The sequence below is a fragment of the Psychrobacter sp. D2 genome (genome assembly GCF_013608135.1).
GTDB classification, from domain to species: domain Bacteria; phylum Pseudomonadota; class Gammaproteobacteria; order Pseudomonadales; family Moraxellaceae; genus Psychrobacter; species Psychrobacter cryohalolentis.
Genome location: NZ_JACDXZ010000002.1, coordinates 1 through 57,671 on the forward strand (window position 1 = coordinate 1; position 57,671 = coordinate 57,671).

The following is a 57,671-nucleotide window of genomic DNA, read 5'->3' on the forward strand; positions in this document are numbered from 1 at the left end:
AAAAAAAGAGGAAATACCCATGGCAAAGGCCAAGTTTGAACGTCTAAAACCACATGTTAACGTCGGCACCATCGGACACGTTGACCACGGTAAAACCACCCTTACCGCTGCAATCGCAACCGTAGCTGCAATCACTTCAGGTGGCGAAGCCAAAGACTACGCGTCTATTGACTCAGCACCAGAAGAAAAAGCACGTGGCATCACCATCAACACCTCACACGTAGAATATGACACCCCATCACGTCATTACGCTCACGTTGATTGCCCAGGTCACGCCGATTATGTTAAAAACATGATCACTGGTGCGGCTCAGATGGATGGCGCAATCCTAGTTGTATCAGCAACTGACGGCCCTATGCCACAAACCCGTGAGCATATCCTGCTTTCACGTCAGGTTGGCGTACCGTACATCGTTGTATTCATGAACAAATGTGACGTTGTTGATGACGAAGAATTGCTTGAACTCGTAGAAATGGAAGTTCGTGAATTATTAAGCGACTATGACTTCCCAGGTGATGACACCCCAATCATCCATGGTTCTGCAACTGAAGCCCTAAAAGGCTCACAAGAAAAATATGGTCAACCAGCCGTTGTAGAACTATTAAACGTTCTTGACACCTACATCCCAGAGCCAGAGCGTGACATCGACAAAGCATTCCTAATGCCAATCGAAGACGTATTCTCAATCTCAGGTCGTGGTACTGTTGTAACTGGCCGTGTTGAATCTGGTATCGTACGCGTTGGCGACGAAATCGAAATCGTCGGTATCCGTGACACTCAAAAAACCACCTGTACGGGTGTAGAGATGTTCCGTAAACTGCTTGACGAAGGTCGTGCAGGCGAAAACTGTGGCGTACTACTACGTGGTACTAAGCGTGAAGACGTACAACGTGGCCAAGTACTTGCTAAGCCAGGTTCAATCACTCCTCATACCAAGTTTGACGCTGAAGTATATGTGTTGAGCAAAGAAGAGGGTGGTCGTCACACACCATTCCTAAACGGCTATCGTCCACAGTTCTACTTCCGTACCACTGACGTAACTGGCGCAATCCAATTACAAGACGGTACTGAAATGGTTATGCCTGGTGATAACGTTGAGATGGGCGTAGAGCTTATCCACCCAATCGCTATGGACAAAGGTCTTCGCTTTGCTATTCGTGAAGGCGGCCGTACGGTAGGCGCTGGTGTTGTTGCTAACGTATTGAACTAATACTTAATGCTGTCAGAGTAATCTGATCTTCGTTAATAATTAGTCAAAAGCCATCCTCGAAAGAGGGTGGCTTTTTTTTGGTATGGTTTGCTAAATCACAGAAGTGCTAATCAATTTAGTATTTGTAAAAATAAGGTCTGTATGTTTAAAAATTTAAAGCAATAAATCTATCTCAGATTTTGACTTCTATTTTTGATTTTAAACAGAATTTTCTGACTTTTATTAATTAAAGTAATGATTCATTGTATTAAGTAAATAAAATATCGTCTTAAAACTTGCATTCTTAGTAAAACCTTGTATAATTATCAGCCTTAACACCCCTAGGCGATTGGCTCAATTGGTAGAGCATCGGTCTCCAAAACCGAGGGTTGTAGGTTCGAGTCCTACATCGCCTGCCATCTTCTTATCACATCTTTGTTATACCCCACCATCTCCGAAGTGAGTTCTTTATGAGCAATAATCAAGATAACCTCGAGACTAAGTTATCTGATGCCAAGGCAGTTGCTGGTGGAATGCTGTCCAAAGATAAGCATATTTCAGCGGGTAATCAAACGACTGCTGTTGAGATTGCTAAGACGGGTTCAGTAAAAGATGTGATTTTGTGGTTACTAGCCGCAGTTGTTTTAATTGGTGCAACGTTAGTTAATCAATATCTGCCCGGCTATTGGCAACCTGCTAATGACCTTTGGGTACGTATTGGTATTATCGTTGCGCTTTTTGTATTTGCACTGTTATGTCTTGCAATGACGAATCAGGGCCGTGCATTTAAAACTTTATTGAAAGACGCTGCTGTAGAACTACGCCGCGTTACTTGGCCTGGCAAAGACGAAACTTTCCAATATACATGGCAAACGATTGTCATGATTGCGGTTGTTGGTTTATTAGTTTGGCTATTAGATAACTTTTTTAATTGGTTCGTTGGCATATTTATTGGTTAATGGCGCGTATTAGCGACTGTTTAGCCAAGATTTATGGATAACGACTTACTTATAATGATCAGGAGCGTGATATGCGTTGGTATATTGTCCAAGCATTTTCAGGATATGAAAAGCAAGTACAGCGTTCATTAACTGATCGTATTAATCGTAGTGAATTCGCTGAATTTTTCGGCGATGTATTGGTACCTACTGAAGAAGTCGTCGAAATGAAAGACGGCAAAAAACGTAAAAGCGAGCGTAAGTTCTTTCCGGGTTATGTATTGATCCAGATGGATATGAACGACAATACTTGGCACATCGTTAAAGATTGCCCACGAATTATGGGCTTTGTTGGCGGTACGCCAGAGACGCCTGCGCCGATTACGGAAGTAGAAGCTGATCGTATTCTAAACCGTTTGAATCAGACTGAAACTGACCCGCGTCCTAAGACTCTATTTGAGCCGGGCGAAGAGTTGTTGGTTATCGATGGTCCATTCACTGACTTTAAAGGGTTGGTTGAAAAAGTGGATTACGAAAAGTCTAAATTACATTTAACCGTAAACGTATTTAATCGACCGACTCAGGTTGAGCTTGAGTTTAGTAAAGTTGAGAAGCTAGATTAAATCAGCAAAAAAGTTCATCAACCGGGGAGCTGTTAGTCAATAAGGTTTATACCACATTGATTTGGCGCTATTACCCATTTAGGAGAGTATCATGGCTAAGAAGATTGATGGTTACATCAAACTGCAAGTGCCTGCAGGCAAAGCAAATCCTTCACCACCGATTGGTCCAGCATTGGGTCAAAAAGGCGTGAACATCATGGCGTTCTGTAAAGAATTTAACGCTGCGACCTCAAACCAAGAGCCGGGTTTACCGATTCCTACTGAGATCACTGTATACAGCGATAAGTCTTTTACCTTCATCATGAAGTCACCACCTGCTGCGTACTTGTTGCGTAAGGCTGCTGGTATTGCTAAAGGTTCTGGTACACCTAATACCGCTAAAGTCGGTAAAGTTGACCGTGCTCAGTTAGAAGACATCGTTAAGACTAAAGATGCAGATTTAACTGCTGCTGATCTTGATGCTGCTGTTCGTACCATCGCTGGTACTGCACGTTCAATGGGTATTACCGTGGAGGGTGTGTAAATGAGTAAACTTACTAAGCGTCAAAAAGAAATCAATAGCCGTATTGAGCACGAAAAACAATATACTATCGAAGAAGCGGTTCAAATCCTAAACGATTTGCCAGCTCTTAAATTTAAAGAGTCTATTGATATCGCTGTAAACTTGGGCGTTGACCCACGTAAATCTGATCAAGTCGTACGTGGCGCAACCAATCTACCTGCGGGTACTGGTAAAACCAAACGCGTTGCTGTATTTGCTCAAGGTGCTGCTGCTGAAGCTGCCAAAGAAGCTGGTGCTGACATCGTTGGTTTTGAAGACCTAGCAGAATCAATCAAAGCCGGTAACATGGACTTTGACGTGGTTATCGCTGCTCCTGATGCAATGCGTGTTGTTGGTCAATTAGGTACTATCTTAGGCCCACGTGGTTTAATGCCTAACCCTAAAGTCGGTACGGTTACGCCTAACGTTGCTGAAGCGGTTCTTAACGCTAAAGCGGGTCAAGCACAGTATCGTGTAGACAAAGCAGGTATTATCCACACGACTATCGGTCAAGTTGGTTTTACTGCTGAGCAAGTAATCCAGAATGCTGAAGCACTGATTTCAGATTTGAGACGTGCTAAGCCTGCTACTTCTAAAGGTACTTTCATTAAGAAAATTACCTTGTCTAGCACCATGGGTCCTGGTCTAAGTATCGATCCAGTTCCATACCGCACAGCGAAATAATTAAGTATGATCTGTTATTCAACGATTTTGAATAATGGGACAAAATATTTTAAAAAATTAGGTCAGCGTAGCAAACGCTATGCTGTCTAAGACCGTAGGTAGAGAGCGGTTTGGTAGAATGGATTATGACTCTTGTAGATCAAAATTCATTACATTGAGCTGCTGTTGTTAATCGATGACAGATGAAAATCTTAATTGTCCTACGCAGACGGTGGCCCACCCAGTTGTTGATAAGAGCCGATAGGGCAACCTATCACTTGATGTCATTCTGATAACGGTGCCGTAATCAGTCGTTATGAGTACATTTATTTTTAATAAATATACTCATAACGTGTCGTATCAAGTCAGTCTTAGTTTGTAATTTAGATTACAGGATGATTGATTAGATTAAAGGAGTCAACTTATGGCATTAACGCTAGAGCAAAAACAACAAGTTGTGGCTGAAGTGTCTGAAGTTGCTGCTAATGCTTACTCAGCAGTAGCTGCCGAATATCATGGTATTGGTGTTGCAAAGCTTACTAAGCTACGCGAACAAGCCCGTGAAAAAGGCGTCGTTTTGAAAGTGGTAAAAAATACCCTAGCAAAACGTGCGTTTGAAGGCACTAAATTTGAGAGCATGTCAGACCTTATGACTGGTCCATTACTTTTGGCTTTCTCTATGGAAGATTTGGGATCTGCAGCTCGAGTCATTTTTGACTTCAGCAAAGATCACAAAGCTTTAGAGACCAAATTGGTATCAGTTGGTGGTGTTGTTTATGGTCCAGAAGAGCTAGAGCGCGTATCGAAGCTACCAACTCGCGACGAAGCAATCTCTATCTTGATGGCTACTATGAATGCACCAGTGACCAAGCTTGTCCAGACTATGAACGCAGTTCCTGGCAAGTTCGTTCGCACTGTTGCAGCAATCAAAGACGCAAAAGAAGCTGCTTAATTGCTTGTTTTAACGTAACTTTGACATCGCCGATTGCACTTTATTGCCAGCACTATTTGAAAACTTGGCAAGCAATCCAAGCGATTTTAAAATCAATTAATTTTTATCAGATAACGGAGAGTTCTCATGGCACTATCTAAAGATGACGTGTTAAACGCAATCGCTGAAATGTCAGTAATGGATATCGTTGAATTAATCAGCGCTATGGAAGAAAAATTCGGCGTAACAGCTGCTGTTGCTGCTGCACCTGCTGCTGCTGGTCCTGCTGCTGCTGCTGCTGAAGAAAAAGACGAGTTTGACGTAGTTCTTGCCAGCTTTGGCGAGAAGAAAGTTGGCGTAATTAAAGCCGTACGTGAAGCTACTGGTCTTGGCCTGAAAGAAGCGAAAGATTTGGTTGAAAGCGCTCCAGCTCCAATCAAAGAAGGCGTTAACAAAGCTGAAGCTGAAGAGTTGAAAAAGAAACTTGAAGAAGCTGGTGCAACTGTTGAACTAAAATAGTTTAACGGCAGTACGAAAAAAAGCTGGTAATGCCTTGCATTATCAGCTTTTTTTTACTATAATTCGTAGCTTGACCTTTTGTGTCTGCCAACAGTCGTAAGCAACAACACGGTGGATACCCATCAAAAGGACAGACGATATACATGCAAGCACACTTAGTAGTTATTGAAATCAGATAATGTGGCTAAACGTCAATAGATGTTTGGCATTTTCTTGTGTCTGCACGTTTTCTATTAACATTATCGCTTATATTGACTCTGAATATTATTATTTATAAGCATTATAATTGTCCTATTTATTACTAATCAAAAACTATTGAATAAGCTTTCTAGCGTGATTTTACTGTCAGTATATAGGCTCGTAGACGGTATATATCAGTGACGATATTGATTTTGGCAGTAACCAGTTTGGATGTTAAATCGTTTATACACAATGTTAGTCGCATTTATATTTAGATAAAGCAACTGTCACTTAAGCTTTAAAAGTGACATATTGGCAACACTTTAAGATTGAATTTTTCGCTCTGAGCAGTCATATAGGCTGACTTAAATGACGATAGCAAGATCGTATTTAGAGTGCAAAGCAAGCACTGATTGTTAAGATAGTAATTGATACAACGCCTTAAAAAGATTAACTATGCTTTAAAAAGAACACCTGTTTTATATTATCGTTTACGTCGCTTAGTTTGCATAGTATTTATGCACGCCAGCCGCGATTTTAATTTGTTTCCACGTTTACTGTAAGGACTCTCGATGGCATATTCTTATACTGAAAAAAAGCGTATTCGCAAAAGTTTTGCTGAATTGCCTACTGTGATGGACATTCCCTATTTGTTGTCTATCCAAGTAGATTCTTATGAGCAATTTTTGCAAGAGCATAAAAAGCCAAAAGCTCGTGAGAATACTGGCTTGCAAGCTGCATACTCTTCTATTTTCCCAATTGAGAGTCACTCTGGTAACGCAGAGCTACAATTCGTTGAATACTATTTAGGTACGCCTGAATTTGATGAGCGTGAGTGTATCTTACGTGGTTCGACATTTGCTGCGCCTATGCGTGTCAAAATTCGCTTAATCATCAAAGACAAAGACAGCAAAGATAAAGACAGCAAAGCGGCTATTAAAGATATCCGTGAGCAAAGCGTCTATATGGGCGAGATGCCACTTATGACTGCTAACGGTACCTTTATTATTAACGGTACTGAGCGTGTAATCGTATCTCAGCTACATCGTTCACCTGGTGTGTTCTTTGACCATGATAAAGGTAAGTCGCACTCAAGTGGTAAGGTGCTTTATAACGCGCGTATCATTCCTTACCGTGGTTCATGGTTAGATTTTGAGTTCGATGCTAAAGACTTGGTTTTTGCTCGTATTGACCGTCGTCGTAAGTTATTGGCGTCTATTATTTTACGCGCTTTAGGCTTAAGCACTTCTGAGATCTTAGATTTATTCTTTGATAAAGTGCGAGTTTATAAAGGCGAAGAGCAGTTCGAGATTGATCTAGTTGCTGATCGCTTACGTGGCGAGATGGCACAGTTCGACATCGTGACTCCTGCAGGTGACGTGGTGGTTGAGCAGGGCAAACGTATTAATGCTCGCCGTATCCGTCAGCTTGAAGAAGCCGGTATGACGAAAATCTCGATTCCTGATGAATACTTATATGAGCGCATTTTAGCCGAAGACATCATCGTTAATGATGAAGTTATTGCTCGTGCTAACACGCTGATTGACCATGAATTATTGGTTAAATTAAGTGCGTTTGAAGCCAGTGAATCTATCAAAGAATTTAGTATTCTGTTTACCAACGATATCGACCAAGGTAGTTATATTGCTGATACGCTACGCGCTGATAGTACGTCAAGCCGTGAAGAAGCTTTGATTGAAATTTATAAAGTCATGCGCCCAGGTGAGCCACCAACGGTTGAAACTGCTGAGAAACTTTTTGACAGCATGTTCTTTAACGCGGATCGTTATGACTTATCGAATGTCGGTCGTATGAAGTTTAACCGTCGTTTAGGTCTTGATTTTGTAGATACCGATGACGCTGATATTCAGCGTGAACGTAGCGTATTGACCAATGCCGATATCGTTAACGTTCTAAAAGAGCTTATCGAGATTCGTAATGGTCGCGGTGAAGTCGATGATATTGACCATTTAGGTAACCGTCGCATTCGTTCAGTAGGCGAGATGGCAGAAAACCAATTCCGTGTTGGTCTAGTACGTGTTGAACGTGCCGTCAAAGAGCGTTTAAGCTCAGCAGAATCTGATAACTTATCGCCACAAGATTTGATTAACTCAAAACCTGTTGCTGCTGCGGTCAAAGAATTCTTTGGCTCAAGCCAGTTATCGCAGTTTATGGATCAGAATAATCCATTGTCTGAAGTCACGCATAAACGCCGTGTGTCTGCATTAGGACCCGGTGGTCTGACCCGTGAGCGTGCAGGCTTTGAAGTACGTGACGTACATGATACCCATTATGGTCGCGTATGTCCGATTGAGACTCCTGAAGGTCCAAACATTGGTTTGATTAACTCATTAGCAACTTTTGCTAAAACCAACAGCTTTGGCTTTTTGGAAACACCTTATCGCCGTGTAGTAGATGGTAAAGTAACGGACGTTATTGAATATCTGTCAGCGATTGAAGAAGTCGGTACGGTCATTGCACAGGCTGATTCACCAGTAACTGCCGATGGCGCGTTATCTGATGAAATGGTTAGTGTCCGTAGCTATGGTGAATTCGTCCGTATGCCGCCAGAAAAAGTGACGCATATGGATGTGTCGCCAAGTCAGGTTGTATCGGTAGCCGCTGGTCTGATTCCATTCCTAGAGCATGATGATGCTAACCGTGCCTTGATGGGCTCAAACATGCAGCGTCAGGCAGTCCCTACGCTACGTGCTGATAAGCCATTAGTAGGTACCGGTATGGAGCGTCACGTTGCTCGTGACTCTGGCGTTTGTGTTATTGCTAAGCGCGGCGGTGTGATCGAAGACGTTGATGCCTCACGTGTTGTGGTTCGTGTAAATGAAGATGAGATGATTGCTGGTGAAGCCGGTATTGATATCTATAACTTAGTTAAATATACGCGTTCTAACCAAAACACTTGTATCAACCAACGTATTATCGTTAACCAAGGCGATGCTATTGCTGTAGGTGATATCTTGGCCGATGGTCCTTCAACGGATCTTGGTGAGTTGGCATTGGGTCAGAACATCCGCATCGCATTTATGCCGTGGAATGGTTATAACTTCGAAGATTCAATCTTGCTGTCTGAAAAAGTAGTTAAAGAAGATCGTTTCACTACTATTCATATCCAAGAATTGACTTGTGTGGCACGTGATACCAAGCTTGGAACCGAAGAGATTACTGCGGATATTCCAAACGTTGGCGAAGCAGCTCTATCAAGTCTCGATGAAGCTGGTATCGTTTATATCGGTGCTGAAGTTGATGCTGGTGATATCTTAGTTGGTAAAGTGACGCCAAAAGGTGAAACGCAACTAACGCCAGAAGAGAAACTCCTGCGGGCTATCTTTGGTGAAAAAGCGGCTGATGTTAAAGACACGTCGCTACGTGTACCAACATCAAGCAAAGGCACGGTTATTGACGTTCAAGTCTTTACTCGTGACGGCGTTGAAAAAGATGCACGTGCAAGAGCAATTGAAAAATCACAGCTTGATAGCTATCGTAAAGATTTAAAAGAAGAGCTACGTATCTTTGAAGAAGCGGCCCGTGGTCGTATTGGTAACTTATTAGATGGTCAAAAAGTCAGTGGTGGTTCTGGTCTAAAAGCCGGTACAGTGATGGCATTGGCTGATATGAAAGATATGAGCCTTGAGACTTTGCTTGATATTCAGCCTGTTGAAGAAGAAATCTCTGAGCGTCTAACGCAAATCGCTGAGTATTTGGTTGATAAGCAAAAAGACATCGATGTGAAGTTTGCTGAGAAAAAACGCAAACTAACCGCTGGTGATGACTTACAACATGGCGTACAAAAAATCGTTAAGGTATATCTAGCGGTTAAGCGTCGTATTCAGCCAGGTGATAAAATGGCTGGTCGTCATGGTAACAAAGGTGTTGTCTCGCGCATTATGCCAGTCGAAGATATGCCTTATGATGAAAATGGTAATACCGTCGACATCGTCTTGAACCCGCTTGGTGTACCATCTCGTATGAACATCGGTCAGGTCCTAGAAACGCATTTGGGTATGGCGGCAAAAGGCTTGGGCGAGAAGATCGATGGTATGCTTAAATCGCAAGCAGCGATCAAAGACTTACGTGACTTCTTAGACAAAATCTATAACCAAGTCGGCGGTGAGCAAGTTGATCTTGATAGCTTGAGTGATGATGACATCATGGCGCTAGCAGACAACTTGCGTGCTGGTGTTCCAATGGGCACAGCAGTGTTTGACGGCGCAAGAGAAAGCCAAGTTAAAGATCTGTTAGAGCTTGCTGGTATGGATCGCGATGGTCAACAGACGTTGTATGATGGTCGTACTGGTCAGAAGTTTGACCGTAAAGTAACGGTCGGTTATATGTATATGCTTAAACTTAACCATTTGGTCGATGACAAAATGCATGCGCGTTCAACAGGTTCTTACTCACTAGTGACGCAGCAGCCACTCGGCGGTAAAGCTCAGTTTGGTGGTCAGCGCTTCGGTGAGATGGAAGTCTGGGCACTAGAGGCTTACGGCGCGACATATACGCTACAAGAGATGCTGACTGTGAAGTCGGATGACGTTGAAGGCCGTACGCGTATGTACAAAAACATCGTCGATGGTGAGCAATATATGGATCCAGGTATGCCTGAATCGTTTAACGTATTGACCAAAGAAATCAAATCACTGGGTATCAATATTGAGTTAAAACAAAGCAACTAAATCCGTTGTTTAACTTAGTTGTCAACTAAAGGCAGTATGCTCATTGCTGCTGCTTTTAGTAATTTGTCTCAACCCTATTCATTGCCTTCATTCATCGTGGCCGCGCTCATAATACGCTGTCAGATGATTATAAAGATAACGGAGAAGCAACTTGAAAGATTTACTCGATATCATGCAAAGCCCTACCAGCAATGGTAACCATGAGTTTGATAGCATCCAAATTACCTTGGCATCGCCTGACGTTATTAAGTCATGGTCGCATGGTGAAGTAAAAAAACCTGAAACCATTAACTATCGTACGTTCAAACCTGAACGTGATGGTCTTTTTTGTGCCAAAATTTTTGGTCCAGTAAAAGATTTTGAATGTTTATGTGGTAAATATAAGCGTCGTAAGTTCCAAGGCGTTATCTGTGAAAAATGTGGCGTTGAAGTCACGACCGCTAAAGTTCGTCGTGACCGCATGGGTCATATCGATTTAGCGAGCCCTGTTGCGCATATTTGGTTCTTAAAATCATTGCCAAGCCGTATCGGTCTATTGCTAGATATGACACTTCGTGATATCGAACGCGTTTTGTATTTTGAAAGCTACATCGTGACTGAGCCAGGTCTGACCTCTTTAGAGAAGTATCAGCTGCTTGATGACGAAGATTATTATAAAGCCCTTGAAGAATTTGGTGATGAATTCACTGCCAAAATGGGTGCGGAAGCGGTTCAAGACCTTTTAAAAGATATCGATTTAGATTTAGAGATTGATGAGCTGCGTGAAGCGATTCCGCAAACGGGTTCTGAAACCAAGCTTAAAAAGATGTCTAAGCGTCTTAAATTATTAGAAGCATTCCGTGATTCTAATAACAAGCCTGAGTGGATGGTAATGAATATCTTACCAGTACTACCACCAGATTTGCGTCCGCTAGTACCACTAGAAGGCGGTCGTTTCGCAACATCAGATTTGAACGATTTATATCGCCGCGTTATTAACCGTAATAACCGTTTAAAGCGTCTGCTTGAGTTAAGTGCTCCTGATATCATCGTACGTAACGAAAAACGTATGTTGCAAGAATCAGTAGATGCCTTGCTTGATAACGGTCGTCGCGGTCGTGCCATTACTGGTAGTAACAAGCGTCCATTGAAATCTTTGGCTGATATGATCAAAGGTAAGCAAGGTCGTTTCCGTCAAAACTTACTAGGTAAACGTGTTGATTATTCTGGTCGTTCGGTGATCGTTGTTGGTCCAACCCTACGTCTACATCAGTGTGGTCTACCAAAGAAAATGGCACTTGAATTGTTCAAGCCATTTACTTATAACAAACTATTGTCTCATGGTTTGGCGACGACGATTAAAGCTGCCAAAAAGATGGTAGAGCGTGAAGAGCCACAAGTGTGGGATATGCTGGCCATGGTTATCCGTGAGCATCCAGTACTCCTTAACCGTGCACCAACGCTTCACCGTTTGGGCTTGCAAGCATTTGAACCAGTACTAATCGAAGGTAAAGCGATTCAGCTCCATCCTCTAGTTTGTACCGCATTCAACGCCGACTTTGATGGTGACCAAATGGCCGTTCACGTGCCATTGACGCTAGAAGCTCAGCTTGAATCACGTGCGCTGATGATGTCTACCAACAACATTTTGTCTCCTGCGAACGGTGAGCCAATCATCGTACCATCACAGGATGTTGTATTGGGCTTGTATTACATCAGCCGCTCATCAGTAAATGCCAAAGGCGAGGGCATGATTTTTGCTACCGTTAATGAAGCATTGCGTGCGATTGGTTCAAACGATTTACATGTTAACGCCAAGATTAAAGTTCGTGTTACTGAAACGCATATTGATGATGATGGCAATCGTACTAAAGAGACGAGTATCAAAGATACCGTTGCTGGTCGTTTGTTAATCTGGAACATCATGCCTGTTGGTATGTCGTTTGACGAATGTAATGAAGAGATGACTAAGAAGAATATCTCTAAATTGATCAACTCTTGCTACCGAAAAGTGGGCGTAAAAGAAAGTGTTATGTTTGCTGACCAATTGATGTATCTTGGTTTTGCACAAGCGACACTATCTGGTGTGTCTATCGGTATCGATGACATGGTTATTCCACCACTGAAAAAGCAAATCATCGAAGTCGCTGAAGCTGAAGTGCGTGAAATTGAAGACCAGTTTGAGCAAGGCTTTGTAACGGCTGGTGAGCGTTATAATAAAGTGGTCGATATCTGGTCACGTACTAATGACAAAGTCGCTAAAGCGATGATGGACAACTTAGCGACTGATAAAATTATCAATGCCAAAGGTGAAGAAGAAGAGCAGAAGTCATTTAACTCTATCTTTATCATGTCAGATTCTGGTGCTCGTGGTAGTGCCGCACAGATTCGTCAGCTTGCTGGTATGCGTGGTTTGATGGCTAAGCCAGATGGCTCAATCATTGAAACACCGATTAAAGCTAACTTCCGTGAAGGTTTGACCGTACTTCAGTACTTTATCTCAACGCATGGTGCGCGTAAAGGCCTTGCGGATACGGCATTGAAAACAGCTAACTCAGGTTACTTGACGCGTCGTTTGGTTGACGTAGCACAAGATTTGGTTATTACCAGTGATGACTGTGGTACTGAGCAAGGCTTGCTCATGAAGCCACATATCCAAGGTGGTGAAATCATTGAGAAGTTGGGCGAGCTAGTACTAGGTCGTGTAACGGCACGTGATGTCACTTATAACGATAATGCTGAAAAAATCTTGATTCCAGCGGGTACGTTGATCGATGAGCATTGGGTTAAAGTACTAGATAACAATGCAATCGATGATATCTGGGTACGTTCAGTGATTACTTGTAATATCGAACATGGCGTTTGTTCACAGTGCTATGGTCGTGACCTTGCTCGTGGTCATAAAGTGAATATCGGCGAGTCTGTTGGTGTTATGGCGGCGCAGTCTATCGGTGAGCCTGGTACTCAGTTGACCATGCGTACTTTCCACGTTGGTGGAGCGGCAAGTTCTGCTTCTGTGGACAACAGCATTTCAGTCCGTAGTGCTGGTCAAGCGCATTTTGAAAACATGAAGACTGTACAGCATACCGATGGTCATTTGGTTATCGTATCGCGTTCAGCTGAAATCGCCTTGACTGATGAGCTTGGTCGTGAGCGCGAGCGCTATAAAGTACCTTATGGTTCAAGCGTTCTTGTGAAAAATGAAGACCAAGTTGAAGGCGGTCAAACCATCGCTAAGTGGGATCCGCACACGCATCCTATTATTACAGAATTCGCGGGTACCGCACGTTTCAGTGAAATCACTGATGGCTTAACTGCTACCGTAAAAGTTGATGATGCGACTGGTATGAGCTCGTTTGAGATTCTAGCTACTCGAGATCGTTCAAGCTCAGCAAAAGACTTACGTCCGGCGATTATCTTGAACACAGACGAAGGTAAAGAAGTCGTTTACTTCTTACCTGCTGAAACCATCATTCGTGTTAGCGACGGTGAGAAAGTTGCAGCCGGTTCGATTCTAGGTCGTGTACCACAAGCGTCTTCAGGTACCAAAGATATTACCGGTGGTCTGCCACGTGTAGCTGATTTATTCGAAGCACGTCGTCCAAAAGATCACGCTATCATGGCTGAAATGACGGGTGTTGTTAGCTTTGGTAAAGAAACCAAAGGTAAAAATCGCTTCATTATTACTAATGAAGATGGCGAGATTCATGAAGAGCTAATCCCGAAATGGCGTCAGATTAACGTCTTCGAAAACGAAACTGTTGCTCGTGGTGAGGTTATTGCTGATGGTCCACAGAATCCGCATGACATCTTACGTCTGAAAGGACAAACCGCGCTTGCTGACTATATCGTTAACGAAGTACAGGACGTTTATCGTCTGCAGGGCGTAAAAATCAATGACAAGCACATCGAAGTTATCATTCGTCAGATGTTGCGTAAAGTTGAGATTACTGATGGTGGCGATTCAAACCACTTTAAAGGTGATCAAGTAGAATATGCTGATATCAAAGCATTGAATGCCAAGCTAGAAGCGGAAGACAAATTTCCAGTTCAGTTTGAACGTCAATTACTTGGTATTACCAAAGCAAGTTTGGCAACCGAAAGCTTTATCTCAGCCGCATCGTTCCAGGAAACGACTCGTGTCCTAACGGCTGCTGCGGTCACTGGTAAAGTGGATGAGTTACGTGGTCTGAAAGAAAACGTAGTCGTTGGTCGCTTGATTCCAGCTGGTACTGGTCTTGCTTATCATAAAGCTCGTAAAGAAAAAGCAGAGCAAAAACTGCAAGATAAAGACTTAAATGCGGCGTTTGATATGTCAGCAACAACTGATGCGACAGACTTTGCAAGCTTCGATGAAGCCTTTGCTCAAGAGTTGAATCAAGGTAATCATTAAATTAGATAGCGTCTAGTTATTTGCATAAATAAAAAAGCCAGCCTAAGTTGCTGGCTTTTTTTGCTTTAAAATTCCATCACAATAAGTTTTTTCTTGGGAAATGATAAGATAAAATAGTACACTGCATAACCGAATTACTTAAATAGTCAGAGATTTTGGCTCTAGTATTCATAAGTATTCGTAATTTCCGATTATTTTTAGCAGTACTCACTAAAAAGGATAAGTGCATGGCAGATAAAACTCGCGTTGCCAAATATCAAGCTGACCGTACCAATCAAAAGCTATATTTTTGCCGCCTTGCCTGTCAAGCCGCTGCAGACACAACTGACAAGCAGTTATATCAAGCACATTGTGAGACCGCTATTTTTCATCTATACGGTACGTTTTTAGCCTTTTTACAAGAGCTTGGTCACTTTTATAATATAACGTTGACGACGCCGACGTTGCTAGATATCGAAGAAGCACTGATCGAGCGTACGCAAGTATCACCTGAAGTGCAGCGTCTAAAGCAGTTACAGCAGCAAGGATTTCTGGCTGATATAGAACATGCCTATCAGCGTTGTCTATATGCCGTGATATCTGAGCATTCGGTGGATAAGGCGGCTGATGACAAAAAACAAGTGCCTGATTTGATTGTCAATGTAGTAACACTGTCCAATCAATGGTTGCCAGATGATGCGACCATACGTGAATGGCGCCAACAGTTTTTGGAGCTGATTGAGCAGCTACGTGCTGGTATGGTGGAGTTTTAGTTCTTATGGCTTAGATTATATTTTTAAAGCTTCGTTATGAGTACTTAATGATTAGCTGCTACCTTTAAGCTGAGTAGGGCATAAAATTAAATGCAATTGAAATATGTCCTATAAAAAAGGCTGGCTCAGTGTTTACTGAACCAGCCTTTTTAAATGTATCAATATAGAAAGCAGACGCTCTAAGCAGTCTATTACTCAGGCATCGCTGGCATACGTTCTACAGGCTTGACTACTAATGGTTTTGGTTTCTGCGCTGGGCTATTAGTAATACCATTATTAGCAGGTTTAATAGCGGTCGTAACTGCCGGCGTTTCAACAGGTTTTGGAGCAGGTGGCTGGCGTTTCTGAATAGACGTCTTTACTGGTTTTTCCGATTTGCCTGTATCAGTATCTTCGCCATCAAGTTCAGTGACCCCTTCATCCATCATCTCTATAATGTTTTGCTTTTGTTTCTTGGACTTGGCACGGTTATTAATAGAGACCCATTGGCTAGGCGTGTCGTTAAGTTGGGCTTTCATAAAATCCATCCAAACAGGTAGGGCTGCCACACCACCATATTCGCGACGACCCATGGTTGATGGTTGGTCAAATCCCATCCAGACGACGGTAGCATTGGTAGGATGGAAGCCTGCAAACCAAGCATCTTTCGCTTCATTGGTGGTTCCTGTCTTGCCGCCAATATCATCACGTCCCAAAGATCTTGCTTTAAACGCTGTACCACGCTGTATTACATCACGTAAGATATCTGCCATCTCATAAGCGACTTTAGGCTTTAAAATACGCGGAGCTTGTTCAGCGCGTACGTACTGTACAACAGGTGCTTTTAGGCGATCTGATTCTGGACTGGCATCGTAAATGCTCAAATCAATCTTGTTACTGTCTTTAGTAGGGGTGTTACTCTTGTCAGCCTCTATATCAGTTTCTGTATTTTTACTTGCCGGCGATTCTTTAGCGTCGCCTGTTTTATCGTCTTCAGCTACTTTTTTACTCTCCTCTATTTTTGCATCATATTCTTCAGTTAGTTTTTTATTGACATCGTCGAGCTGCTCATTGAAACATAGGGCACAAGCTTGCTGAGGATTGGCTTGAAATAAAAGCTTATTATTATAGTTATAAATTTGTTCAATAAAATAAGGTTGAATGCGATGCCCGCCATTGGCAAAGGTGGCGTAAGCGGTTGCCATTTGTAATGGGGTTGCTTGACCTGTACCCAAAGCTAAAGACAAAGTAGTTGGCAGCTTCTCTTTATCAAGACCAAATTCATCTAATAAGTTGCGAGCGTCAGAGATGCCAATTGCTTGCAGCAAGCGAATAGATACTAAGTTACGTGATAAATAAAGTCCGCGGCTTAATGTGATATCACCTAAGAAGCGACCATCAGAGTTTTTTGGTTTCCAGTCACCTACTTGCAGCGGGCGATCCGAAACTATACTATCTGGACGATAGCCTTTTTCTAATGCTGCTGTATAGACAAGGGGTTTAATGGTGGAACCCGGTTGACGCCAGCCCTGCAGAGCACGGTTAAATTTACTATGATTAAAATCAAAGCCACCGACCAAGGCACGAACGCCACCGGTATCAGGATTCAGAGAAACCAAACTACCTTGTATCTCAGGTATTTGACCAAGCTGCCAGCCACCACTAGCAGTCGGTATCAGGCGAATAATATCGTTCTTACTCACTATTTGGCTGGCATTGCTTGGAAAATAACCAATGCGATCAGCAGAGATATATTTACGTGCCCAGCGCATACCAGACCAATTAACGGTCACGCTTTCTCCTGAAAGCATGGTTGCCTCAAAACTACTGGTATTCACTTTGGTCACTTTGGCAGGCGACATATTGCTATAGCGACTGAAATTCTTTAGCGGTTCATCATTTGCTTCGGCGCCGCGCCAGCCATGGCGATGCTCGTAAGCAACCAAGCCAGATAAAATTGCCTTTTCTGCATCTATTTGTGCTTGACTATCAACCGTCAAGCGTACACGCCAGCCGCCATGCATAACTTGCTCACCATAACGATCAACCAAAGCTGCGCGCGTCATTTCTGCCAAATACGGCATATTAACATCCAGCTTTTCTTGATAAAGCTTAATACCGATGGGCGCATTAATAGCTTCGTCATATTGGGTTTTGTCGATGTAACCCAATTCATGCATGCGACCAATAATCCAGTTACGGCGCGTGAGCGCACGGCTTGGATTGGCAACAGGATTGTATTTAGAGGGCGCTTTCGGCAAACCTGCAAGCATTGCCATCTCAGCAATGGTGAGATTTTCTAACGATTTACTATAATATTTTTTGGCAGCAGCACGAATACCGTAAGCGCCTTCACCTAAATAAATTTTATTGACATAAAGGGTAAGAATATCGTTTTTACTCAGCTCGTCTTCAATCTTACGGGCTAAAAATAATTCCGTTAGCTTGCGATTTAACGTGCGATCTGAGCTTAGAAAATAATTTTTGGCGACCTGCATGGTGATGGTCGAGCCACCTGTTTGGCTTTCATCATCCGTCACCACTTCGGTGACCGCGCGCCCTAATCCTTTAATACTAATACCGCTGTGCTGAAAAAATGAAGAATCTTCTGCTGCCAAAAAAGCATGGGTCAAGTCTTCCGGTATCTCTTCAAAGGTAATAGGCAATGATAAACGGTTGCCATATTGCCCAATCAATTTGTCATCACTACTATATATCTGTAATGGCATCTCTAAAGTTGCCGTTTTAATCTCTTGCGTGCTTGGCAACGTTGGCGATAAATACATCGCCATACCATAGAAGCCAATAGGGACGGCAAGCGCTAATACAACCGCCAACGCTAGACAGGCAATGAAAAGCCCCACCAAAAAGTGAATGAGACGAACGGTGGCATTTTTTTTGGTCATAGTCAGACTTATCGATTAAGGTTTGCAACAGATAAAAAACATTATACCTTGAACAAAATAGCCAAGTAATAATAAATGTGTAAGTTAGCCTCTACAGGACATTTAAATGCTTGAATCTATCTGTTAAGTAAAGTATTGTACTAAATTATTACAAATAACTATCAGATTGTACACTTAATATAAGGTATAGAGTTTGTGAGGCTATTTACTTCTAAGAGTCGACATTTGATTGGCGTGGATATTTGTACCACCTCAGTGAAGTTGGTTGACATACAGCGCCAACAAGGCGTTTTTCACCTAAAATCTTATGGTACTGAAATATTACCTGAAGGCGTAGTCATCGACAAACTCATTGTAGACACGGAAGTGGTAGGCAATACTATAGCAGGCTTGGCAAGGCGTTGCCAAGCGGCGGGTAGTAGTGCAGCCACAGCAGTCTCAGGGTCAGCGGTGATTACTAAAATCATCGATATGGATATGGTGCTAAGTGACGTTGAGCGTGAAGCTCAAATTCGTTTGGATGCTGACCAATACATACCTTATCCGCTAGAAGACGTCAATTTGGACTTTGAAGTATTGGGTCCCTCTCTTATCAATGATGACATGGTACAAGTACTGCTTGCCGCCTCTCGTTCAGAAAACGTTGACCAAAGAGTTGATGCCTTAACCTTTGGTGGTCTGCAAACCAAGATAATGGATATTGAGTCGCATGCCATTGAGCGTGCTTTTGGCTTGATGGCAGACAGTCTGCCAAACTTGCCAGATTTGGTGGCGCTGGTTGATATCGGACACAATCAAACAACATTATATGTCGCCAAAAATGGCGAGTTTATCTATAGTCGTGAGCAGTTATTTGGAGGCAGTCAGCTGACAGAAGCCATCCAAAACCGCTATGGCTTGTCTGCTGAAGAAGCTTCTATTAGTAAGCGCGAGCGTGCTCTACCTGATGATTACTATACCGATGTCTTAACACCATTTATAGAAAATACTATCCAACAAATCACTCGCTCTTTACAGTTTTATTTCTCCTCAAGTCAATATAGTAGTATCGATCATGTGGTCCTTGCTGGTGGCAGTAGCTCTATTGCGGGTCTTGCTGGTATGGCGCAGCAGCGATTGGGCGTGCCTGTGAGTATTGCAAATCCGTTCATTAATATGACTATTGCGCCGCATATCGATCATGAGCAACTGGCGATTGATGCACCCAGCTTAATGGCCGCTTGCGGTCTGGCGTTAAGGAGCTTTGACTAATGGCTCGTATTAACCTACTGCCCTGGCGAGAAGAAGAGCGTGCCCGCCGCAATAAAGAGTTTATCACCTTGGTGGTGGCAGTGACACTGTTGTCTCTGCTTGCAGCATTTGCGACGTGGAGTTATTTTAATAACGAACTTGCTGAACAATTAGATGCCAATGCACTGATTGAACAAGAAAACGCTCGCTTGGATAAAGCGTTGGTCGAGATTGATAGCTTAGAGCAGCGCCGTGAAGATATCATCTCACGTATGCAAGTTATTCAAGACTTGCAAGGTCGACGTCCTGTACCTGTACGTCTATGGGATGATCTTGCTAAAGCCATTCCGCCAGCGCTTTATTTGAATAACCTAAAACGTGAAGGGGATGTATTAACATTGACAGGTCTTGCTGACAATCCAAACGTGGTATCAAGCTTGATCCGCAATCTTGATAGCAGTAAGTGGATGGGCGATTCAGCCGTAAGTAATATTCAGCAAAACATCACCGCTTATCAAGCAGCCCCCGTTTTGGAAAATACGGTCACTACGCCAGGTGAACAACCGCGTCCTATTTATCCTGAAGACAGCTATGTGCAGTTTGTAATCACGACTAAAGTACAGTCTGAAACGGCCGTTCCTGTAGAAGGTGCTGATGGCGCTATTGTACCTGGAGGTGAGTTATGAAACTGACCCGTAAAAAACCCCGCATTAAAATCAAAAAGACGGTGATAAGACAAAGAAAACAGTTTGATTTAAATGAGTTTCGCCGCAGTTTTGAGTCATTGGATTCTGAAAACTATGGCAGTTGGCCGCTGCCTGTTAAAGTCACCGTCATTGGTTTTATTATTGCTTTGATTGCTGCTTTGTCATGGGCATTACCAATCAGCAGTAAAATCGATGAAATCACTGCAGCAGAAAGCCAACAACAAACCTTGCTCGATAGCTACCGTGAAAAAGAATCGCGCGCGCGCCATCTACAAGCTTATCAAGCTCAAGTGATTCAAATGGAAGCGGAGTTTAATACTTTGCTTGACCAGCTACCAAAAGATACCCGTGTATCAGAATTGGTTGAGGGTATCAATATGACGGGCGTGGGCAGTAACATACGTTTTCAGGATATCTCTGTTGAGCCTGAAATTGAAAATGAATTCTTTATTGAGCAGCCTATTCGTATTGCAGCGTTGGGTGACTACCATCAATTTGGTAGTTTTATCAGTGGTTTGGCAGCTTTACCAAGGATTATCACCATGCACGACTTCGAAGTCAGTAATCCGCAGCCAACCTTGGATGTTTTACCCGAGCTAAATTTGGTATTGCAAACCAAAACCTATCGCTCAAAAGAAGCGGTCCCTGAAGGTGATGCAGTGGTGGCTGAAGCTGTACCCACCGATGCTGCTGCAGGAGGCAACTGATGACTAGCCAAAAATTGCCTAAGTTAAGGTTATTGCTGTTAAGCGCTACTATTTTATCTCTAACGGGTTGTACGGATCGTATCGGTTTAGCAGAACAGGCAATGGCTGATATCCGTAACCAGCCTGCGCAGCCGATTGAGCCTCCTCCTCAGGCCGAGCTGGTAGAAGATTTTGTCTATAGCGCCAGTGCGCAGCGTAGTCCATTTTTGCCACCGAGTTTAGTGAACGTACAAGGTCCGACCACCTTTATTGACGGGGTACGTCCTGATATAACTCGAGTCAAAGAACCGCTTGAACAGTACGAGCTGACACAACTGATTTTTCGCGGTGTGGTTATCTCGCCTGAAGGTCAACAGTATGCTTTAGTACAGCGTCCTGATGGCTCAGTTGCTAGTGTTAGAGTGGGTAATTATCTTGGATTGAATGACGGTCGTATTGTTGAAATCACACCGACTCAGATTAACTTGATTGAAATTGTGCCAGACAGCCGTGCTGGGTTTGTTGAAAAACCCCAGTCACTGGTGTCCCCTATAAGCTAAGTCGGCAGATTTTTTGAGGAATAAATAATGACAGTACGCAATAACAAGGTAATGACGATGAGCAACCGCGTATCTTCTACTTTTGCCATCTCTGCATTGGCAATGAGTATGGTAGCTATAAGTAGCATTGCCCATGCCGAGCAGCGCATCAACAATGTCTCTGTGGTGCAGACTGCGCCAGCCGTAACGCAAATGCGTTTAGGGTTTTCAGGTGCGCCAGTATTACCAGCCGCTTATCAGCTCGACAATCCTAGCCGTTTGGTGCTGGATTTTGAACAGGTGCAAAACGGTCTTGCTAGTCGCTTTAAAGAATATAATATCGGTATGGTCAATGAGGTCACCACCTTAAATAGTGACAATACCACCCGTCTTATCGTTGGGCTAAAAAAGACGGGCAACTATACCACCGCGATTGATGGCAATGAATTATTGCTGACGATTACGGACCCTAATCGTCCAGTGATTGCTCCGGTGGTCACGAAAGTCATTACCAACGACCCTGTACAAGATGTCCTAAATGGCAATTCGGCTATTACTACCACGGCTGTGGTTACGCCCATTGTTGAAACCAGTAGCGTTGCTGTTGCGCCTATTAGAACCACGGTGACAAAAAGCCAAGTACCTGCTGACACCATGGTCGTACGTGTCAACCCTTTATTAAGCCCACAACTTGCCTCTGCACAAGTCAGTAAGCAGTATAGTTATGATGGTTTAAGCGCTGTGAATTTTTCAGCAGGGAATGATGGCGGTGGTAGCGTTAGTATCTCACTTGCCAATGAAGCGATTCCTGTAGACGTTCAGCGTCAAGGTAATAAGCTGGTTGTGCGTTTGACAGGCAGTACCGTACCTAGAAATCTACTACGCCGATTGAATGTTAATGGTGGTTTGGTAGACAGTATTGATACTAAAAACCAAGGTCAAAATGGTGTTATTACCATCAATATGAAAGACGACTTTGAATATCAAGCCTATCAATCAGGCAGTCAGCTAAATATTGGTATCAGACGACCTGAGCTGCTACGTGAGCCGACGCTTGAAGAAAAAGTCTATACTGGTGCAGCGCTATCTATGGAGTTTCAAGATGTTGAGATTCGTAGTGTCCTAGATATCTTAGCGCAGTTTACAGAGATGAATATCGTTGCTAGTGATTCGGTCGCCGGTAACATTACCTTGCGCCTTATCAACGTACCTTGGGATCAAGCACTTGATATCATTCTTAAAAGTAAAAATTTGGGCAAACGTGAAAACGGTAACGTAATTTTGGTTGCGCCTTCAACTGAGCTTGCTGAACAAGAAGCACGTGAGCTTGAAGCACAGCAAGCAGTTGAATCTTATGCACCGTTACGTACTGAATATATCCGTCTAAGCTACGCAAAAGCGGCAGATGTCCTAACCCTGATCTCTCAAGGTAGTGGTGGCGCCTCTGGCGGTAGCAATACTGGCAGCGCCAATGCTAATACTAAAGATAGCAATAGCTTGCTCTCTAATCGTGGGACGGTAACAGTCGATGAGCGTACCAATACTTTGATTGTTAAAGATGTGGCAGCCAGCATTGAAAATATCCATAAGCTGATTGGTAAAATCGACATTCCTGTCCGTCAGGTCATGATTGAAGCGCGTATCGTTAGTGCGACTGATAGCTTTAGTAAAGAGATTGGAGTGCGTTGGGGTATCTTGTCAAATGGCGCTGCCAATAACCGCAACTTGTTGGTCGGTGGCAGTAACCAAACTTTATGGGACTTAAAAGATTTTGATGTGCAGACCACGACTATTAATGGTCAGACCGTCTCTTATCCTAAATACGATATTACTCGTCCTGACAATCTAAACGTTGATTTAGGCGTTGATAATCCAGCAGGTCGTATTGCCTTTGGTCTGCTAGGTATTTCTGATTTTATGCTCGATCTTGAGTTGTCAGCCATGCAAGCAGACAACCGCGGTGAAGTGATTTCTACGCCGAAGATTTTGACCTCTGATAAGCAAACAGCAAAAGTATCTTCTGGTACGCAGATTCCTTATCAAGAAGCATCAGCAAGTGGCGCGACTACTACTAGCTTTAAAGAAGCTGCTTTAAGTTTGGAAGCCACGCCAAATATTACTCCAGATGGTAAGATTGGTTTGCAGCTGCTAATCACCAATGGCACACCGACCATTATTAATAATCAGGTTGCCATCGCTGAAGACTCGATTTCTACCAACGTTATTGTTGAAGATGGTCAAACCATTGTATTGGGCGGCGTCTTTAAAAACCGTACTAATAATGGCGTCGATAAAGTACCTTTCTTAGGTGATTTGCCTTATATCGGTCGTGCCTTCCGTAAAGACGTGCGCAGCAATACCAAAGAAGAGCTGCTGATATTTATCACGCCGAAACTGATCAATGATGGTATTAGTCGCTTAGATTAGTCAGATTTTAGTTGGTTTTGAGTCATAAAAAGCAAGCCTTAGTGCTTGCTTTTTTAATGGTTGATTTTTAGGCTGGCAAGGATTTTACTAACAATAATCACAGCTCATTACTAGCCAGAATATCAATGACGTTGTATCATACCTAATTTAGCTGAGTGAGTACTATGGTTGAGGAATTACCGTCGGTATTTTTGGTAGGGCCGATGGGAGCAGGGAAGACCACAATCGGCAGATTACTGGCAAAGCAGCTCGGGCGCTCGTTTGTAGACAGCGATTGGTATATCGAATCGCAGACCGGTGCCGATATCGCTTGGATATTTGCCAAAGAAGGTGAAGCGGGCTTTCGAGAACGGGAAACGCGTGCAATCGATGAGCTAACACAGCAACCGCAAATTGTTTTAGCGACTGGTGGCGGTGCTGTGATGGCAGCTGAAAATCGTGAGTATTTAAAGCAGCGCGGTATCGTTATTTATCTCAACGCGCCTGTCGATGTACAAATGGCTCGTACTGCGAAAGACAAATCGCGTCCTTTATTACAGCAGCCAAACCCCAGAAAAATACTGCAAGGTTTATATAGCGCGCGCGATCCATTGTACAGGGAAGTAGCGCATATCATTATGCCAACAGGACATACGTATCCACGGCACATGGTCAATCAATTATTACAGCAGCTTAACTCATTTTGTATCTCTACGTCTGTCGATTCAGAGCCTGAAAAAGACTGATGTCAAAAAATGACTAGTATGACCAATATTATCGAATACCTATTTAGTTAAATTTTACTCGTAAGAATTAAGGAGATTTTCATGGCAACGCCACTGTTTCATGCTGACTTGACAGTACATACGCAAAGTCATGACTATCCAATCGTCATTACTGAAAACGCAATAGCAGAAAACAGCAGTATGGCTAGCCAAATTGCCCCTTATGTTACGGGTCAGCAGGTATTGATTGTTACCAATGACACTATTGCGCCGATTTATCTACAGGCCTTACAGAAGCCGTTAGAAGCTCAATGTACCGTGCAGGTGTGCGTGCTGCCAGATGGTGAACAATATAAGAACCAGTCTAGTATCAATCAGATTTATGACGTGCTGATGGCAGCGCATTTTAATCGTGATGTGACTCTGATTGCGCTTGGTGGTGGTGTCATTGGTGATATGACGGGATTTGCAGCGGCAAGCTTTATGCGCGGCGTCAATTTTATTCAGATACCAACCACCTTGCTGTCTCAAGTGGATTCAAGTGTCGGCGGCAAAACCGGTATCAATCATCCGCAAGGCAAAAACATGATTGGCGCATTCTGGCAGCCGCAAATGGTATTGGCAGATATGAGTACACTCAAAACCCTGCCAGCGCGCGAGCTGTCAGCAGGGCTTGCTGAAGTTATTAAATATGCGCTGATTATGGATGCCGAGTTCTTGACTTGGCTTGAGCACAATCTGCCTGCGATGATGGCTTTGGATTTAGCGGTACTGGGTGAAGCGGTCAAGCGCTGCTGCCAGTACAAAGCTGATATTGTCGCCCAAGATGAAAGAGAATCAGGTGTACGCGCTTTATTAAATTTTGGTCATACGTTTGGTCATGTGATTGAAACTCATGAAGGTTATGGTAGTTGGCTACATGGTGAGGCAGTCGCTGCGGGCATGGTACAAGCGGCTGAGCTGTCGCAAAAAATCGGCTGGTTAACGAGCGATGAGGTTGCTCGTGTTAAGCGCATATTGTCATTAGCCAATTTACCGATCACGCCGCCGCCTATTGAAGTTCAGACCGCTTTAGACTTAATGGGGCATGATAAAAAAGTGAAACACGGACAAATCCGCCTTATTTTGTTAAAATCATTGGGTGAAGCAGTATTAACCAATGATTTTGACCCGCATCTGCTTACCGATGTGCTAGCCATGCATTCACCGTAAGCTATAAAAGAACATATATTATAAATGGCTATGAGCAGTTAATTTTTCAATATAGAAATAGCACGGTACTAAAAGCGATTCTCTTTTATTTTGAAGTGAGTATAGAGCGCTTGGTTTTATTTTATCTGTATAATTTTTATGACCCTATCCTAAGCATATCTTTACCAAGGACACCTCCATGGCAGCATCTCGCTCGACGACTCGCACCGCGAGTCAATCCTATCGCCGTCAAGCGCTGATTTGGCTGATAGCGACTCTGATGTTGGGTGTGACCACCGCTTTGGTATGGATGTTTAGCCAAACGCCAGCGATGGGCGCCAAGATAGAAAACGCGCCCATAGCAGCGCCGAAAACACTGAGTGCGGAGCTTGAGCAGCCATTGAAAATTGAATCGCTGCATGAGCTTGATACTGACGTACAACCGATAAGTTTTGATGAAACGGTTCGTGATTTGCGCAGCTATCCTGATGAATTTAAAGATAAGCGTTATCTGCTTGCCAACAAAGGCAAGTGGACAGTGCAGGTCATGAATGTCGCTGAAAATGAGGTGATTGTCAGTTATCTAGAAGGACGTGAAGACCGTAGCAAATTTACATATTTCCGCTACCTTGATGAAAACGAGCAAGTCCGTTATATGCTGACTTATGGCTTGATGGGTAGTCCACAAGAAGCAGTTGGTGCGGCTAAGCTGATAGATTTTAAGCTGCCTGCCAATGTGCGAGTATTGCCTGAAGAGATCAATCGCTATGTCAGCATCATTGATAATTATGAGCGCCCTGATCCTGTAAAAGATTTAAGTACAAAACGCACCCGTGCCGTCAATCTGAGACCAACCAAGCGTGAAGTGCCGCTACGTCAAAAAACACCTACGGTAAATAACAGTGAGCAAGCCGCAAGCAATGCGATCAACCGTACTCCTCAGGAATCGACCAATAGCAGTGCGACTGAAAGCATTCGTCAGTCCGTTGATACCTCTGATACCTTGACAGTTAATGAAGAGCGTATTTTCGGTACAGAAGAGCAATCTCCTACTACCTCAGCCTCTAAGAATACTGATAATAACCGTAAGCCTGAGCAAGAAAGCAAAAAGCCTGTTGTATCTGGTGCTGATACTAATTCAGCGAAAAAACCACCAGTGGTTGCCACGCCTAAGGCGCCGAATAACACTGCCAATCCCAACAGTACAAATTTAGATAATAAAAATTCAAGTGCAAGCTCGGCGAATAAAAATGCCAATAATAACTCTAACAATGCGGCAGCGCCAAAAGCCAAAAACGACAGTATAAAAGAGCTCATCGAAGAAAAGAAAGACTAATTTTAAGTAAGCACATACGTTGAAAAGCCCACTAAAAAATACAGTGGGCTTTTTTATGAATCATTTACTTATGGGTTATGATATCTTGTATAACCAATAGCAATATAAACACTTACAAAATCTGACGGATGAATCGGCAGAAAAGACTAGATTTTTTATCAATCATTCACTAATATAAGGATGGGTGACGTTCTGTATAGTTATCGTAAATGGTCATTTGTTAGCTTCTAATTTAAGAAGATTTTATTAGATTTAGGATAAATGATTAACAGAAAACATCATATCTCAAGCGCTGCTACTTGTTAGCTGGTTACTAGCTATCCGCTACGATCAGCATATCGCAAGTGGCGCAACTTCTCTTATTATCATCCTTATTAGGATTGTTAAGGCGCTTGAATATAGGCGTCTTATATTCACATTTGATGGATAAACTGCGTTTTTTCAGCTATTTACTAGTTTGGTCATTGAAGGTTATAAGATTCATATTGGAACCTATAACCAACATAAGATCGACAAGTAGTCACGTTGAAGTGCTTAATATTTTGATTTGCGACGATTGACATTGAATACTTTCACCAAGTTATCCTATCAGTCCGCGTTAAATTGATGGCTCAAATGTTGCTAGCATACAGGGTACTTTGATAATTGTTCTTATCATACCCAGCGCACTGGCAATAATTTTTCTGCTCGCGCTTTGTTAATCCGGATATGTAAATATAATCCAGCCCGTTCTGCTTGCGGAAAACGGTTTGTGCATCACATTGGTTGCATAAACTTCCGCTTACTTAAAAGGACCAGCTATGTCAATGATTTCCTCCCATACGCATTTGGCCTCGCCAGATGACTTTTCTGACAATTGCGGTTTTGGTTTGATTGCTCATATTGAGGGTCAGGCCAGTCATGACTTGGTAAAAACAGCCATTCACAGCCTAAGTTGTATGACCCATCGTGGCGGCGTGGCAGCTGATGGCAAAACCGGCGATGGTTGTGGTTTATTATTAGCGACGCCCGTTGCCTTTTTTAGAGACATTGCAGCAGAGCAACAGTTTGAGATAACGGATAACTTCGCGGTTGGTATGGTATTCGTCAATCCAGATACGGCAACGGCTCAGCATAGCCTACAAGTATTAAATGAAGAGATTGCCGCACAAGGCTTAGAAGTAGCCGGCTGGCGCGATGTACCACTTGATTTAAGCATTGTCGGTGAAATTGGGCGTCAGACATTACCAGATTTTAAGCAAGTATTTGTCAATGCGCCGGATGGTTTAGCGGCAGATGATTTTAATCGCAAGCTGTTTGTAGCGCGTAAAAAATCTGAGCAACGCTTGGTTGATGATGAGCTGTTTTATGTCTGCTCATTGAGCTGTCAGACTATTATTTATAAAGGTTTGGTGATGCCATCAGACTTGCCTGCTTTCTTCTTAGATTTGCAAGATGCGCGTTTGGCGTCGCATATCGTGGTATTTCATCAGCGCTTTTCAACCAATACGCTACCGCGCTGGCCACTAGCCCAGCCTTTCCGCTATCTGGCGCATAATGGTGAGCTAAATACCATCTCCGGCAACCGCAGCTGGTCTGAGGCGCGTACGCCAAAATTAAAATCAGATAAATTACCCAATTTGAATGAGTTAACGCCATTGGTTAATAGCACTGGCTCAGATTCATCTAGCTTAGATAACATGCTAGAAGTTCTGATGTCAGGCGGTATGAGCTTGTTTCATTCAATGTCGATACTGGTACCACCTGCTTGGCAAAATGTCGATAGCATGGATATGGATCTGCGAGCGTTTTATGAGTTTTACTCACAGCATATGGAAGCATGGGACGGTCCTGCAGGGCTTGTGATTCAAGATGGTCGCTATGCGGTCTGTATGCTTGATCGGAACGGTTTACGTCCATCGCGCTGGGTAACGACGAAGAATGGTTATATTACGGTCGCCTCAGAAGTAGGGGTTTGGGATTATAAGCCAAAAGACGTGCTCGCTAAAGGTCGTGTTGGACCCGGTCAGATGCTAGTCATTGATACTCAAACCGGTCAAATAATGGATACCAAAGCCATCGCGACCTTGCTCAAAAAGGCGCATCCGTATCGTAAATGGTTACGTGACGAGGCAACTCGTATCCGTGATGATGAGCGCTTAGAAGAAGAGTTAGCAGCGCAGGCATGTCGCGGTGAGCCGCTAAAAGCATTGCAAAAAATGTATCACATCACCAATGAAGAACGCACAGAAATCATCCGTCCTAATGCCGAAAATGCCCAAGAACCAGTCGGTTCGATGGGTGATGATACGCCAATGGCAGTATTATCACAGCAGATCCGCCATGTCGGTGATTTCTTCCGTCAGCAGTTTGCACAGGTCACTAATCCACCGATTGACCCGCTACGTGAATCAATCGTCATGTCATTACAGACCTGTCTTGGTGCTGAAACCAACGTGTTTGCACCATCGGCACGTGACGCGCATCGCCTTATCTTGTCATCACCGGTGCTGTCAGCAAGTAAGATGCAGCAACTTGAAACTGTGAATGATCCTGCTTTTAAGATGGCACGTATCGACTTAAATTATGACCGTACATTAGAGCTTTCCACTGCCATTATCTCTATCTGCGAGCAAGTCGCCAGTAGCATTCGTGCTGGTCATACCTTGATTGTCTTATCTGATAAAGACATTGCGGTAGATAAAGTCCCTGCCAACGCCATAATGGTCACAGGGGCGGTGCATCATTATCTGATTGCACAAGGTATACGTACCGATGCCAATTTAATTATTGAAACTGGTCTGGCACGTGATTCACATCAAGTCGCAGTATTAATTGGCTTTGGCGCGACCTGCGTTTATCCTTATCTAGCTTATGACGTGATTGATGATTTGGTTGCGACTGGCGAGCTGCTTGGCGATCCGATTCAGGCACGGGTAAATTTCCGTAAAGGCTTAGATAAAGGTTTGCTAAAGATTTTATCAAAAATGGGTATCTCTACCATCGTGTCATATCGCGGTGCACAGTTATTTGAGGCGGTAGGTCTTTCTGAAGAAGTGGTTAATCTGTGCTTCAAAGGCGTGCAAAGTCGTATTAAAGGCGCAACCTTTGCTGATTTGGCAGCAGATCAAGCGCAGCTTGCGGCAAATGCCTTTAAGCGTCGCGCCCCACTTGATCAAGGCGGCTTATTAAAATTTGTCTTTAATAAAGAGTATCATGCCTTTAATCCTGATGTGATTAATAGCCTACATTTGGCGGTACGAACTGGTAATTATGACAATTACCGTCAATATGCAGAAATTGTCAATAGCCGTCCGGTCGCTACTTTACGTGATTTACTACAGCTTAAAACGGACAATCCACTTGACGTTGATGAGGTTGAAGATATCTCAGCCATTTTGTCGCGTTTTGACTCTGCTGGTATGTCGCTAGGCGCGCTGTCGCCAGAAGCGCATGAAGCCATCGCTATCGCTATGAATACCATTGGTGGTCGCTCAAATTCAGGTGAGGGCGGTGAAGACCCTGTACGTTACGGGACACTACGTAACTCAAAAATTAAACAAGTTGCCTCTGGTCGTTTTGGGGTAACGCCCGCCTATCTGCGTTCAGCAGAAGTCATGCAGATCAAGGTTGCTCAAGGGGCAAAACCGGGTGAAGGTGGTCAGCTGCCAGGTGGTAAGGTTAATGCTTTAATCGCCCGCTTACGCTACTCTGTGCCTGGAGTGACGTTGATTTCACCGCCGCCGCATCATGATATTTACTCGATTGAAGATTTGGCGCAGCTTATTTTTGATCTTAAGCAAGTCAATCCAGATGCGTTGGTGTCAGTTAAGTTGGTTTCGCGTCCGGGTGTTGGCACGATTGCAACAGGTGTGGCAAAAGCCTATGCTGACTTGATTACTATCTCAGGTTATGACGGCGGTACGGCAGCATCACCACTGTCGTCTATCCATCATGCTGGCTCGCCTTGGGAGTTAGGTCTTGCTGAAACTCATCAATCATTACGCGTTAATGGCTTGCGTCATAAAGTTCGTATCCAAACCGACGGCGGTCTAAAGACAGGACTTGATGTGGTCAAAGCCGCCATTCTTGGTGCTGAGAGCTTTGGTTTTGGCACCACGCCGATGATAGCGGTCGGTTGCAAATACCTACGTATTTGCCATTTAAATAACTGTCCAACGGGCGTTGCCACTCAAAAAGCCCAGCTACGCGATGATCACTTCATCGGTGAAGCTGAAATGCTGATTAACTTCTTTAAATTTGTCGCAACCGAAACCCGCGAATGGCTTGCAAAGCTTGGCGTGCGCACGATGGAAGAGTTGGTTGGACGTACTGACTTGCTTGATATATTAGAAGGCAATACTGCTAAGCAACAGCATCTTGATTTATCGCCTCTATTATTTAGTCATCCTGCCAGTAGCGGCAAAGCGCAGACTTGTCAAGTTGAGCGCAATGAGCCATTTGATAAAGGCTTGCTTGCTGAGCAGATGATTAGTGATATGCTGCTGAATATTCGTCAAGGCAATGGTGGCGACTATAGTTATTACGTTGGTAACTGTGATCGCTCGATTGGGGCGCGTATCTCAGGCGAGATTGCAGAGTTATGGGGTAATCTTGGCATGAGTGACAAACCCATTAAGCTGCACTTGACCGGAACAGCAGGACAAAGTCTAGGTGTTTGGAATGCTGGTGGCTTGCATATTGAACTTGAAGGCGATGCCAATGATTATGTTGGTAAAGGCATGGCAGGCGGTGAGATTGTGATTTATCCACCAAAAGACTCAAGCTTTGTGACGCAAGATACTGCTATTGTAGGTAATACCTGCTTGTATGGTGCAACAGGTGGCAAGCTATATGCTGCTGGTACGGCAGGGGAGCGTTTTGGCGTTCGTAACTCAGGTGCTCATGCTGTTATCGAAGGCACAGGCGACCATTGCTGCGAGTATATGACGGGCGGTATCATCACCATACTTGGACGTACTGGTCTTAACTTTGGCGCAGGCATGACAGGTGGATTTGCTTATGTACTCGATCTGGAAGGTGATTTCTTTGATCGCTGCAACCATGAGTTGATTGATTTAAATCGTATCTCAAGTGAGCAGATGGAAAGCCACCGTATCTACTTACAGCAGGTCATCGAAAGGCATGTCGATAAAACGGGTAGCGCATGGGGGCAGACCATATTAGCGGACTTCGAGCATTATGCGCGTAAGTTCTACTTGGTTAAGCCAAAAGCAGCAAACGTTGCAACTTTGCTTAAAACCACGACCGCTGATCCGCAATAATTGATCTGATTTATTGATAGCGTTGTGTACCATAATATATAGATATTAGAGGTGCACGACGTTATTCTAAAGATGAATTTATAGATGTTTTGAGCAGGTAAATGACAGCCTATATAAGTAAATTTGCCTCATTGAGGCTGCCTATATCGACTGTTGTTAGCCACTATAAAAGACCCCTATATAAAAGAGACAATACCATGGCAAAACGCTTAGAAAATAGTTTTCAGTTTTTAGATGTGCCAAGGCTTGAGCCGATCAAAAAAGACATCGCCACGCGTTCAACAGAGTTTGTTGAAATTTATCAGCCGTTTGAAAGTGAATCAGTCGCTCAGCAATCGCATCGCTGTTTAGAATGTGGCAATCCGTATTGTGAGTGGAAATGCCCTGTACATAATTACATTCCTAATTGGTTAAAACTAGCCGCTGAGGGTCAAATTTTCCAAGCGGCAGAATTGTGTCATCAAACCAATACTTTGCCTGAAGTCTGCGGACGTGTGTGCCCGCAAGACCGCTTGTGTGAAGGCTCTTGCACACTTAATGACGGCTTTGGTGCCGTGACGATTGGCAATGTCGAGAAGTATATTAATGATACCGCTTTTGCCCTTGGCTGGCGTCCTGATATGTCTAAGGTCATTTGGACAGACAAGAAGGTTGCCATCATTGGAGCAGGACCTGCAGGGCTTGGCTGTGCAGATATCTTGGTCAGAAATGGCGTCAAACCCGTTATCTTTGATAAACGTCCAGAGATTGGTGGTTTGTTAACTTTCGGTATTCCAGAGTTCAAAATGGAAAAAGACGTCATGCGTAATCGACGTGTCATCTTTGAAGGCATGGGCATGGAATTCCGCCTCGAGACAGAAATTGGTACTGATGTCAGTATTGATGAGCTGCTCGGTGAGTATGATGCTGTATTTATGGGTATGGGTACTTATACTTATATGCGTGGCGGCTTTGCTGGTGAAGAGTTGGAGGGTGTGTATGACGCTCTGGATTATTTGATTGCCAACGTCAATCGCTGTAATGATTGGGAAAAAGACTCAGGCGAGTATATCGACCTAAAAGGCAAAAAAGTCGTGGTGTTGGGTGGTGGCGATACCGCGATGGACTGTAATCGTACCAGTATTCGTCAAGGTGCTGAGCAAGTATTCTGTGCTTATCGCCGTGATGAGGAAAATATGCCAGGCTCACGTCGTGAAGTGGTAAATGCACGCGAGGAGGGAGTTGAGTTCTTATTTAACCGCCAACCGACTGAAATAATTGGCTTAAACGGTAAGGTCAATGCGGTAAAAGTAGTAACGACGCACCTGGGCGCACCAGACGAAAACGGTCGTCAGTATCCTGAGCCAATTGCCAACTCAGAAGAGATTATACCTTGTGATGCAGTGATTATGGCATTTGGTTTCCGTCCAAGCCCTGCGGATTGGTTTGACGCGCAGCAGATTTCTATGGACAAATCTGGTCGAGTATTGGCAGCGGAAAAACAAACCTTTAAGTTCCAAACCAATAACCCTAAGATCTTTGCAGGCGGCGATATGGTACGTGGCTCTGATTTGGTGGTCACTGCCATTTGGGAAGGTCGTGAAGCGGCTGAAGGGATTTTAGATTATTTAGAAGTGTAGTAATTAGCCTGATTGACACCCAAATGCTCACTTAACCTTACCTTTTTCTGGTGATGTGCGAGCTTGTTTTGACACTTAACGTCTTTTATCTTTTAATAGGTAAAAGGCGTTATTTTTATACTTTTTTTAATTCTAATTCTCATTAATGATAAGAGATGTGCTGCGTGAAGCCGACTTTTTTACAACGATTTACCGCTCCTGTGATAGAGCCATACGCTCGCTATCAGCATGCTGATGTGCTGCATGCTATACGTTTGGGCGTGGCAGTTATACTCGCTTTATTAGTCAATAAAGTCACCAATTTTCCACATGGAGAATGGACGACTATCACTGTTTTTATTATTCTAGGATTGCTACAGTATCAAGGTGCAATCTATACTAAGGCTAAAGAGCGAGTACTTGGCACGTTACTGGGTATTGGTACTGCGCTTGGGATTTTATGGTTTAGTCAAGGTGTAGGGACATGGTTGTGGGTAGATTATGTCATCATTGGACTGATGAGTGGTATTATTGGCTATCTGGCGATTAGGAATCTTGGCTACACAGGGTTATTGACTGGTATAACCATGTTGATGATTGTCTCAGATCTGGGTCAAAGCACTATCGGTCAAGATGGTATCTACCGTGCCCTCAATATTTTACTTGGTACAGGGCTTGCCGTTGCAGCGACATTGATTTTGCCATTGAAGTCCACATTGATGTGGCGATTCTTACTGGCTAGTAACCTCGATGCTTGTAGTAATCTTTATGCTAGGGTAGGCAATCATATCGATACTGCTGAAGAATTGATTGATGGTGATGTTCAGTACGTCAATCCAACAATCTTTGCCGTACCTGTTAACAAAGCCTTAGTGATAGAGCTACAGCAGATCAATAAAAGACTCTTAGCGGTACGCCCCCATTTGGCAGCAACAACGAGCGAGTCTGGTATCGATGAAGAGACAATTGAGAGTATTCAACGTACCCACCGAAATATTATTGGTACGATTGATCTGCTGCTAACGGCAGCACCGCGCTTAGCCAGTATCGAGATTGATGAGGATAATCATATCCTGCTCATACATTATCAGCACGAATTAACCCAAGTGATGCAACATATGGCAGCAGTGTTGCGTAGCCCAAGTGATGAGGTGTTTCGTCCTATTACGCGTATTACCTTATCAGAATATCCAAGCGTAGAAAATTTAGGCTTTGAATGGCAGGGCTACTTTTGGTTGACACAAACTTTACAAGTGCAATTACAGCAGCTCAGTGACTTATTACAAGAGACTAAGCCGCAGTGGTTTGCGGCTTCTGGTCTGCGCTACCAGCGCCGTGAACAACGACGTATAGAGGAGCATGGCGGTGAAACAGATTTGCATTTATAAATAAAAAACGCTGACTCTATAAAGTCAGCGTTTTTTTACAATCATAATTATTAAAAACGGCTATCAAAAATCGGCCATTAATAAACAACGATTAACGACCGGTTTTTAGCTTATCCCAATACTGTTGATACACCTGCAATGCTTCATCACCAACATCTTCTTGGAATTCAGCTTTTGCCAATACGTCTTTACTAGGGTAGATGGTTGGATTATTTTTGACGTCATCTGGCATCATTTCACGTGCCGCACTATTAGGCGACGCATAACCTATCTCTTCACTAACAATTTTGGAGTTCTCAGGACGTAGCAGATAGTCTATAAACTTGTGGGCTGCATCGACTTGCGTGGCGTTTTTAGGAATGACAAAATTGTCCATCCATAATATCGCACCTTCGGTTGGGTATTTATACACCAAACTGGTCAGACCTTCACTATTGGCGATGATAGCTTCCCCATTCCACGTCATACCGACGCTGGTTTCACCTTCCATATATGGCATACGTGAAGCATCTGAGTTAAAGGTTTTTACATTCGGCATCAAGGTCGTGAGCTTCTCATAAGCGGCTTTAATTTCGTCAGGATTTCTACTGTTGCCAGAGTAGCCTAAGGTTAATAGCGCCATGCCAAACACTTCGCGCATATCATTCATCAGCATCACTTGACCTTTATACTCAGGACGCCATAGGTCATTCCAACTATTGACCGTGGCTGGATCAATCGTCTCGCCATTGATAGCAAGACCAGTGCTGCCCCACATATAAGGAATCGAGTATTTGTTTTCTGGGTCAACCTTGGTATTGGTAAAAGAAGTGTCAAGGTTTTTAAAATTGCTCAATTTAGACTTATCAAGCTCTTGTAGCAGACCTTCTTTTGCCATTTTTTCGACATAATACGTCGATGGAATCGCCAAGTCGTATTGGCTAGAATCATCAAGCAGCTTTAGCTTGGCATACATGGCTTCATTAGAGTCAAAGGTGGTGTAATTGACTTTGATACCGGTCTCTTCAGTAAAGCCGTCAAGTATTTCTTGCGGCATATACTCTGACCAGTTATAAAGGTTCAACGTGACATCGCTGGTAGCAGAACTATCGATAGGCGTGTTATCAGATTTGCTACAGCTGGTAATAGAGAGCCCGATGGCGGCACAGAGCAATGCTTTAGGCAGTATTTTGATAGAGGCGCGAGTAGACCAATTGGATGAAGATAAATGGGACAAAATGTCTCTCCTAAATTAGGGCAAAAGGTGAAAAGCGGGCGCATGATCCTTCATAAAATTAATTCATTATACGGTTATGATCATGGTAAGTCGAAATTTATAGGGCAGTGATTTAACTGAGTTCAGCACTAGCCAATGCTAGGAGTACTGCTCATGAAATGATAGCAATCAATCATGCTATGATAAGCGTGACTTGGTCTTTAGCCAAAGCTCTTTAAGTATAGTCATACTCTAACCATAACATAATAATAAAGGATACAACATCATGGCTCAAACCGTTATTCCGGCACTTCTTACTGATAAAGTTGCTATCGTCACAGGCGCCAGTCGTGGTCTCGGTGCTCAAATCGCCATGCAGATGGCAGCGGCAGGCGCGAGCGTTTGCGTGAATTATTTGCATAGTAAAGAGGCGGCTGAAAAAGTGGTTGCTGATATCGAAGCAGAAGGCGGGCGTGCTTTTACTTATCAAGGGGATGTAACTGATTTAACACAAATGCAAGCAATGGCAGCGGCAGTCATAGAACGTTTTGGGCGTATTGATATATTGGTCAACAATGCCTTGCCGAGCTATCAGTTTAACCCGAGTGCTGATTACACCAGTATTGAGACTGTGAAATGGGCACATTTTTCTCAGCAAATTGACGGCATTGTCCAAGGTGCCGTCAATACAGTACAAGCGGTATTACCGCAAATGAAAACTCAGCAGATGGGTAAGATCATCAATATCTCAACCAACTTGGTTTATAATCCGGTCGTCACTTATTACGACTATACGACGGCAAAATCAGCGCTTATTGGTCTAACACGTAATCTAGCAGCGGAGCTTGGGCAATATGGTATTCGTGTGAACTTGCTGGCAGGTGGACTATTAAAAACGACTGACGCTAGTAAATTAACCACTGAAGAAGTGTTTGATTATATCGCAACGACGACACCACTTCGTCAAGCGACCTCAGTTGCCGACTTTGCAAATTCAGTACTATTGATGGCTTCTGACTTAAGCTCAGCTATTACTGGTCAATCTATTGCCGTTGATGGCGGTTTAACGATGCCTTAATAATGGCATTATTGACTAAATAAATTGACTTGATTGTACAAGAGAGACGAGATGACGAACCGTAAAATCGCTGGCATTATTACTGCTATTATAGGACTGTGCGCCATCATCGCTTTTTTCAATGATGGTATGAACACGTCCTTGTTAAGCTGGCCATGGGAAGCTTATCTTGGCGTGGCATTCACTATTGGCTGGTTGACCAATTTACCCACTTTTTTGGCTTATTTAATCGCTGCATTGATCTTTGTTTTGATCGCTGTCGCACTTTATAAAATAGGTAGTTGGCTTTATGGATTAGTATTTAAACGCAGTTAAATGTAGTGATAGATCAGATGAATGGTCTGCCTATTTGCAGACCATTCATCTGCTTGACTAAACTCCCTATTCAAGCCCACACTGTCACGATGCTATATGCAAATGATCGAGTACCGCTTGTATTCCATATTCTTCAATTGTCCCAGTGACAAAATCCGCACGCGCGATCAGTTCAGGCTTTGCATCGCCCATTGCCACCGCATAGCCGACCAAATCAAACATCTCTAAATCATTTAGCCCATCACCAAATGCCATACAATCCTTTGCGTCAATATCGTAATGCAGGCATAAATCGATGATACCGCGTGCTTTAGATGCCTCGATTGGTAATATATCTGCGCCAATATGATGCCAATGCACCAGTTTTAAATCATCTTGGGCAAAGTCAACTTCCTGCATTTTCTCTTCTTGAGTGTTAAAGAATACCGAGCATTGATAAACCGTATTTGCCTTATGATAATCTGGGTCAAGGATAGAATTAGGCGTTATCGCATTGTATTCACGCAGGCGCGCGTTTTCATGTGACCATGCAATATGCGTTGCGGAGTCAAATTTGTGGATGAGTTCACTTTTTTGGCATAGCATTACAATCTTGTTGGTCTGCGTATCGGTTAATGGATAATGACTAATCATGCCCTCTTTATTAAAGCTATATTGTCCATTCATACAGATAATGGCATCCAATACATCAGCGTCAAGTAACGCTAAGATATCCGCAGGCAATATCGCTTTGGATCGTCCGGTTGAAATCACCAGTTTAATATCAGTCTTAGCGAGCGCTTCAAGCGTTGCTTGATTGTGCGCGGCGATAATGCCGTTACGACTTAATGTGTCGTCAATATCAAAAAATATGATTTTGGGGGTGGGGGTTTTATTATTCATAGTGGCTTTGAAAGTCCTATTTTTATCTACAATCAAGATAATTATTTTTTATTAAAATTATTAATTTTTGGTAAATGACTCAATGAGTTTTTGGGGACTTAAAATACCCATTTTCATAAACCCTGAAATGAGTTTGAAAACCATTTCTTTATCTTCTTTTGCTGCATCTAGTACACTTATTACCATTGGGTTTTGATCACCTAAATGTAATGCGATCATTTTCATTAATGCATTAAACATAGGCTCGGAGTCTACAATGGCATGAATAATATCATTCATACCTTCTTCTTGCTTTTTCATAACTTCATTTTCGTGACCATATTGAGGAAAATTAAATTTACTAGTTTTCGCATGGACTAAAACATGATTATCAGGTTTAGCTGGATTAGCGTCATACCATGCAAATTTTTCCTTCAAACCAGCAACTAAGCTACTTAAACCTTCTGTTGTATTACTATATTCTATGTATCTTTCATGAGATACATCAAACGGTGCATGACTATTAACATCTTTATCTTTAATTAATATCGTACCCAAATTGCAACAGTGTCTAATACCTAACTCGTAATAAACGTTAGGATTTGGATAAGTAATATCTACTATTACAAAGTCAGAAAAAAGTAATCTTGTAAGAATGTCAGTAGTTATTGTGCCTTGATCATTTACTTCATCTGCTCTTATTATTTCAATATTAGGTCTAGCTTCTAGCACAGCTTTTTTTATCAAGTTTTCATATTTTGACTTCAGTTTTTCAGAACTGATGTGATGCTCTCCAATTTTTTGTTCGCTAATAGCCATTACTACAAAACAGTCATTCGCCATACGTAATTCCTTAAATAATTAATTTAGATCACACATTAGATTTAGGTAGTTAAAAATTATAGATATATACTAAAGTTAGCTATTTAGAATTAAAAAGTTGATGAACATATAATTACTCAACCAACCTCAACACTCGTCACATTCTGAAAGCCCCTTGGTAGCTGACCACCACGACTGCCACGTTTAGCAGTATAGTTTGCTAAGTCCATTGGCTTTAAGGTCACATGACGCTTGCCAGCAGTAATGACTAAGCTGTCCTGCTTACTGAGTGGCGTGATGGTAAGCACTTCCTCATCACCTTTTAGGTTAATCATCTTATTACCCTTGCCGCGAGCCTGTTCAGGCAAATCATCAAGCGCAAATATCAATAAATAGCCAGCATTGGTGACCACAGCGATATGATCGAGAGTAGAGCTATTTTCGCTAGCAGGGATGCCATTATTCTCAGCGCCTACCATCAAATTAGCTTGAGCATCAATACGTGCGATAGGTAACAGACGGCTATTAACCGCTAGATTGATAATATTTTTACCGGCTTTTTGATTGCTATCTAGATTACCAATGGTGTTAATAAAACCATAGCCTTGCGAGCTGGCTAAAATAATACGCTGGTCATTGTCGCCGGTTAGTAATTGCTCAAAAGTTGCCCCTGCTGGCGGTTTTAAGACGCTGGTCAGCGGATCACCTTGACCACGAGCAGAAGCGAGGCTATGCGCATCGATACTATAGCTGCGTCCGGTACTATCGAGCACGTAGATCTTCTCATTAGATTTAGCGCGAACGTGGGCTTGGTAGCTGTCACCTGAGCGATAAGCCATGCCAGCAGCATCGACGTCATGACCTTTAGCCGCGCGTATCCAGCCGGCTTTCGATAGGATAGCGGTGACAGGCTCGCTTGGTACGAGGTCAGATTCTTTGAGCGCTTGCGCTTCTTCGCGTTCTGCCAATTGCGATACGCGCTCGTTGCCGTGTTCTTTCATGTCGGCGGTGAGCTCATCAATCATTAGATTGGTCAGGCTATCTGGATTGTCTAAGTATTCTTGAATGATGGCGCGTTCAGCAGCGAGATCATCTTGCTCGCGGCGCAGCTCAATCTCTTCGAGTTTAGCTAACTGACGCAAACGAATATCCAAGATAGCATTGGCTTGTATCTCAGTCAGGTCATAATCTTGCATTAATGATAATTTTGGGTCTTCTTCTTCACGAATGATGCGAATAACTTCATCGATATTCAGATAAGCAATCAGCAAACCTGCGAGGATATGTAAGCGCTTATCAATTTTATCGAGGCGATATTGCAAGCGGCGCGTGACCACTGAGCGGCGACAGATGAGCCATTCTTCAAGGATTTCTTTGAGGTTTTTGACCTGCGGTTTACCATTTAGGCCAATCATATTCATATTGACGCGGTAATTGCTTTCAAGGTCAGTGCTGGCAAATAGATGACTCATGACGCGCTGCACGTCGACGCGGGTAGATTTTAGCTCTAAGACGATACGGCAGGCATTTTCGTGATCTGACTCATCATGAATATCAACAATCCAAGGCAGCTTCTTATCGGTCATCAGCTTGGCGATTTGCTCTTGAATTTTATTGCCTGAGACTTGGTAAGGAAGGGCATTGATGATAACAAGATTTTTCTCTTTCGGGTCAATATGAAAGGTCGCCCGCATTTTATAGCTGCCACGTCCAGTCTCATACATCGCTTGCAAGTCTTTTTTGCTGGTGATGATCTCAGCTGGGGTTGGCAAATCAGGCGCTGGTATTGACTGCGTAAGCTGCTTAACCGACAGCTCAGGGTTTTTGAGTAGACGAATCGCCGCGCGTACCACCTCATTCAGGTTATGCGGCGGAATATCCGTTGCCATACCGACGGCGATACCAGTTGTGCCATTTAATAAAATATTGGGCAGGCGGGCAGGTAGGGTGGTTGGCTCCAACATCGTACCATCGAAGTTATCTTGCCAATCAACAGTACCTTGACCAAGTTCCGCAAGCAAGGTATTGGCATAAGCAGACATTTTGGCTTCGGTATAACGCATGGCGGCAAAGGACTTGGGGTCATCAGGGCTACCCCAGTTACCTTGACCAGTGATCAGCGGATAGCGATAGCTGAAAGGCTGTGCCATCAGTACCATGGCTTCATAACAAGCGCTGTCGCCATGCGGATGATATTTACCCAATACGTCACCGACTGTACGCGCAGATTTTTTCGCCTTCGCTGTCGATTTTAGCCCAAGCTCGCTCATGGCATAAACAATACGGCGCTGGACAGGCTTTAGACCATCAGCAATATTTGGCAGCGCCCGATCCATGATGACGTACATGGCATAATTAAGATAGGCTTGCTCAGCGAACTCTGCCACTGAGCGCGTATCCATTGGTTCATTTGCAAGGATTGGGTCAAGCGTGTGATCGATAACATCGGACATAAAATAGGGTTCACTTATCAGTTTTAATAGGTATAAAAAATCGGTGCAATCGTGCAAATAGGATAGTGCTATCCTAAAGGATATTGGTGCAATTAAAAAGCCACTACTCAGTATAAACGACAGTGCATGACGTGCTTAAGCTAATGGTCTTATTAAGCATGATGATCCTGTAATGTTTTGGTCGATAGTTTTTAAAAAATAAGATGAGTGTCGTTCATGTTACTTTTTCTTATCCTCTTACTTATCACATTAACGTTTTCACCCATATAGCCTTAATAATGCTCATAATCATAAAATCGATGCAGGCAAGCGGTGTACAGGCTAAGCACTTATCGTTTTGCTCAATGTCACTTCCAGATTTTAATGGATTCTATCTAAGAATAGATAATAAATACTTATCAACAAAAAGTGGGTTAATTCCTAAAAATCCTAATTAACTCACTGATATAAATGTAAATATTGACCGTCAAGTTACTTTACGAACTCAAGTAGCATTTTTTTGTATTGAGTAGTTTGTATAAAGTGTGTATGTTAAACAATAAAGGGCTATTTACCGCTAAATTGTTGACTCATCACAATATCTTTGCACCGCCAGCCTTGCTTGCCATCACTGTGGTGAGCTTGCACACCGAGTTTTTGTACGTTTATCACATTGTGATAATTATGGGTTTACAGTAGCGCATTATTTATTAGGAGAAGTAAGATTATGGAAAATCAAGGTAACCAGATCCGTCGTAACGATAAAGTATGGGTAAAAACTTATGAAAAGCTTGGTATTCAATATGATATTGATATGCCAGCCGCTAATACTTCTTTAATCGATATATTTGAACGGAATTTTGTTAAACATGCTGGTAAAACAGCGTTTGTGTGTATGGACGTCAAGCTTTCCTACGAAGATTTAGATCGCTATAGCAAACAAATTGCTGCCTACTTGCAGTCACTTGGGCTGAAAAAAGGCGATAAAGTTGGCGTTATGATGCCAAATATTTTGCAGCTACCAGTTGCAGTATTGGGTGTGCTGCGTGCGGGTATGACCTTGGTCAACGTCAATCCGCTTTATACTTCAAAAGAGCTTGAGCATCAGCTAACAGACTCTGATACCAAAGCCTTATTTATTTTAGAGAACTTTGCCAAAACCTATGAAGAGATTGGTAAAGACTTGGTTGACCATGTCGTCGTAACCTCGATGGGCGACTTGATGAGCCCGTTGAAAGGCTTTATTGTCAATATGGTCGTGCGCCATGTGAAAAAACTGGTACCTGATTATAACCTTAAAAGCAGCACTAACTTTAAAACGGCACTGAATCGCTTTCCGGCGAAAAATTATAAACGTCCAGATAATATCTGCCTTGATGATATTGCTGTTCTGCAATATACCGGTGGTACTACAGGTGTGGCCAAAGGCGCGATGCTTACCCATGGCAACTTAGTTGCCAACCTGATTCAGTGTGATACCTATCTTGGTGACGCTTTCGATAAATTTGACGGTATGGCTGAGCAACCCGTTATCATGACGGCATTGCCGCTGTATCATATCTTCTCATTTACCGTTTGTGGCATGTTCGGCTTATATCGCGGCTGTATCGGTCTACTGGTACCGAATCCACGTGATGGTGCAAGCTTAATCAAGGCTTATAAAGATTACCCACCTGCATTTTTCCCAGCAGTTAATACCCTGTTTAATGCATTGGCGAACAGTGAGGTATTTAAAGCCTTAGATCATAGCAAGCTTGAGATGTCTATGGGCGGTGGCATGGCGGTTCTAAAAGATACTGCTGAGAAATGGCAAAAAATTACTGGTAACGTGATTGTACAAGGTTATGGTCTGTCAGAGACTTCTCCGGTTGCGTCTGCAAACCCACAGGGTAATGGCGAATTCTCAGGCAATATCGGTCTGCCGATGCCAGCGACTGACATGGCTATCTTGGATGAAGAAGGCAATGAAGTAGCCCTTGGTGAGCGCGGTGAGATTTGTGTTCGTGGTCCGCAAGTGATGAAAGGCTACTGGAAACGTGATGATGCTACGGCTGAAGTCATGACGTCTGACGGTTATTTCCGTACCGGTGATATCGGTGTAATGGACGAAGAAGGCTATTTTAAAATCGTTGATCGTAAGAAAAACATGATTTTGGTATCAGGCTTTAACGTGTATCCAAACGAAGTAGAAGATGTGATGTCAGCCCATCCAAAGATTTTGGAATGTGGTGTCATCGGTGTCGAAGACGAAAAAAGTGGCGAAGTACCGAAGATTTATGTGGTGCGTAGTGATGACAGCTTGACGAAAGAAGAAGTGCTTGCCTATAGCAAAGAAAACCTAACCGGTTATAAGCGTCCGCGTTACGTTGAGTTCATCGATGAGTTGCCAAAATCGAACGTCGGTAAGATTTTACATAAAGATCTACGCGTACTTGAAGAAAAGAACCACGGTTAGAATATTTACCATCAAGTTCAAAGCGCTTTTCATCTGCGTTCATCTTTATCTATTAGTAAGAAGCAGGGATGAAAACCGCTTAATAGTTGATGTGGCAGTTAGTAGAAACAGCCAGTAAAAATAGCTATGATATATTGTTGTAAAAGATGGTTATCAATGATGATAAGGTCGCTTATATAGGGCCTTATCATTTTTTTGTTTTCCTATTATGATTTGGTGGTATTCATAGAGAATTCTCCATAAAGCTGATATAGTCCGTATCGATATTTTTTGCACTTAACGATAAAAGTGTAGATTTTTTAGCCCAGAGCTTTCACAGAATGATCACTATAAAGCACTGTAGCTGTGTTAGCTTTAACGGTTTTATAGTAAATAATAGAGTGGAGTGTGAAGGTGATAATTTTGATTTAAAAGATTTGTGAATGATAAGATCTGTTTGCTTATGAGCGAAAAGACTTCTTATTCACAAGTTTTTGATTTTGCAAATGAGTGACTAATGACCACGGTGATTTAATTAGACATATTCTATATTTTAACGGCCACATTTAAGGAAAATTATGACTGATAATATCAATAAAGAGATGACAGACCATAAAGCTGCGAACAATACTCAATCAAAGGCTGGAACTAACGCGTTTCCTACTATGCCGACGATAGCGAGTGACAGTCCATGGTTAAGTGCTTATGAGCGCTATGGCATTAATGCTACCATTGAGATGCCAGATGACAGTACCTCTTTACTTGATGTGTTCGAGCGTAATTTCAGCCGTTATGGACAGAAAACCGCCTATATCTGCATGGGTGCTTCTATTACCTTTAAGCAATTGGATTTATACAGTCGTCAAATTGCCAGTTATTTACAGTCATTAGGGCTCGTAAAGGGTGATAAAGTCGGTGTCATGATGCCCAATATCTTGCAGTATCCTGTGGTGGCTTTGGGTATCATTCGCGCAGGTATGGTGCTGGTCAATGTCAATCCTTTGTATACCAGCCGCGAGTTATCGCATCAGCTGCATGACAGTGGCACCAAAGCATTATTCATCGTCGAAAACTTTGCAAAAACTTATCAAGATGCGCAAGATAAGGGTCAAGTGAAGCATGTCATCGTCTGTAAAATTGGCGATATGTTAGGTACGATCAAAGGACCCGTGGTCAATCTGGTCGCCCGCCATGTCAAAAAAATGATTCCCGCGTATCGTTTGCCAGAGAGCACGAGCTTTAAGCAGGCATTAAGTGCCGTATCAGCTAGCAAATATAAGCGTCCTGATTTGAACTTAAGCGATGTGGCATTATTGCAATATACCGGTGGTACGACTGGGGTAGCTAAGGGTGCGATGCTGTCTCATGGTAACTTAATCGCCAATATGTTACAGATTAGCGCGCTCATGGACAGCGCTTTTGAAGAGGATATAGACGCTACTGATGTGCTTTTGACCGCACTACCGCTATACCATGTGTTCTCGTTTATGGTTTGCGGGATGTATAGCATGTACCAAGGTTGTGCTGGTTTGCTGATTCCAAATCCGCGTGATCTTGATGGTTTGATTAAAGAGATGGGCAAATATAAACCGGCCTTTATCCCTGCAGTAAATACTTTGTTTAACGGCTTGGTACATAAAGAAAGTTTTGCAGATTTGGATTTCTCTAGTTTAAAAGCCTCTATCGGTGGCGGTATGTCGGTACTACCAAGTGTGGCAAAAGAGTGGCATAAAATCACTGGTCTGCCTATCGTTGAAGGCTATGGCTTGTCTGAAACCTCACCAGTAGTTGCCTTTAACCCAATGACTATTGCTGAATTTACCGGGAAGATTGGTATCCCTGCCCCTAGTACCGATGTCATTTTGATTGACGATGATGAAAACATGGTGGCTATCGGTGAGCGTGGTGAAATCTGTGTCAAAGGTCCACAAGTCATGATTGGCTATCAAAACCGTCCTGAAGAAACGGCTGAAAGCTTTACTGCCAGTGGTCATCTTAAAACAGGCGATATCGGCATTATGGACGAAAAAGGCTTTATCAAAATTGTTGACCGCAAAAAAGACATGATTTTGGTTTCTGGTTTTAATGTCTATCCAAATGAAATCGAAGAAGCCATGAGCGAGCATCCAGGGATAGTAGAGTGCGGCGCGATCGGGATTCCAAATGATGATCGCGGCGAAGACCCAAAGCTGTATGTGGTCAAAAAAGGTAATGTGACCGAGCAAGAGCTGCTTGATTTTGGCAAAAAACAACTGACCGGCTATAAGCGTCCACGTCATATTCAATTCGTTGACGAATTACCAAAATCAAACGTGGGCAAAATCCTGCGTAAAGAATTGCGTAAGATGGAAGGTTTAGAATAACTTTTACAGCTATTTTTAATCAAGACAGCGGTGCGATAGCTTGTGTGAATCTTGCTATTGCACCGTTGTCACGTTAGGATAACCTAACATTTAGCCCTGCTAGAGCATTCAGCTGTCATTTATTTTAATAAATAAATTTGCTGGAAATACTGATTGGCTAACCACATAACCATAAATTTAAATCTAAACCTCTTATTTTATAACACTGCTTTTACAACTTCGTACTAGGGAATTTTATGCGTATTGACAACCGTGAGCTTAATCAACTTCGCTCAATCAGCTTTGAGCGCCATTACACTAAGCATGCTGAAGGGTCAGTATTGGTCAGCTTTGGCGACACCAAAGTACTGTGCACCGCAAGTGTAGAGTCTGGCGTACCGCGTTGGCTCAAGGGCAAAGGCAAAGGCTGGATCACGGCTGAGTATGGCATGTTGCCACGCGCGACCAATACTCGTAATCAACGTGAAGCGGCTCGCGGTAAGCAATCAGGTCGTACTCAAGAAATTCAGCGTTTAATCGGCCGTAGTTTACGCGCCATGATTGATTTGAGTAAGCTTGGTGAAAATACCATTTACCTAGATTGTGATGTCTTACAAGCGGATGGTGGTACTCGTACTGCTAGTGTGACCGGTGCCGCGATTGCCCTTATCGATGCCTTAGAGAGCATTCAAAAAACTAAGAAACTAAAAGCGGATCCATTGATTGGTTTGGTTGCTGCCGTTTCTGTTGGTATGAAAGATGGTAAAGCGTACTTAGATTTAAACTACGAAGAAGATGCCAGCTGTGATACGGATTTGAACGTGGTGATGACCCAAAAAGGCGAGTTCATTGAGCTACAAGGGACGGCGGAAGAAAAGCCATTTACTCGTGCTCAAGCTGACGATATGCTTATTCTAGCCGAAAAAGGTATCGCTGAGCTGATTGCTATGCAAAAAACCGCCTTAGGTTGGTAGTCATATAAGACCGCAATACGGCTTACTATTGATATTTTTATAATACTTTCACTGCTTTTCTATAGGTAAACGTGCATGCTTAAGCTGACTGATGACGGCGCCAAAATTACCTTACAAGGACAGCCCCAAGCATTAGACAATGGGCTGTTTTGGTTTGGTGCGGCGTTATTGGTAGGTGCAGTATGCGTCGCGCTGGCAATGAGTCTGTTGCCGGTACGATGGTCAATTGGTGCGCTTGCACTGCTAATTATCGGTAGCTTCTTTTTTAATCGGCAGCGCCAACAGCATAAAAAAGCGACAGCAGGTAATATTAGTAGCGGCATCTTATGGGTGCGTGCTGGTGAGCTGGTACATGACAACCAAGGCAAGCGTATGCCTATTCAGCTAACTGACAGCGATATGATAAGTCTAGTAGGCGAGCAATTAGAGATTACTGATGGCGACTCTAGACGTAAATATTGTATTAGTGGCTTTGATAATATCCAAGAAGCCACTGCTACCAAAGCCATTCTACAAGGTCAAACACTGACCAAACGTCATGTTAATATCAAAATGAGCAGCGATTAAGACCTTTATTATTAAAGGTTTTTTTAATGTTAAAGTTTTTTAACCCGCTCATCTTGCCTCGTTTGTGCACCGCTTATCCTTATATTTATACCTTTTATCGTTTATTTAAGCGTGATAAGGCTTGCAGAATCCTGTCCAAATGGTTTATAAGTAAGATTGAAAAAATCTCATCATACTTATAATGAATACGGTTATCGCTACTATGGTTATTGATACTATATTGACAAGGAGCTAGTCATGTCGCGTTTGTCCATTTGGTCAATCACAACGTCGTGCAGTGCATTATTACTTACTCTCGGTGCAGTCGGTCAAGTTCACGCCGATAGTATGAGCAGCTTGATTGCTCAAAAATCTTCTCTAACTGATTATAGCGCCCGCTATACACCATCGTACCCCGCTATCCCTGCTGCTAAAATCAGTACGCGATCCACTATCCAACGTGCTGGTACTTCTAATAGTTATCGTTTAAATACAAGTAATACACAACCAAGTTATTCTAATAGTAGCTATGCTAATAAAACCTACTCTAACCAAAATGCTTATGTTAGCAACAACCAAACTAATTATCGCTATCCTGAAGTACAACGCCAAGCATCAACAGTTCTGCCCGCATTTTTATCAGGCAACTATGACAATGTTGATAGCGAGTATCTACCGTTACTCAGCAATGCCGAAACGCAAAGTAGTCTGGCTGCCCGTGAAGTAATTAGCACTGCCCGTAAAATGGCGCTGAACGAGCGTACGATTATTCAAGGCGGCTGCTGGGATTATCTGAATGCAGTATTTAAACGAGCAGGGGTGACGCGCGATACCATCCATAAAGGCACCTATGGTCAAGGTCCTTATGCCAATAGTGGTGAAATCGAAGTTGGTGACTGGCTCTACTATATCAATCATGGTTATAACGGTGTCGAGCACAGCGGATTGTTTGTCGGCTGGGTTGATGAGCAAGCAAAGCAAGCGCTGATATTAAGCTATGCTGGTGAAAGCCGCCGTGAGCCTGCGCGCTATCGTGTTTATGATTTGAGCAATGTCTATCAAATTATGCGCCCGAACGTTTAATATAGACCTTCTTAATCTAGTTTATTCAAACATAAAAAAGCGTCCCTCACTTCATCAAGTGAGGGACGCTTTTTTATTAAGCATTGCCTATACTAGAGCAAATTTTAGAACGGTTTAACCACCACTAGAATCACAATAATGACTAAAGCAAAGACGGGTACTTCATTAAACCAGCGCCAAAATACATGCGACTTATATTGCGGGTTATCGACCAGCTTTTTACGATAAAAACCACAAGCGCCATGATAAGCGGATAATAGAATAACTAGAAAGATCTTTACGTGTAGCCAGCCTTGGGTTTTATAGACGTCCCAACCCAAAAACACCATCCATAACCCAAAAGCCCACGTCGCTATCATAGCTGGCGTCATGATGCCGCGATAGAGCTTGCGCTCCATGATAGTAAAGCGCTCTTGACTGATCTTATCATCGCTCATTGCATGATAGACAAATAGGCGCGGCAAGTAGAAAATCGCTGCAAACCAGCACACCACGGATATAATGTGTGCCGCTTTAATCCAATTAAAATAATCTGCCATGCTGAAGTCTCTTTGGTTATTTTAAGCAATGATAAACGCGGGCAAGCTTAGCGCAGATTATCTGATAATGGTAGCGTTAAGCCAAAACTACTTGTGATTGATGACCGCTCATAGCATCCATGACAGGCACTTGCTTTGGTGCGCGAGGAGCGGCAAACTGCTTGGTTAAGCCAAGCTCGCGCATGAGTCTATCATCGCCTGATTGACTGGCGTTACCCGTGGTCAGCAGTTTGTCACCATAAAAGAATGAGTTGGCACCTGCCATAAATGCTAATGCTTGCTCAGCGTCAGATAAGCTTTCGCGACCAGCAGATAAACGTACATAGCTACTTGGACAGCAAATACGTGTCACAGCAATGGTACGAATCCACTCAAGCACTGACAATTGACCTTCTGCCAAGACCTTATCACCGATTGGCGTGCCCTGAATCGGCACCAATAAGTTGACTGGAATAGACTCTGGTGCTTTAGGCATTTTTAGTAGCTCGTGCACCCAGTCAATGCGGTCGTCACGGCTCTCACCCATACCGACGATATTGCCACTACAGACGTTGATACCTGAGTTGCGTACGTTTGTAATGGTATCTAGACGCTCATCGTAGCTGCGCGTACTAACTACTTGCTCATAGTAGCTTCTAGACGTATCCAAATTATGATTGTAGTAATCCAGTCCTGCGTCTGCCAGTTGCGCGGCCTGGTCAGTATCTAGCATACCTAGAGTCATACAGGTCTCAAGCCCTAAGGCTTTGACTTCTTTGACCAGCTCGACCACATAAGGCATGTCTTTGGCACTAGGGTGCTTCCATGCTGCGCCCATACAAAATCGTGATGAACCAGTGGCTTTTGCGCGTTTGGCAGCGGCAATCACCTTGTCTACCTCTATGCGCTTCTCAGCGACCAGTTTGGTTTTATCGCGGTGGTGACCGGATTGTGAGCAGTAGCCACAATCTTCAGGGCAGTTGCCAGTCTTGATAGACAACAAGGTGCTGATTTGTACTTCATTGGCATTGAAGTTCTGACGATGTATGGTTTGCGCTTGTAATAATAAATCCATCAATGGCAAATCGAACAATTGGGCAATTTGCTCGCGACTGTATTTGCTGGCAGTGGCTTGTATGGCATCGGTCGGTAGTGATGCTAAAAAATCGTTGTCATTGCTATTAGCGTTGTTATTTGGCTCTGTGATATTAAGCAGTGCTGACATAATATAAATCCTTTTATAAAGATATTAAGCATGGTCATAGAAGATAAACATCGGATGTCGCTCATCTGTTTTAATTTTTTAGTAGTACGATCTACAATAAAAAAGGTTGCGCTATAGTATAGCGCAACCTTTTTAGAAAATCAGAAACTAGCGAAGCCGTCATTCAGCTATCAGTAACAGCTAGCTAGCTACGGCTTCTGATTATTCGATTATTTACCCAACTTGTGCTTAGCAACGCCAACCCAATGGTTGGCAAGTTTTTGTGCTTTATAAGCATATGGCTTGGCTTTTTGGATATAAGGTTTACATTCTTCTGGAATGGCTGGCACGATATGCTTAGCAAGTTTATTGAACCACATCATTAGGCTGTAATCGCCTTCGATGCTTAAGTTGCCTTCTTGTACGGCAGTCATAAAGGCAGGAAGGCTGCCTTTAGTTAAAAGCTTAACGCCTGTCATAGAGTCTTTAAAATTGATAGTCAGGTCAGCTTCTTTAGCATGACCACTATGTTGGCTAAATTCACCATTATCAAAGCTATAATAACGTGCCACATCGGCTTCAGTGCTAGCAAGCTCAATGATAACCTTGCGATCTGCAAGTATTTTTTTAACATCTTCATTATCGCTATCAGCTAGCATAGACAAACGATAACCAATCACGGCTAATAAAACATCTAATGGATCAGACTTAATATCCAAAACCGGTACAGTAAACATAGACAAACTCCTAAAAAATGAGACGCAAATAATGCGTACTTTATAACAATTTTTGTGACAAATATATAAGTAGATTATAAACGATTGCTAGGTGTCAATTCTTTAGGAGTTACGTAGAGAGCCTTAAGTATCTTGTAACATTCGATGACAGCAATATGATAACGCAGGGTTTAATGAAAGCGTGGCTGATAGTCGTCGTCATAGACGGGTGTATGCTCAATATAGCGCGCTGCTTGTAGCTCACGCTCTTGTACCATACCGCGACTGACATCCTCATAACGTAACGCTCGATATAAGACCCATGCGCCCAAAGGCAGCCAACTGATACCCATAGCAATTACATAATTGTGCCATTCTGACCATAAGAACCAATGTGTCACTAAACTATGAATCATTTCTACGGCTAACCAGTATCCCATGCCGCCAAACAAATACCAAAGCAACCAGCGCTGTGATGACACAGCAATGGCAACAACTGCGATTAAAAATAAACCATAGCCCAATATGGCACTTGTACTCAACGCCTCGCTACCAAATGTAGAAAATATTGTTAATAACATTGTTCATCTCGCTCTTCATAAGGTGAATTCCAACAAGGCTATTATGGAAGTTTGTAGCAGAAAGCTAAAGCCTCTGAAGGCGACTTTGCGACAACAGCTGACGTTTGATTTTTTAAAAGTGTTTAGCAAAATAAATGGCAAATCTCACAGTTTTAGACAACAAAAAAACGCCTTAATATGGGCGCTTTTTTTGATGGTAAGATTTAATATAGTGAGTTCAATATAGAAGAGTTATGTTAAGAATAGCATTATGCTGGTATAAATTTCTCTCGCTTGCTGTGCGCTTTGCACTCCAGAGGCTTCGCAAAATTTATCCCAGCAGTACTGTATTCTTTTTAAATTGAATCGACTATAGCAAGAGTAGACAGGTATTAAGGGCGAGGACTACGGCGACCCCAAAGCGATAAGGCAGTCACTAGAATGGCACCTAACAGCATCAAGATCAAGGTCGTTAACCACTCTGCGCCGGTAGGGTAATGCCATGGCATGACGTTATAAATTGCTTCACTATTTAATGTCCCTAGGGCATCTGTTTTCCAAGGCCATACTTTGACCAACGAGCCAGCGATAAAGCCAATAAGCAGCGCTAAAGTTGCTTGATAATAACGGGACAATAACCATTTGAGCATACGGGTAAAGAGCAATAATCCCGTTGCCATACCAGCCACCAATGTAAAGATAATAGCAAAGTTTAAAGTATGAACCGCTTCGAGTACCGTGTCATAAGCACCCATCAACAATAAAATAAAAGATCCTGAAATGCCTGGTAATATCATCGCGCAAATAGCGATGGCACCGGCAACAAACAAATACGGCAAACTTGGCGTCGTATTCATCAGAGGCAAGCTGCTAATGATAACGGCGCTGGCTACTCCAAGTAGGAATAAGAGCGCCCGTCCGATATTCCAGCGCTTAATCTCACTTAATAACAGAAAAACAGTTGCAATGACCAAACCAAAAAAGAATGACCAAATCATTAAAGGCTGATTGTCTAATAAATGCTTAATAACACCGGCAAGCGTTGCAAGGCTGGTGGCAATACCCATCAACAAAAACAATAAAAAAGTGGCATCGACTTGTCGCCATACTGCGATTAAACCTTTGATACCACCCTCTTGGCGAAAGACCTGCCAAAGATTGGGACCCACACTGCTCAAAGCGTTAATTAAGCGCTCATAAATACCTGCAATCAATGCAATCGTACCGCCAGAGACGCCCGGTACAATGTCAGCCGCGCCCATTGCCAACCCTCGCACATAGACACCCAGTAATTCCTTGGGGCTATTTTTATAAATCGGGCTGCTTTCGTCAGCCGCAGGTTGGTTATCTAACTGGGTGGAAGATGACTGGGCATCTGGCCGTGGTGATTGTGATGCCGTCATGGACAATCCTTTTTATTGGACAAGATAAAGTTACTGGATAAGATAAAAGTGAGAATATGAAATGACAATCGCGAATGGCAGTATAGTAGCGCCAAAAAACACTGTAAAGCAGAGAATAAACCATAAAAGCTGGACCAATTAAAATGTATCAGCCCAGCTTTTGGTTCGATATATTTTATAATTAACTAAACTTGGCTGCGTTCACTGCTGCGTACAAATGCAGGATAGCCTAGCGCATAGAGCACCCCTTCAAGCCCTGTGACATTCACAGCGGCATCGGCGCGCGCTTGTACGATAGGTTTGGCATTAAAAGCCACGCCCAAATCGGCCAGTGCCATCATCGGTAAGTCATTGGCGCCGTCACCGACACAAACCACTTGAGACATCGTAATACCTAGGCGCTCAGCCGTATGGGCGACAATAGCCGCTTTTTTAGCACCATTAACGATAGGCAACTGTATATGACCGGTGACTTCACCTTCTTCGATATCCAATGAGTTGGCGTGTACTTCATCAATACCCAATTGCTCGGCGATATAGCGAGCGAAGTACGTAAAGCCACCGGATACAAGGACCGTATGATAGTCCAAAGCTTTTAGAGCGCTAATGGTGGCCAAGGCACCTGTTGATAATGTTAAGCGACTGCAAATTTCATCAAGCACGCTGGTTGGAATACCTTGTAATAACGCCACGCGCTGCGCAAAAGATTCATCAAAATCCATCTCGCCCCGCATGGCGGCTTCAGTGATGGCTTCTACTTGCTCGCCAATACCTGCCGTTTTTGCCAGCTCAACGATGACTTCTTGCTCAATCAAGGTAGAGTCCATATCAAAGCAGGCAAGCTTATGAGTGCGCAGCATATGACCGACCGATAAAATATGACAGTCTACAACATCCAAATGATCGCTTACGACGGCGTTTTGAGCGTTGTTATAAGCTTCAGTCAAGTCGCGACGCAAACGCGTGGTCAATTGGTCATCAATGATATGTGCGGCGGCAGTTTTTTTGGCAGGATGCATCAGGGTATCAGTCACTGGCACCAATAAATAACGGAATACTTGCACATCGATAAATGAACGTTTGGCAAAAGGTTGCGCTGTGTCTACATCAGCAATTTCAACATCTACAAAATTGGCATCAGCATCTTCTGCAACCGTGACCAGATGCCAATTTGGCTGCTCATCAACCCATGATTGCACATACTGGTGGATATCAAGTGAAGATACATGCGTCGGCAATACCACAATCAAAGCAAAAATAGGCAAGGATTGTAGTGCATCAAAATCCTGTAAATTGGTACCCTCTGGTAATAACGAGGCCACGGAATCAACCGCCTGTTGCCATGCTTTGCTGTCTTTTGGTAACGAGTAAGAGGTATTGTTTGGCATCGCTCAATTGTCCCTTGTATGCTGATATAAGATTAGGAATAATAACAGCTTTAGTAAGCAGCGACTATAGATGAGACGCAAAGTATCAGTAGCAAATAAAACGGCAACTGTTGCAAAAAAATCTCAGTAAAATTGAAATGACTCATTACAAAAAAATTATGATACTCGCTAACGCCATAACCCTTACTATGGTGATATAGTAGATGTCAATGAGTGGGTAAGTGAGCCGTAAATACTGCTTAAATGCTTGCGCCACACATAATTGCACAACATAACTACTGTACGATAGCAGCGTTAAATAATCAGTCTTATAAAAAAAGATTATTTAGACAATGCGGTATTGAATTGAACAAATATAGCTGCATACTCTTGCAAAAATGAGCGAATGAGCAATAGCCTCGTTTTTTAACTCCATTTATCCAAAAAAGTTTCCCATATCATGACCTATTTAGCGCCGCGGCAAGGGTTGTTTGCCATCATTCTTCTGGTTAGTTTTTGTTTGCAAACCCTATTATTGGTCATCAGTACCGATCAACAGCTGAGCAACAGTCGTGCGCAAAAAGGCGAGCAAATGGTTGCTCAGCTCATTGATGAAGCGCGCCTGTCTTTAGAAAATAAAGACCGCGTCAGCTTAAGCGTTATTGCCAATCGCTATACCAGCGAACAAGACGTGACTCGCATCCTGATTAAAGACAATAATGGCGATATCTTGGTGCCTGTCGGCAATGCGCCGATGCAGCAGGGTGATACCATTAGCCAAATTGCAACCAAAGGCGATGCAGTCATCGGTAGTGTGGCATTGACTCTAAAGGATATTAGTAAGGGTGAAATCATCGCCATGCAATGGCCATTTGTGATTGGTTCGATGGTGCTGCATTTATTGCTGTGGCTGATTTACAGCTATATCGCTCGTCCAACCAGAGAGCAAATCAACGCCATCAGCCGCGATGTTCAAGACTTGCATCGTGAGCAATATACGCAGCTCGACCAGCGTGGTTATGCTCGTGAGCGAGAACGTCGTCAATCAGTGTCTACTGCTGATAGTGATAGTGGTGAGACAGGTACTAGCCAAAGTGATCGTTTGGTCCATGACGGTCAATCTAATGGTCAAGCAGCTGCCAGTACAGCGTATAACCAGCAACCTAATACGCGTAAATTAGATATTCATAGTGCTGTCAATCAGTATGTCAGAACCCAGCAGAATCAAGATTCGACGCTCGATGATAATGCTAACGGTACAACTGCGGATACTGCCAGTAATATGACAGACAGTGATGTCAATGATCATACTGCTTATAAAGCTGAAGACAGTAGCCAGCATGCTAACAATCATGTCTCTCGATTGTCTGCCACCAGAGCATTTGATAGTGTCAGCGTCCAGATTGTCTTTCATGATGAGTTTAATATGCTTGAGCGCTTGGCACCGTCTCAACGTCTGCCGTATTTGGCACTCTGTACGCAGCTACTAAACCAAGCGGTGACTGAGTTACTGAAACAGCCATTGTTGCTGGGCGTGAGCGCACTCAATGAACCACAATTTGATGAAAGTGGTGCTTATGTGATGCTTAAAGCAGAGAATAGCCATGCAAAAGTTGCATTGGCAGGCGTGATGCTAGCCAAGCTATATTTGATGCTGAATAAAATTATTCATGATAAGCATATTGAGCTGTCACGATTTGCGCTGCCAGCCAAAGCTGGTGTGAGTGACAATGCCCAAGTCGATGCCATGACGCATCTGCTAGATAGCGTCGGCAAAAAAGAGCAGATGCTGATTTTATTGCCAAATGGTGGTCTTAAACAAATCAGTCATCACGTACAAGTACAAAGCGTCATGCGTCCAACGACGGTTTATGAGCGTGAGTGTGCAATATTCGATGGTGGCAATGATGCGATGATTCAGCGTTTGGCCGATGTGCGTAATGCGGTATTGATGATCGATGACTCAGAAGAGTAGGATTAGATACTCTATTTAACTTGCAGAAATTGTCTACAATTGCCTGCGCGATAATGACCAATAGTGTCTTGTTGTTGACTTGTAAATGCGTCATAGTAATAAAAAGCATTGACAAGGCTTAATAGAGACTTTATAAGGCATATATATATTGATAACTTTTCAGTAATTTTGCCAAAAAAGATAGGAGTTGGTCATGAGTGATGCTGATATTGATGACGATTTTGATGATGATTTCGTTGATGATGATGATGCAAAGATGGTTGAAGAAGCAGAGACGAGTGTACGTACACGCTTAAGTAGCCTTGAGAAGCGTCGTCTAATTGATAATCTGCTAGAAGAAAAACGTTTGGCTAAAGAGCTAAAGGATGATCTAGATGATATCGATAATTTTGATGAAGATGGCGATGATTGGGATGATGACGAACTTTAATTCGTCATCGCTATAATAAGGTTATCACGCAAATATTTTGCGAATAATTTTTAAGTATTGAT

General features: G+C 43.0%; 41 protein-coding genes and 1 tRNA gene. 31 read left to right on the top strand and 11 right to left on the bottom strand.

Annotated features, from left to right (window positions below; all coding sequences use genetic code 11):
• The first annotated feature begins 19 nt into the window (after nucleotides 1-19).
• The 11 genes from tuf to H0262_RS02750 all read left to right on the top strand — a co-directional run bounded on the left by tuf (nucleotide 20) and on the right by H0262_RS02750 (nucleotide 15,399).
• Nucleotides 20-1,210, top strand: a complete 1,191-nt coding sequence (gene tuf, locus H0262_RS02700) for an elongation factor Tu (RefSeq protein ID WP_011512793.1) — start codon at nucleotides 20-22, stop codon at nucleotides 1,208-1,210.
• Between the two features lie 322 nt (nucleotides 1,211-1,532).
• Nucleotides 1,533-1,608: transfer RNA gene (locus tag H0262_RS02705), tRNA-Trp, on the top strand.
• A 51-nt stretch (nucleotides 1,609-1,659) separates the two neighbouring features.
• Entirely contained in the window at nucleotides 1,660-2,148 is a 489-nt protein-coding gene (secE, locus tag H0262_RS02710; protein WP_020444319.1) for a preprotein translocase subunit SecE, read from the top strand.
• A 71-nt stretch (nucleotides 2,149-2,219) separates the two neighbouring features.
• Nucleotides 2,220-2,750, top strand: a complete 531-nt coding sequence (gene nusG, locus H0262_RS02715; protein WP_011514494.1) for a transcription termination/antitermination protein NusG — start codon at nucleotides 2,220-2,222, stop codon at nucleotides 2,748-2,750.
• 91 nt (nucleotides 2,751-2,841) lie between these two features.
• Nucleotides 2,842-3,273 (top strand): 50S ribosomal protein L11, encoded by a 432-nt coding sequence (rplK, locus tag H0262_RS02720; RefSeq protein ID WP_010201717.1) that lies wholly within the window; start codon nucleotides 2,842-2,844, stop codon nucleotides 3,271-3,273.
• Nucleotides 3,274-3,975 carry a 50S ribosomal protein L1 gene (rplA, locus tag H0262_RS02725; protein WP_011514493.1) on the top strand — a complete coding sequence of 234 codons (702 nt, stop codon included), beginning with the start codon at nucleotides 3,274-3,276 and terminating at the stop codon, nucleotides 3,973-3,975. It begins immediately after the preceding gene.
• Between the two features lie 403 nt (nucleotides 3,976-4,378).
• Nucleotides 4,379-4,906: a 50S ribosomal protein L10 gene (gene rplJ, locus H0262_RS02730; protein WP_181209610.1), complete on the top strand. Its 528-nt coding sequence runs from the start codon at nucleotides 4,379-4,381 to the stop codon at nucleotides 4,904-4,906.
• 126 nt (nucleotides 4,907-5,032) lie between these two features.
• Nucleotides 5,033-5,404, top strand: a complete 372-nt coding sequence (gene rplL, locus H0262_RS02735) for a 50S ribosomal protein L7/L12 (protein ID WP_011514491.1) — start codon at nucleotides 5,033-5,035, stop codon at nucleotides 5,402-5,404.
• Nucleotides 5,405-6,156: 752 nt separating this feature from the next.
• Nucleotides 6,157-10,275: a DNA-directed RNA polymerase subunit beta gene (rpoB, locus tag H0262_RS02740; protein ID WP_011514490.1), complete on the top strand. Its 4,119-nt coding sequence runs from the start codon at nucleotides 6,157-6,159 to the stop codon at nucleotides 10,273-10,275.
• A 151-nt stretch (nucleotides 10,276-10,426) separates the two neighbouring features.
• Nucleotides 10,427-14,647, top strand: a complete 4,221-nt coding sequence (gene rpoC / locus H0262_RS02745; protein WP_041753252.1) for a DNA-directed RNA polymerase subunit beta' — start codon at nucleotides 10,427-10,429, stop codon at nucleotides 14,645-14,647.
• A gap of 227 nt (nucleotides 14,648-14,874) precedes the next feature.
• A complete protein-coding gene (locus H0262_RS02750; protein ID WP_133104814.1) occupies nucleotides 14,875-15,399 on the top strand; it encodes a DUF6586 family protein in 525 nt (174 codons plus the stop codon).
• 191 nt (nucleotides 15,400-15,590) lie between these two features.
• Here H0262_RS02750 and H0262_RS02755 read toward each other — a convergent pair whose 3' ends face one another.
• Nucleotides 15,591-18,284: a penicillin-binding protein 1A gene (locus tag H0262_RS02755; protein WP_181209611.1), complete on the bottom strand. Its 2,694-nt coding sequence runs from the start codon at nucleotides 18,282-18,284 to the stop codon at nucleotides 15,591-15,593.
• Between the two features lie 195 nt (nucleotides 18,285-18,479).
• Here H0262_RS02755 and pilM point away from each other — a divergent pair, with 195 nt between their 5' ends.
• The 11 genes from pilM to H0262_RS02810 all read left to right on the top strand — a co-directional run bounded on the left by pilM (nucleotide 18,480) and on the right by H0262_RS02810 (nucleotide 35,354).
• Entirely contained in the window at nucleotides 18,480-19,535 is a 1,056-nt protein-coding gene (gene pilM / locus H0262_RS02760) for a type IV pilus assembly protein PilM (protein ID WP_181209612.1), read from the top strand.
• A complete protein-coding gene (locus H0262_RS02765; RefSeq protein WP_133104811.1) occupies nucleotides 19,535-20,200 on the top strand; it encodes a PilN domain-containing protein in 666 nt (221 codons plus the stop codon). The genes pilM and H0262_RS02765 overlap by 1 nt, the downstream gene beginning before the upstream one ends.
• Entirely contained in the window at nucleotides 20,197-20,928 is a 732-nt protein-coding gene (locus tag H0262_RS02770; protein WP_181209613.1) for a type 4a pilus biogenesis protein PilO, read from the top strand. Before H0262_RS02765 ends, H0262_RS02770 begins: the two co-directional genes overlap by 4 nt.
• On the top strand, nucleotides 20,928-21,467 hold the full coding sequence (locus tag H0262_RS02775) for a pilus assembly protein PilP (RefSeq protein ID WP_181209614.1): 540 nt from the start codon (nucleotides 20,928-20,930) through the stop codon (nucleotides 21,465-21,467). Before H0262_RS02770 ends, H0262_RS02775 begins: the two co-directional genes overlap by 1 nt.
• 27 nt (nucleotides 21,468-21,494) lie before the next feature.
• The gene (pilQ, locus tag H0262_RS02780) at nucleotides 21,495-23,873 is read left to right on the top strand and encodes a type IV pilus secretin PilQ (protein ID WP_181209615.1); all 2,379 of its coding nucleotides are present in this window, start codon (nucleotides 21,495-21,497) and stop codon (nucleotides 23,871-23,873) included.
• Nucleotides 23,874-24,037: 164 nt separating this feature from the next.
• Complete coding sequence (aroK, locus tag H0262_RS02785; RefSeq protein WP_011514481.1) at nucleotides 24,038-24,598, top strand: shikimate kinase AroK; 561 nt, start codon at nucleotides 24,038-24,040, stop codon at nucleotides 24,596-24,598.
• Nucleotides 24,599-24,679: 81 nt separating this feature from the next.
• On the top strand, nucleotides 24,680-25,789 hold the full coding sequence (aroB, locus tag H0262_RS02790; RefSeq protein ID WP_181209616.1) for a 3-dehydroquinate synthase: 1,110 nt from the start codon (nucleotides 24,680-24,682) through the stop codon (nucleotides 25,787-25,789).
• Between the two features lie 178 nt (nucleotides 25,790-25,967).
• Nucleotides 25,968-27,104: a hypothetical protein gene (locus H0262_RS02795; RefSeq protein ID WP_181209617.1), complete on the top strand. Its 1,137-nt coding sequence runs from the start codon at nucleotides 25,968-25,970 to the stop codon at nucleotides 27,102-27,104.
• Between the two features lie 800 nt (nucleotides 27,105-27,904).
• Complete coding sequence (gene gltB / locus H0262_RS02800) at nucleotides 27,905-32,368, top strand: glutamate synthase large subunit (protein WP_181209618.1); 4,464 nt, start codon at nucleotides 27,905-27,907, stop codon at nucleotides 32,366-32,368.
• A gap of 197 nt (nucleotides 32,369-32,565) precedes the next feature.
• Complete coding sequence (locus H0262_RS02805) at nucleotides 32,566-33,987, top strand: glutamate synthase subunit beta (RefSeq protein WP_011514477.1); 1,422 nt, start codon at nucleotides 32,566-32,568, stop codon at nucleotides 33,985-33,987.
• 155 nt (nucleotides 33,988-34,142) lie between these two features.
• Nucleotides 34,143-35,354 carry an FUSC family protein gene (locus tag H0262_RS02810; protein WP_181209619.1) on the top strand — a complete coding sequence of 404 codons (1,212 nt, stop codon included), beginning with the start codon at nucleotides 34,143-34,145 and terminating at the stop codon, nucleotides 35,352-35,354.
• 91 nt (nucleotides 35,355-35,445) lie between these two features.
• On the opposite strand, the gene H0262_RS02815 is transcribed toward H0262_RS02810, so the two are convergent.
• The gene (locus H0262_RS02815; RefSeq protein WP_181209620.1) at nucleotides 35,446-36,570 is read right to left on the bottom strand and encodes a PotD/PotF family extracellular solute-binding protein; all 1,125 of its coding nucleotides are present in this window, start codon (nucleotides 36,568-36,570) and stop codon (nucleotides 35,446-35,448) included.
• Nucleotides 36,571-36,835: 265 nt separating this feature from the next.
• Here H0262_RS02815 and H0262_RS02820 point away from each other — a divergent pair, with 265 nt between their 5' ends.
• Both H0262_RS02820 and H0262_RS02825 read left to right on the top strand, forming a co-directional pair.
• A complete protein-coding gene (locus H0262_RS02820) occupies nucleotides 36,836-37,627 on the top strand; it encodes a 3-oxoacyl-ACP reductase (protein WP_181209621.1) in 792 nt (263 codons plus the stop codon).
• Between the two features lie 51 nt (nucleotides 37,628-37,678).
• Nucleotides 37,679-37,942, top strand: a complete 264-nt coding sequence (locus H0262_RS02825) for a hypothetical protein (RefSeq protein WP_149409397.1) — start codon at nucleotides 37,679-37,681, stop codon at nucleotides 37,940-37,942.
• 84 nt (nucleotides 37,943-38,026) lie between these two features.
• On the opposite strand, the gene H0262_RS02830 is transcribed toward H0262_RS02825, so the two are convergent.
• The 3 genes from H0262_RS02830 to parC all read right to left on the bottom strand — a co-directional run bounded on the left by H0262_RS02830 (nucleotide 38,027) and on the right by parC (nucleotide 42,078).
• On the bottom strand, nucleotides 38,027-38,824 hold the full coding sequence (locus tag H0262_RS02830) for a Cof-type HAD-IIB family hydrolase (protein WP_181209622.1): 798 nt from the start codon (nucleotides 38,822-38,824) through the stop codon (nucleotides 38,027-38,029).
• 60 nt (nucleotides 38,825-38,884) lie between these two features.
• Nucleotides 38,885-39,646, bottom strand: coding sequence for a hypothetical protein (locus H0262_RS02835; protein ID WP_181209623.1), 762 nt, complete (start codon nucleotides 39,644-39,646; stop codon nucleotides 38,885-38,887).
• A gap of 116 nt (nucleotides 39,647-39,762) precedes the next feature.
• Complete coding sequence (gene parC, locus H0262_RS02840; protein WP_181209624.1) at nucleotides 39,763-42,078, bottom strand: DNA topoisomerase IV subunit A; 2,316 nt, start codon at nucleotides 42,076-42,078, stop codon at nucleotides 39,763-39,765.
• Between the two features lie 706 nt (nucleotides 42,079-42,784).
• Here parC and H0262_RS02845 point away from each other — a divergent pair.
• From H0262_RS02845 to H0262_RS02865, 5 genes are all read left to right on the top strand, one after another.
• Entirely contained in the window at nucleotides 42,785-44,512 is a 1,728-nt protein-coding gene (locus tag H0262_RS02845; protein ID WP_133104795.1) for an AMP-binding protein, read from the top strand.
• 557 nt (nucleotides 44,513-45,069) lie between these two features.
• The gene (locus H0262_RS02850; RefSeq protein ID WP_181209625.1) at nucleotides 45,070-46,854 is read left to right on the top strand and encodes an AMP-binding protein; all 1,785 of its coding nucleotides are present in this window, start codon (nucleotides 45,070-45,072) and stop codon (nucleotides 46,852-46,854) included.
• 236 nt (nucleotides 46,855-47,090) lie between these two features.
• The gene (gene rph / locus H0262_RS02855; protein ID WP_011514467.1) at nucleotides 47,091-47,807 is read left to right on the top strand and encodes a ribonuclease PH; all 717 of its coding nucleotides are present in this window, start codon (nucleotides 47,091-47,093) and stop codon (nucleotides 47,805-47,807) included.
• Between the two features lie 75 nt (nucleotides 47,808-47,882).
• On the top strand, nucleotides 47,883-48,374 hold the full coding sequence (locus H0262_RS02860; protein WP_011514466.1) for a hypothetical protein: 492 nt from the start codon (nucleotides 47,883-47,885) through the stop codon (nucleotides 48,372-48,374).
• A gap of 237 nt (nucleotides 48,375-48,611) precedes the next feature.
• Nucleotides 48,612-49,436, top strand: a complete 825-nt coding sequence (locus H0262_RS02865) for a hypothetical protein (RefSeq protein ID WP_181209626.1) — start codon at nucleotides 48,612-48,614, stop codon at nucleotides 49,434-49,436.
• Nucleotides 49,437-49,540: 104 nt separating this feature from the next.
• Here H0262_RS02865 and hemJ read toward each other — a convergent pair whose 3' ends face one another.
• The 6 genes from hemJ to serB form a co-directional block, all read right to left on the bottom strand.
• Nucleotides 49,541-49,975, bottom strand: a complete 435-nt coding sequence (gene hemJ / locus H0262_RS02870; RefSeq protein ID WP_011514464.1) for a protoporphyrinogen oxidase HemJ — start codon at nucleotides 49,973-49,975, stop codon at nucleotides 49,541-49,543.
• A gap of 76 nt (nucleotides 49,976-50,051) precedes the next feature.
• Nucleotides 50,052-51,179 (bottom strand): biotin synthase BioB, encoded by a 1,128-nt coding sequence (gene bioB, locus H0262_RS02875; protein ID WP_181209627.1) that lies wholly within the window; start codon nucleotides 51,177-51,179, stop codon nucleotides 50,052-50,054.
• Nucleotides 51,180-51,388: 209 nt separating this feature from the next.
• Entirely contained in the window at nucleotides 51,389-51,895 is a 507-nt protein-coding gene (locus H0262_RS02880) for a hypothetical protein (RefSeq protein WP_011514462.1), read from the bottom strand.
• 170 nt (nucleotides 51,896-52,065) lie between these two features.
• Nucleotides 52,066-52,455, bottom strand: coding sequence for an AciT family ciprofloxacin tolerance protein (gene aciT, locus H0262_RS02885; RefSeq protein ID WP_181209628.1), 390 nt, complete (start codon nucleotides 52,453-52,455; stop codon nucleotides 52,066-52,068).
• 371 nt (nucleotides 52,456-52,826) lie between these two features.
• Nucleotides 52,827-53,837, bottom strand: a complete 1,011-nt coding sequence (locus tag H0262_RS02890) for a DUF368 domain-containing protein (RefSeq protein WP_181209629.1) — start codon at nucleotides 53,835-53,837, stop codon at nucleotides 52,827-52,829.
• Between the two features lie 185 nt (nucleotides 53,838-54,022).
• The gene (gene serB, locus H0262_RS02895) at nucleotides 54,023-55,225 is read right to left on the bottom strand and encodes a phosphoserine phosphatase SerB (RefSeq protein ID WP_181209630.1); all 1,203 of its coding nucleotides are present in this window, start codon (nucleotides 55,223-55,225) and stop codon (nucleotides 54,023-54,025) included.
• A gap of 439 nt (nucleotides 55,226-55,664) precedes the next feature.
• On the opposite strand from serB, the gene H0262_RS02900 reads away from it, so the two are divergent.
• Nucleotides 55,665-57,179, top strand: a complete 1,515-nt coding sequence (locus H0262_RS02900) for a hypothetical protein (RefSeq protein WP_181209631.1) — start codon at nucleotides 55,665-55,667, stop codon at nucleotides 57,177-57,179.
• Nucleotides 57,180-57,372: 193 nt separating this feature from the next.
• Complete coding sequence (locus tag H0262_RS02905; RefSeq protein ID WP_011281113.1) at nucleotides 57,373-57,609, top strand: PA3496 family putative envelope integrity protein; 237 nt, start codon at nucleotides 57,373-57,375, stop codon at nucleotides 57,607-57,609.
• Nucleotides 57,610-57,671 lie beyond the last annotated feature (62 nt).

Excerpts from the sequence above, each read along its gene's own strand:
- tuf (WP_011512793.1), top strand. The coding sequence starts at position 20 with ATGGCAAAGGCCAAGTTTGAACGTCTAAAACCACATGTTAACGTCGGC.
- secE (WP_020444319.1), top strand. The coding sequence starts at position 1,660 with ATGAGCAATAATCAAGATAACCTCGAGACTAAGTTATCTGATGCCAAG.
- nusG (WP_011514494.1), top strand. The coding sequence starts at position 2,220 with ATGCGTTGGTATATTGTCCAAGCATTTTCAGGATATGAAAAGCAAGTA.
- rplK (WP_010201717.1), top strand. The coding sequence starts at position 2,842 with ATGGCTAAGAAGATTGATGGTTACATCAAACTGCAAGTGCCTGCAGGC.
- rplA (WP_011514493.1), top strand. The coding sequence starts at position 3,274 with ATGAGTAAACTTACTAAGCGTCAAAAAGAAATCAATAGCCGTATTGAG.
- rplJ (WP_181209610.1), top strand. The coding sequence starts at position 4,379 with ATGGCATTAACGCTAGAGCAAAAACAACAAGTTGTGGCTGAAGTGTCT.
- rplL (WP_011514491.1), top strand. The coding sequence starts at position 5,033 with ATGGCACTATCTAAAGATGACGTGTTAAACGCAATCGCTGAAATGTCA.
- rpoB (WP_011514490.1), top strand. The coding sequence starts at position 6,157 with ATGGCATATTCTTATACTGAAAAAAAGCGTATTCGCAAAAGTTTTGCT.
- H0262_RS02750 (WP_133104814.1), top strand. The coding sequence starts at position 14,875 with ATGGCAGATAAAACTCGCGTTGCCAAATATCAAGCTGACCGTACCAAT.
- H0262_RS02755 (WP_181209611.1), bottom strand. The coding sequence starts at position 18,284 with ATGACCAAAAAAAATGCCACCGTTCGTCTCATTCACTTTTTGGTGGGG.
- H0262_RS02765 (WP_133104811.1), top strand. The coding sequence starts at position 19,535 with ATGGCTCGTATTAACCTACTGCCCTGGCGAGAAGAAGAGCGTGCCCGC.
- H0262_RS02770 (WP_181209613.1), top strand. The coding sequence starts at position 20,197 with ATGAAACTGACCCGTAAAAAACCCCGCATTAAAATCAAAAAGACGGTG.
- H0262_RS02775 (WP_181209614.1), top strand. The coding sequence starts at position 20,928 with ATGACTAGCCAAAAATTGCCTAAGTTAAGGTTATTGCTGTTAAGCGCT.
- pilQ (WP_181209615.1), top strand. The coding sequence starts at position 21,495 with ATGACAGTACGCAATAACAAGGTAATGACGATGAGCAACCGCGTATCT.
- aroK (WP_011514481.1), top strand. The coding sequence starts at position 24,038 with ATGGTTGAGGAATTACCGTCGGTATTTTTGGTAGGGCCGATGGGAGCA.
- aroB (WP_181209616.1), top strand. The coding sequence starts at position 24,680 with ATGGCAACGCCACTGTTTCATGCTGACTTGACAGTACATACGCAAAGT.
- H0262_RS02795 (WP_181209617.1), top strand. The coding sequence starts at position 25,968 with ATGGCAGCATCTCGCTCGACGACTCGCACCGCGAGTCAATCCTATCGC.
- gltB (WP_181209618.1), top strand. The coding sequence starts at position 27,905 with ATGTCAATGATTTCCTCCCATACGCATTTGGCCTCGCCAGATGACTTT.
- H0262_RS02805 (WP_011514477.1), top strand. The coding sequence starts at position 32,566 with ATGGCAAAACGCTTAGAAAATAGTTTTCAGTTTTTAGATGTGCCAAGG.
- H0262_RS02810 (WP_181209619.1), top strand. The coding sequence starts at position 34,143 with ATGTGCTGCGTGAAGCCGACTTTTTTACAACGATTTACCGCTCCTGTG.
- H0262_RS02820 (WP_181209621.1), top strand. The coding sequence starts at position 36,836 with ATGGCTCAAACCGTTATTCCGGCACTTCTTACTGATAAAGTTGCTATC.
- H0262_RS02825 (WP_149409397.1), top strand. The coding sequence starts at position 37,679 with ATGACGAACCGTAAAATCGCTGGCATTATTACTGCTATTATAGGACTG.
- H0262_RS02830 (WP_181209622.1), bottom strand. The coding sequence starts at position 38,824 with ATGAATAATAAAACCCCCACCCCCAAAATCATATTTTTTGATATTGAC.
- H0262_RS02835 (WP_181209623.1), bottom strand. The coding sequence starts at position 39,646 with ATGGCGAATGACTGTTTTGTAGTAATGGCTATTAGCGAACAAAAAATT.
- parC (WP_181209624.1), bottom strand. The coding sequence starts at position 42,078 with ATGTCCGATGTTATCGATCACACGCTTGACCCAATCCTTGCAAATGAA.
- H0262_RS02845 (WP_133104795.1), top strand. The coding sequence starts at position 42,785 with ATGGAAAATCAAGGTAACCAGATCCGTCGTAACGATAAAGTATGGGTA.
- H0262_RS02850 (WP_181209625.1), top strand. The coding sequence starts at position 45,070 with ATGACTGATAATATCAATAAAGAGATGACAGACCATAAAGCTGCGAAC.
- rph (WP_011514467.1), top strand. The coding sequence starts at position 47,091 with ATGCGTATTGACAACCGTGAGCTTAATCAACTTCGCTCAATCAGCTTT.
- H0262_RS02860 (WP_011514466.1), top strand. The coding sequence starts at position 47,883 with ATGCTTAAGCTGACTGATGACGGCGCCAAAATTACCTTACAAGGACAG.
- H0262_RS02865 (WP_181209626.1), top strand. The coding sequence starts at position 48,612 with ATGTCGCGTTTGTCCATTTGGTCAATCACAACGTCGTGCAGTGCATTA.
- hemJ (WP_011514464.1), bottom strand. The coding sequence starts at position 49,975 with ATGGCAGATTATTTTAATTGGATTAAAGCGGCACACATTATATCCGTG.
- bioB (WP_181209627.1), bottom strand. The coding sequence starts at position 51,179 with ATGTCAGCACTGCTTAATATCACAGAGCCAAATAACAACGCTAATAGC.
- H0262_RS02880 (WP_011514462.1), bottom strand. The coding sequence starts at position 51,895 with ATGTTTACTGTACCGGTTTTGGATATTAAGTCTGATCCATTAGATGTT.
- aciT (WP_181209628.1), bottom strand. The coding sequence starts at position 52,455 with ATGTTATTAACAATATTTTCTACATTTGGTAGCGAGGCGTTGAGTACA.
- H0262_RS02890 (WP_181209629.1), bottom strand. The coding sequence starts at position 53,837 with ATGACGGCATCACAATCACCACGGCCAGATGCCCAGTCATCTTCCACC.
- serB (WP_181209630.1), bottom strand. The coding sequence starts at position 55,225 with ATGCCAAACAATACCTCTTACTCGTTACCAAAAGACAGCAAAGCATGG.
- H0262_RS02900 (WP_181209631.1), top strand. The coding sequence starts at position 55,665 with ATGACCTATTTAGCGCCGCGGCAAGGGTTGTTTGCCATCATTCTTCTG.
- H0262_RS02905 (WP_011281113.1), top strand. The coding sequence starts at position 57,373 with ATGAGTGATGCTGATATTGATGACGATTTTGATGATGATTTCGTTGAT.